We start from the raw sequence: 57,671 nt of genomic DNA on the forward strand, positions 1-57,671 counted from the left end.
GGGCTCAAGGGCCCCAGGCTCTGCCATCTTGCTCCTGCTCGTTGCCCAATAACCTAAGTTTAAGCAGTGGCTCAAACATAGGAGCCTCTTACCTTGCTGTTACTATTCTCCTCAAGTGTTTGCCCGAACCGGACTTCTTTTTTCCTTTTTCTTCATCCTGCTGGCAGGTTTCCCTTGGACAGCAGGTGGAGCAAGCCCACCCGGGTCACGCACGCCGGTAGCCGCCGATACCCTCCGGCCACCGACTGCCTACCGCTTCATGCTAACTGGCTTACCCGTCAACACGCCCGCCGACGCGGCGTTTTACCTGGTCGGCTCGTTCAATCACTGGCAGCCTGCTGACGCCCGCTACCGGTTTCAGCGGCAGGCCAATGGGATGTGGGAACTTACGATCCGTACGGCACAGACCCGAATCGAGTACAAAGTGTCACGCGGAACCTGGGCCAGTATCGAGGGCAGCGGGCACGGGCAGGTGCGGGCCAACCGTGTGGCCACGCGCGGGCAGGCGCTGGCCAGCCCCATCGAAGTGCGGGTGCAAAGCTGGGAAGACCTGAACGGCACTTTTCAGTTCTACTCGCTCTACGACCTGCTGCTGCTGTTTTCGTGCTTCCAGGCGGCGCTGCTGCTGATTGCCATTCCGAGCATTCAACAGGCCAACCGGGCGGCCAACCGCTGGCTCCTGTGGCTGCTGGGCCTAGGTGCCGGCGCCACCCTGCTCACGGTCCTCAGCAGCGACCGGACGGTGGCCAACGCTTATCCACAGCTGACCCTGGTGCCAGATTTTATCTGGTTTCTCTACGGACCGCTGTTTTACGGCTACATCCGCCGGCTGCTGTTCAACGAAGCGCCGTCCTGGCGCCGCTGGCAGTATTTTCTGCCTGTAGCGCTGCAGCTGCTGGCTTACCTGCCCTACTTCCTGCTCGACAGCTACGAGTTTCAGCTGCGGCTCATCAGCCACGAAACCAGCCTGCGCGGCTTGCTCCTGGCCACGGGCCTGGTGGCGCTGCTGACCAACGCGGCCTACTGGCTGGCCTGCCGCCGCGCCATCCGGGCCTACACCCGGCAGTACGAAGCCAACGCCTCGTACGCCCAAAACCTGAGCTACCTGTCCGCCGTGCTGGGCATTCAAGGGGTGTGCCTAAGCCTGTGGATCTTCCTGTTTGCCGTAGCAGGAGCCAGCCGCTGGGTTGATTTCGACGTGTACACCTTGGCCGCCCGCACCCAGGCGCTGCTCTGGTTGGCTTTTTCCACTTTGCCCTATTTCCTAGGTTACGTGGTGCTGCACCAGCCCGAAATCTTCCGCTTAGTGCCAGCTCTCGCCACTCCCCTGCCGCCCGCCGTTCCGAAGCCGGTACCTGCCGAGTCCGCCCAAGCGCCCGAGCCGGCACCGGCCCCGCTGCGCCCGCCTCGCCCGCCGAAGATGCCCGACCTGCCCGCTATGCAGGCCACCGTAGCCAACTACATGCGGCAGCGCAAGCCCTACCTCAATCCCAGCCTGACGGTGCACGAACTGGCCGCCGGCCTGCAACTGCCGCCGCACGTGCTGTCCAAGATCATCAACGATGGATTCGGCCAGAACTTCTTCGACTTCGTCAACGCCCATCGGGTGGACGAGGTCAAGCACCTCATGGCCGCTCCGCAAGCCCGGCAGTACACGCTGCTGGCTCTGGCTTTGGAGGTCGGGTTTAACTCTAAGACCGCTTTCAACCGCGCCTTCAAGAAGCACACTGACCAGACACCGAGTGAGTTCTTTGGCGGGCTGCGTGAGAAATAAGCCAGCCGGACAGTATTGGGGGGCCACTGGTTGACCCTCCCTTCCGGGAGAGGAGGGCGTGCTGACATTGCTGAGGCCTGCCCGCTCCTGGAGCTACGACGTCCGGCTGAGCTGGCTTATAGGCGAACCGGGCTACCCCTGGAAAGACGCCTGTTGACCAATGTCAACAGCGTCCGAAGTACCATCTTTGAAAAAACGGAATGTATTTACTTATTTACAAATACATGCTTGTCAATTAATTACATAATTAACACTGTGGCTAGGCCCCAGCTTTGAAAAGTGGGGCGAGGCGCGAATAACAGCAGGCGAGGTTTGCGAACCCGCATCGGTACGGCTCCGGCTTGCCGCAGCGGGGTGCAATAACGCTCTCACTCATCGGCCGCTTGCGCCGCGCTGTTCATCATTATCATGACGATTGCCAAACTGCTCTTTGCGCTGCTGCTCCTCGCGGGCAGCGGCCTGGCTGCCCCCGCCCGCGCCGCCGGGCCTGCCAACCCGTTTATCCGCCGCATCGACCCGACCTTCTGGTGGGTGGGCATGAAAAACCCCAAGCTGCAGCTGCTGGTGCACGGGCCGGCCCTGGCCACCAGCCAGGTGACACTGGCCCCCTACCCGGGCGTCACGCTCGACGGCTTTCAACGGCTGGAAAGCCCGAACTACCTGCTCGTCAACCTCACGATCAGTCCCGAGGCCCGGCCCGGCAAGCTGCGGCTGACGTTTGCGGGGAAGCGCCGGACCACCTACGCCTACGAGCTGCGGGCCCGCACCACGCCCGGCAACAAAAGCAAGGTGCAGGGCATCACCTCTGCCGACTTTATCTACCTGCTCATGCCCGACCGCTTCGCCAACGGCGACCCAACCAACGACGTGGTGAAAGGCAACCGCGCTCCCGGCGTGGCCCGTGACTCGTTGTACGCCCGCCACGGCGGCGACCTGAAGGGCATCGAGCAGCACTTCGGCTACCTCAAGGAGCTGGGCGTGACGGCCATCTGGCCCACCCCGGTGGTCGACAATAACATGCCCAAAGCCAGCTACCACGGCTACGCCCTCACCGACCACTACGCCGTGGACCCGCACTACGGCACGAACGAGGACTACGTGCGCTTCGTAGAGCGTGCCCACGCGCAGGGCCTGAAGGTCATCCACGACGTGGTGCTCAATCACATCGGCAGCTACCATTACCTCTGGCTTGACCAGCCGGCCAAGGACTGGTTTCACCAGTGGCCCACCTTCACTAAGGGTAACTACCGCAACGGCACCGTGAACGACCCGCACGTGGCCGGGCCAGACCGCCAGCTGTTCAGCACCACCTGGTTCGACACGAGCATGCCCGACCCAGCCCAGGAAAACCCCTTGGTGGCCACCTACCTGATCCAGAATTTCCTGTGGTGGGTGGAATACACCGGCATCGACGGCTACCGCATCGACACGTATCCCTACTCCGACCCCGGGTTTCTGATGCAGTGGGGCCAGGCCATCCTGGAGGAATATCCGCAGCTGGGCATGTTCGGCGAAACTTGGATGCAGGAGGCCGAGGGCGTGGCCCAGCAGGCTTTCTGGACCCGCAACGTGTTTCCACCGGTGAACGGCTTCAAAAGCAATTTGCCCGGGGCCATCGACTTCATCCTGCGCCAGGCCCTGCTCGAATGCCTGACCAAGCCGGCCGGTTTCGCCGAGGGCGTCTCCAAACTCTACTACGCCGTGCAGGGCGACTGGATGTACGAGGACGCCAACCGCAACGTCATCTTCCTCGACAACCACGACGTGGACCGGGTGTTCTCGGTGCTAGGCGAGGACGTGCGCAAGCAGAAAATGGCCCTGGCCTGGCTGCTCACCGAGCGCGGCATTCCGCAGCTTTACTACGGCACGGAGGTGCTCATGAAGAACTTCAGCCGCCCCGACGGCCTGCTGCGCGAAGACTTCCCTGGCGGTTTTCCCGGCGACCGGCAGAACGCCTTTATGGCGGCCGGGCGCACCCCAGCCCAGAAGGATATGCACGCCTACGTGCGCCGGCTGGCCAACTACCGCAAAACTCATCCCGTGCTGCACACCGGCCAACTCACGCACTACGTGCCCGAAGACGGGGTGTACACCTACTTCCGCCACGACAACCAGGGCCATACGGTGCTGGTAATGCTGAACTGCAACCCAGCGGCCAAAACAGTGCCGCTCGGCCGCTTTGCCGAACGTCTGCGCGGTTACACCTCGGCACGAGACGTGCTGACGGACGCACTGGTGCCGGATCTGCAAACGGCGATGATGCCGGCTTATACTGCTCTGGTCTGGGAGCTGCGCTAAGTGCATCTTTTGCTTGTATCAAGCATGTGGTGGAACACCCTTTCGTCCTTTGGCGTGGTCGTGTCAAGTGGTTGGGCCGGCTCACGGAGGAAGTACCCTCATCCCCCTCTGATCTTCTATTGCTTCAACACGCACCATGCTATCGTCAGCCTGACGCGAGAGCATTCAGCGCACAATTTCCAACCACCCCTTCACCGTACGGCCGCCGGGGTAAGTGAGCAGGTAGTAGTAAGAGCCAGCCGGTTGGCTGCCGCCGCCCCAATCATTGGCGTAGCTGGCTGACTCGTATACCTTCGCCCCCCATCGGGAAAACACCTGGAGGCGCGGCGGACAACTTCCCGGCACGCGGAATGTTTCGTTCCGGTCGTCTCCATTGGGCGTGACAACGTTCGGGACCAGCGCCACGCTATTGACCTCAACGGGAGACAACTGCGTCACGAATTGGCAGCGGCCGTTGTTATACCACACCGTTAACCGCGGCTGGTAGCGCCCCGGTTGCTGGTAGACATGGTCCGGCGCCTGCCCAGTGGCCGTGGTGCCGTCGCCGAAATCCCACACGGCCGTGGTGCTTGGGGCACCAATGCTCCGAAAATGAATCAGCAAGGGCGCGTCGCGGTTTTGCGGGCAGCCATCGGCAGTCCAGGACGGGTTCATTGCAGGGAGAGCGGCCACGAACACCCGCCGGCTGGCCGTCGCCACGCAGCTGTTGTTTTGAACGGAGTACACCAAGCTTACGGCGCCGCTGAACCCGGCCGGGGGCGTAAATAGCCCGTCCGGGGTTACGTTAGCCCCCGACCAAGTGCCCCCGGCCGGACTGCCCCGCAGCCGGAAGGGCTGGCGGGAGCCCGGGCACAGCGCTGTGTCAGTGGGCAGGACCACGGAGGGGAGGCTGTTCACCGTCATCGTGATGGAGCCCCGGAAATCGCAGTCTCCGTTGACGCTGGTATACGCGAGCGTATGCTGGCCTACCCCCGCTACGTTAGGGGTGAAAGTGAAGCCCGTGGCGGGGAGGCCAAGCACGCCCGGACCGCTCCAGGAAGCATTGCCCGGCAAAGCCAACGCCGTGGTGGACCCCACGCAGAACTGCGTTGCGGAGGGAAGACCTACCACTGGTTTCGGCGTCAGGGTCACTTGGCGAGTGCTGCTGCTGGTGCAGCCGCTGGGTGCCGTGAGGGTGTAGGAGAGGGCAACCCGGCCCGCTGCCCCGACTGGCGGGGCAAAGAAATAGCCTGTTGGGGCGTTGCCCACCACGTACTGACCGCTCCAGACGCCGCCGGCAGGCGTACCAACCAGCGGTACCGCAGCGGTGGGCGTACAAAGCGCTAAATCCGGTCCGGCGGCGGCGCCAATCACCGAAACCGTTTGCGTGGCCGAAGCGCTACATCCGCCCAAGGTGTACACGTACCGCAACGTGTGCGTGCCTGGTCCGGCCATCGAGGGGTTGAAGGTATTGTTGGTAACGCCCGGCCCGGAGAACGTCCCCCCCGCCGGCGTGGCGGTCAGCGCCACAGCGGTCGAGCCAATGCAATAATTGTCCTGCGGCAGCGGCTGAAAGGTTGCCGTGGGAGGCGCCACGACGGTCAATTCCAGCTGCGACCGGCTAATGCAGGTGTTGTTGGTTACGGTGTACGAGAGCGTCACCGGGCCCAGCGGGAGAGCGGCCGGCGTGAAGACGTAGCCGGCTTGGGGCGAGCTGCTCACCCCCAGCCCTGTCCAAACCCCGCCGGCCGGCGAGCCGCCCAGGGCCAGCGGTGGCGCCGTGCGGCATACCTCCCGGTTGGGGCCGACCACCGCCCGTTCGGGTTCAAAGTCAAATTTAAAGGCGGCGTTGTTGCAGTTCGTACTCGGGTTGGTGGTGGAATAGCTACCGGCCCCGGCCGGGAAGGGGAAGCTGGACGAGCCGCCGCACCCCCCGCACACCGCTTGGTACACGAAGCCACGCCGGTCGAAGCGCGCGGTACCGCCGTCGACGTGGTCGCCGCCGCCGCCGCCAAAATAGGTGGCGTATTCGAGGCGGGTAGCGTCGGCCGAGAGTTGCAGCAGGTAAAAGTCGCTGCCGTCGGTGGTCGTTTGCACCGAGGCCCCGGCCAAGGGCATGTTGGCCAGCACGCCGTTGCCAAAGGCGGTGTTTTGCCCCCCGCCCCAGCCGCTAACGTAGATTCGTCCGCACTGGTCAACCAGAAAAGCGGTAGGCGAGATGTCAATAGTGCCTCGGCCGGATCCAAACACGGTGGCAAAGTCGGTAGTTGTTAGGTCAGCGTTCAGCTTGTGAATAAACTGCCGGCTATTCGTATTGATGTACCGGCCCGGCGTGGTCGGGTAATCACCCAGCGTCTGGCCCAGCAGGTAAGGCGCGCCGCTACCGTCGAGCTGTACGAAGTAAGCTTGGTCGGCCTGCGGAGTGCCCACAAACGTGGAGCGCTCCAGGGTGCCCCCGCTGGCGCTGATGCGAACCAAAAAGCCGTCGAGTAAACCGCTGTGGGCGTTTTGCAGGGCACCACTGGTGACGGGAAAGTTCAGGCTGGTGGTGCCCCCGCACACGAACAGCCGCCCGCTTGCGTCAAGTTGCAAGGAATAGGCTGCGTCGGGCTGGCCGCCGCCCAAGTAGCTGCTCCACACCAGGTTGTCGAGGTTGGGGGTGAGCTTGCAAACCACCGCGTCGATGCCGCCGCCGCGAGCCGTTTGAAAATTGTTGCGGGTCGGGAAGTTGGGCGAGGTAGTGTTGGAGGCGATATAGATGTTGTCGGCCGGGTCCACCAGCACGTCGCCGCGGAACTGGTCGCCGTAGTTGCGGATCAGCTCGGCGCCCGTCATGTTGGTGTAGGTCAGCAGGCCTTCGTTGCTCGAGCCGCCCAGAAAAGTTAAGCCGCGCAGCACCGAGCCGTTGGCGCTCAGGCGGGTGATGATAAGGTCGGTGCCCTGGGCGAGGGTGAATACCGGGTCGTTCACGCCGGAGTACGGATTGACCTGATTGCCGCCGTTGAAACTACGGCTGAAAGCGTCGCCCGTGGTGGGGTAGTTCAAGGAGCCCGTGGTGCCGAGGATAATCAATTCGCCTTGGCTGTTCACCACCAAGCTCTGCGGGAAGTCGCCGCTGCTGCCGCCCAAATAGGTAGCCCAAACGCGGGAAGCCGGCCCGGTAGCTGTGGTGTTGTACTTGATGAGGGCAATGTCAATGTTACCGCTAAAGCTGGTGCTGTAGGCGCCCGGGGAGGCCGGGTAGCCCAGGCCAAACACGATGCCACCGGAGTACATGTTGCCCTGCTGGTCGTACGTGGCCGTGAAGCCCCAGTTGTCGGCCGTTGAACCGGCGAAGGTCGAAAACACCACCGTCGGGTCGATGGTCAGCGGCCGCCGAGGGTCGTAGGCACCCAGCCGAAAGCTTACCTCCTGCCCGCGCAGCACGTAGCGGCAACTCACGGGCTCGCGCCGCCCGTGCGCGTCGAGCTGCCAGGCTTGCGGCCGAAGCTCCGTGATGCGGCCCACCGAGGTGCGCAGTTCCAGCCCGCCGTCGGGCAGCAGGTGCAGCTCATCGGCACCGGTGTAGCGCTGCCGGATACGACCGACATCGGCCCCGGCCGCCACCTCAAAGTCGTACTCGAGCAGCCCCTGCTGGTTTTCGTAGAGGTGCGCGTCGATGCCCGGCCACAGCCCCCGGTAGCGCAACTGGCGGTAGCTGTCGACACCCGCCGCCCAGGCTCGGGCATCGTTGCCGAGCAGGTAGTTGCGTACCTCGCCTGTGGCTGCCAGCGCCTGCAACTGGACGCTGGGGCGAGCTTCGACGAATTCCATCCGCACGGCGTGAGCACGCAACGGTTCTGCTTGGTGCGCCCCGCTGGCCCGGTGGGGGTCCACAGGCTCCGCCAGGGCGTAGGTCCAGCCCCGCGTTTCCAAAAACATACGGCCTTGCTTCAACGGAGCGGCGTAGCGAACGGCCGCAGGCCATTGATTATGATTAGCAATAAACTCTAACCCCAGCGAAGAAGGCGGCGCCGGAGCAGCTCCCACACCCCAGTGAGCAACGACTTGGGGACTTAGCAGGATAAAGAGGCCAAGCAGACCTCGCTGGAGGAGAGAAATCATCATACGCAGATGCAAAATGCCAGGTAGTTTGTACTTGGCTGGCCGAAACAGTAAACCGAGCGGCGAAGTTCCTGCCTGCCTTGGCATGGTGACCTCCGGCAGGAATGAGGTAGATCCGCTCGGCCTGTTCCACTGGAGCCGCACTAGGTATATAGTCCTGAAGTGAGCCGGTGTGCCTTGTTGCCACGGCGCGGCACTGGGAGCGGTAGCCGCATGCAACAGCCCAATGCGCCCGTGTAGCAGGCCATAGCTTAAGCATACTTGCCGACTTGCCGACTACCAACGGTAGGTGACCCATGCGGCGTTTCATAGCGGGAAACCGATGCTGCTCTTTGCGGGCTAGCTACGCCGCCGGCGCTTCAGATCCGCGTAATCGAGGAAGTACAGCACGCGCACCGACAGCGAGTTGTTGTGCGGCGTGTTGATGGTACTGCTGAGGTTGTCGAAGTACTGCGGGGTAGCTTTTCGGCCTGCAGGAAAGTAGCGCCGGCGTTCTTCCACACAATGCTCACCTGCGAGCCAGGCGCAAACCGCCACTCGTACATCGCGTCGATGTTGAAGGCATTGAAGGTCGTGTCGCGGCTGCCTCGGAAAGCAATCGTTTCCTCGTGCCCGCCCAGCCGCAGCTGGATGAATTGGTCGTAATCGACATGGCTGACGTAGTGCCGGGTGCACATGGTAAAGGTCATGCGGTTGTTAAAGGCATAGTTGGCGGTCAGCGTATTGGTTACCGTGGTCACGTCGCGGCGACCCAGCAACGGGTCGCCAGCGGCTTTCATGTCCTCCAGGTGGCTAAAGCCGCGCACCTCCGCGTCCGTTAGGTTGCCGGCGTAGCCTATCTGGCGGCGCCGCAGGTTCCAATCCAGGCTGTAGCGGAAATTAAGCTGGTTATTGACACGCCAACGGGGACTTAGGGTGATGATGTAAACAAAACGGCCGGTCCGGTAGCCGTCGCGGGCAAAAGCCCGGTAGCCCGTTTCCAGATCGAGCGCCAGCTTCTTGCGGTAGTCGCTCGACAAGAAACCATTCACTACGCCGTTGGCCGGCACCCGCACGAAGTACTTGCCCATCAACGTGACCCGCGGCTCAAAGTAGTCGTTGCTGTAGAACACATAATCTAGGTTGTAGCCCACCGTCAGGAATTTCTTGGTAATTGTGGTATTAGCGCCGTGGTAATAGCCTTGGCTTTGGTACAGCGTGGGGCGGTAGGGGTAACGGTTTTCGATGTACAGGTAACTGAAAAGGCAGTTGAACTTGCCGAACGGCTTGTAGCAGTTGTAGTTAAACTCTGCTACCTGCGAGATAAAGTTGTTGCCGAACTGAATGCCCAGATCGTTAATGTTGTACGAATCGGACTCGATGCCCTGCCGGAGTCACCACAGAAAGTTACCGCCGATCTTGCCCACGCCTACCTGATACCTGAAGCCGTCCTGATCGTCTACGGCCTTCTCCTTCCAAACCGTTGACCGCGTCGGTGTGAGTACACCAGGCTGCCATCCACGGCATACGAGTTCTTCTTGTTGGCGAAGCGAAGCAGCCCCCCGTCACGTTGGCGTCGTAGGTGGCGCCCGCGCGGGTGATGTTGGTGTTGATGAGCGACACGAACGAGTTGTTCTTCAGCGACTGGTCCAGCACGAAGATGTTGTAGTTGGAAAACGGCTGGGTCAGCACCTGACGCTGCGTGCCGGTGGCGCTGTCCTGCACCATGGCGTACACGTTGTTGGACAAGGCGTTGAACAAACCCAGGCCCAGGCCCTTGCTGGTGCGGCCCGAAATCTTGGTGGCGTTCAGCAGGCGCGTCATGTCCGGGTTGCGGGCAATAAACTCGCCCGGTCGACGACCATCAGATTCCGTCGTGCCCTTGCGCAGCTGGCTTTCGACCCGCCCAAAACCCAGCAGCATGGCACCCACCCAGTGGGAGTAGAAAAGATTGCCCTTGTTGAAGAGCTCGGTGCCCTCGGTAAAGAACTGCCGGTTCTCGTTGAATTGCACCTCAAAGGGCGACAGGTTCAGCACCTGATTGTCGCTGATGACCTGTCCAAAGTCGGGCACCAGCGTGGCATCGAGGGTGAAGCTCTCGTTGATGCCGTACTTCACGTCGGCCCCGCCGTTGAAGCTGGTGGTGGCGTTGCGTTTTCCTTGCTCGTTGTAAGGATAATGATTCACGTAGCCCGAGATGTAGGGCGCCAGCGATAGGCGAAGCGGAGCCTTGATGTTGCGGATTCCGGTGAGCAGGCCCCATTGATTCACGAAGCCATCGACCTCCGGCTTTACTTCGTTCCAGAAAAAGTCCTAGCGCGTGCTTCGGCGGTTGCGCATTAATTGCAGCCCCCACACTTGCTCGGCCTGGCTACTGAAGCGAATGGCCGAGTAGGGAATGCGCATTTCAGCCACCCAATCGGTGCCTTGCAGGGCGGTACGGCTTTCCCACACGGCGTTCCAGGCCCAGTCTTCGCCGCCGGCCGGCGAGTAGCGGGCGTCGAGCTGCACCCCGGCCGGCGTCACGAAGAAGCCGTAACCGTTGAGCTTATCATGATAAGTGTCGAGCAGTATGCCGAAAAAGTCGGAGTTGCCAAAGTTGTCGCGCTGGGTGAGCTCCCGCGGGATAGAGTCCAGGGAAACGTCGTGCATAATGGCACCCACGTACAGGGCCGCGTCGTAGAGAATTCGCACCTCGGTAGGGTGCGTTTCGCGCGGGCCGGGATTCGGGCTGTTCTGAATAAAGCCCGTCGCAATCTGGGCCTCGCGCCAGGCCGGCTCGTCGAGATTGCCGTCAAGCTTGACAGCCTCCGTGCTCAGGCGCGTGGCCTCCAGCTGCCGTCGGTTGATGTTTACTGCTGCTTGGGCCGGTACGGGGCCTTGGGTACCGGATTGGGCCAGGGCTGGCAGGCTTGGCAAAGAAATCAGCAACAACAGCAGTACGCGAAGAAACATAGCAACAGATCGGCGGAGCCGTTGGGCCCGAAATGGTGACTACAGATGGGCCGAGACACCAGGCGGTTGCTTGCTGCCGAAGAACCGACTTTCATTCGCGAAGTCAAAACAGCTTGGATACCCCGTCTTGTCGGGTATTCAAAGAAGACCAAACTGCTTTTGCTGGTACTCAGCTTTTACGCTTTGCGGGTACATATCAAGGAAACCACAAAGTGTGTTCGGGAAACGGCAACCCCACAGTCTCTCGGCGCTTTGCCGAGTCCGGGCCACGAAGGCATTAGCTCAAGCGAGTAATTCAGGCGCCCAACCCGGTAGTGCTACGCCGCTATCTTTGGTGCATTCATCCGCTCACACCCAAGCCGTGAAAATCAACTGCGTAAGTTTTGTCTCCAAACTTGGGGGTGCTGCTCTCACTTTTCTCCCATCCTCATGACGCCGACTTCCTCCTTTCGCCGACACCTAAGGTGGGGGCTACTAGCCATGCTCATAGGAGTCAGCAGTTGTAAAAAAGACCGGGACGATCGTTCTGATGATGAGCCTAAAGAAGCAGTGCTAACCACCACCGTCAGTGGCATGGTGATGGATGAGCAGGCCCACCCGGTAGCCGGTGCTGAGGTGCTGGTAGGGGGCACGGCCGTGACGACCGACGTCAACGGCGGCTTTCGGATGGCCAATGTCGAGGTGCCGGCCAAACGTTGCGTGGTGCGCGTGCTCAAAAACGGTTATTTCGAATCCGTAGTGGGCATGCAGCCTTTTGCCGCCGGTACCCGCGCCCAAGTTACGCTGATGAGCAAAGGCTCTCCCACTACGCTTGCGGCGGCCACTGGGGGCGTGGTGAGCACCGCTGGCGGAGCTCAGGTGGAACTGCCCGCCAACGGCTTCCAGACCCAGGCTGGAGCAGCCTACACGGGTTCCGTACAGGCGTACGTGCGCTACGTTCGCCCCGATGATGCGCAGATTACTCAGCTCATGCCCGGCGGCGATTTTCTGGCCGTCGACAACGCCGGCGCCGACCGGATATTAACAACCTACGGCGTGGTGCGCGTGGAGCTGGAAGGCAACGGGCAGGCGTTGCAGCTGCAGCCGGGAAAGACGGCCCAGCTGCGCTTTCCCGCCGTGCGCCCGGGCGGGCCAGCCGTTGTTCCGCTCTGGCACTTCGATGAAGAAGTCCGGCTATGGAAGCCGGAGGGCAGTGCCTCGCTGGCCGGCGGCACATACACGGGCCGGGTAAGCCACTTTTCAGCCTGGAACCTGGACACGGATGCGCCGTGCATCTTGGTACAGGGCACCATCAAAGACTGCGCCGGCAACCCCGTGCCGGGCTACCGTTTGTTTGTGGGCGAAACCCAGGTAATTACCAACGACGAGGGCCGCTTTTCAGGCCTTGCGCCGGCCGATGTTCAGGTTGCCGTACGCAGCAGCTTTGCGACGCTCAATACGGGCTTCAGCCGACTGGTACCGCCCACGCCCACTGGCGCAATTTACAATTTGGGTACTCTTGTTCCCTGCTTGCCAGCCGTAGCCGGCCGCCTGCTCGACTGCAATAATCAGCCCGCCAAAGGCAGCGGCCGCGTGGTATCGCCGGCGGGGGAAGTGCTTTACTCCTTTACCACAAATGATGGGCGCTTTCGGGTGTATGGACCGGCGGGCACGAGCGCTCAGTTGCAGTTTTTTCCGGAAAATGGTACACCCGTCAGCCAGAGCCTTGCTTTCCCGGCCAACGGCCAGAACGGCCCGACGACCGACGTGCGCCTGTGCAATGTGTCCCCGTTGGGTCGGGTCATCATGGGCTTCACCATCAACGGCGACGGCTACACCAACCAGCGCGTGGAACTGCGGGATGCCACTTTCCCAAGCGCCACACTTATTAACAAACCCGGCAACGGAGGCCAGCGGATATCAGACTTAGACCTTGGCGCCTCCACCGGACCCGTTCCTCACCACACGGCCGAACTGGCGTTTCCGGGCGTCGGCGTAGGTACTTACACCGCCCGCGATACCGGCTCCGGCATCATCATGAATTTTGGCTCTTCCACTGCCAACACCGGTTACTACTACAGCTACTCCCCTAATTCCCTGCTGACCGTGCAGGTCACCCGCTACGATCCAGTTGGTGGCCGGGTGCAAGGTACTTTTTCAGGCACTTTACTGAAGCGGCAGGGCTGCCCCGGGTGTGCGCTCACCACCACCACGGTTACCATTACCAACGGCACCTTCGATGTGCCACGCGGTGCCGATTGGTGAGTTTTTTGCGTGCGCTTCGCATGCCAGACTGTACGTCGCCCGCCCTTGGCACTGGCTGGGAAGCAGTCACTTGCAACCAATATATATAGACGGTCTAATAATGCGTGAATTTGCCATTATGCTCGTCATGGCCATATACGGAAAAACCACCCTTTAGGCCACCGCCTAAAAAAGAGATATGATATCAGAAAATGGGACTTAATATTATAAATTAGATGCCCTCCGTTGGACGGTAACTAAATGCGTAAGGCCACTGTCATCAACGCTTAAGTAGATTTCACAAGGTATGGCAAGGCTTTTCTGAAGCAAGTCTTTGATCTCTTCAGTGTTTCTTTCAAGCAAAAACCAGTTACTGAGGTATTCCATTGGGATGCGAAAGGGATTGTTTTTGGAAATATTCGTGAAAAATAATTTTCCTCCTGGCTTAAGCCGATGCTGCAATGTTTTGAGGATAGAGACAATATACTTATCACTAACATAATCAAACACCCCACCAATTAGAATTAAGTCATACGATTCTCGTAAGGAGAGAGCCTTCTTATAGATGTTGCCTTCTATCAGGGTGAGTTGCCCTGCAACAGCCGACAACCGACAAGCGGAAAATGCCAGCGCGTCCTTGTCGATGTCCATTAGGGATACGCTACATTGTTTGTGTTGAAGCACGTCCAAGCACTGAACCAAGTCCTCCGATGTTCCGCAGCCTATAGATAAAATGGTGGCGTCATCTTGCTGGTTAACTACAGTCCGAATTAGTCGAGCTTGCTGAGCTACTTTGTTGCGGTGTTGTTGGCAAATGGGAGAATCCAAGAACACCTGCTCGATGGCATACGCTGCTGTACCAGGTTTGGCTCTGTTGTGGGCTTCGATGATGTAGTTGATGGTCTCGAAGTCGCCCTGATAGCCCCTTGGCCAATCTTGTGCCCGTTGTAGGAGCGGCGACTGTCGAACCAAGCTTCTAATCTGTGTTAGAGTACCCCGGATTTCCTCAGAAGAGGAACTTACTTCCTTAGCCGCAATATCATCGCATAATTGCCACAATGCATCTTTGAAATCATCGAAAGTACTTTCGTGCGTACCCATCAAGGTTTCCATGAGGAAAGCACTGTCAACTGAAGTAGTAAGACCCTCCATTTGAAAAAATTTAAGGCTTTGGCGAGACTTGTTTGGGTATCATGCCCTAGGGAGTGAGTACGCTGTTTTGTCAGTACTCCAAGGGTTGGCCGGGCCATTCACTCCTCAATGACGAGTTGAACACCCATACGATGCACCGCTGATAAGCGACCGAGGCGCACAGCTGGTGCACGGTGGAGTTGAGGACCTCGGCAAGGCTGGTTCGCCTGCTGCCCTTTAATGCGCCTCGTTGGCGTGGGCGGCCAGCACACCTCGGCCTTAAAAGTCATCGTCAACTTGTCTCGTAAGCAGCATTTGACCACTTCCTCGTTACCTGGATTAATTTGTCGTGTTATCGGCCTTAGGCAACGGCACTTGGGACAGGTATGCGCGCAACTCGGCCGGAGGCTTACCCTCCAGGGTCAGCAACGTTTCGTAAGGATTGCCTGACAACTGCAATAGGAGCGCAAATGCCGGTTCAGTTTTTGGTACCCGCTCTTTGAGTTGTTGCACCGCCCGCCGCCATGCTTCTCTACCGGCTTGCAACAGGACGTGGTCGATGAGCAAGTGGCGAAACCCCAACTGCTGCGACGTTGGTATTGCTTGGTCAAACACTTCGATTTCGAAGCCCTCGTAGCGGAAGTTGCTAATAATCGAGTCTTCGTCGCCAACAACAGCACGCCTCAAACGAAAATCGGGCAAGTGGCCGTAGTAACTCTTCAGCAGCTGGCAAAAGTGCGGTTGCTCAGCTAGTACCACTTCGCAAAGCACGTCCAGGTCGCTCTCAGGCGTGTCAATGGCCAAGGGGATGGTACCTGCCAGTACCGGGTCAAAATCAGCTAGCCTAGCCCACAGCCTGAGAACCTGCAGTACTTCAAAGGCCAACTGCTGCCGAGCATTGCCCGCTTCCAGATAACGTGGGGCCTTCCCGTTTATCATCAGGCAATAATACAGCTTGTGGGGCATATTCGGCGGCTTTTTTGAGTTCTTAACTACTATGGTCTAACGGTTTAACACCTCTTAAATGTGTTGTTCTCAAAGAATGAATGTAGGCGCTAAGCTCTTGTGGATTTGGTTGGTAGCTTGTTCTAAACACTCTGGAATAACCAGTAAGCGCTAAGCTGCTTTTAGCCTTCTACGCGCCCAAAGCGCGTCCCAGGGGAGCTGAACTGAGCCGGAAACGCATGCAAGCAGGTGCACTACTGCTCAAGCGGGAAAATTTCGTCGCGTGCAACCCGTCGCGTCGACCAGTTACCTTGGGAGGTCCATTATTTTGAGGCGCCTACGACCAGCACTCATGCATAGAAAATCTCTCCTTATGCGGGTACTTGTCCCGTTGTTGTGGGCCGCGGGTGTTACGCCCACTCTGGCTCAGACCACCCCGGTGACCTGGCTTCAAGAGCACGCGCTCCGCCTTGACGACAACTTAGGCAGCACCGACCTACGCGACCTCCACAAACTCAAGGCGGCTATTGGTTCGGCTAAAGTGGTGCTGTTGGGCGAGCCTACCCACGGCGACGGCACCAGCTTCGAGGCCAAGACCCGCTTGGTGCGCTACCTGCACGAACACATGGGCTTCTCGGTGCTGGCCTTCGAAAGCGGCATGTACACCGCCGACCGGGCCTGGGAACAGGCCTTGGCCGGCAACGGCGCGGCAGCCTTGCCGCGGGCTACACTGCCGCTGTGGGGGCAAGCCCAGGAGTGCCAGGCGCTGTGGCGTTACCTCGTCAGCCAAGCCCTCACCAAGCGTCCGCTGCGCGTGACCGGCTTCGATTGCCGCGACGGGGGGCTGTTTGCCAGCCAGGACCTGCTGCCGGCGTTTCGCGGGTTTTTGCAGCAGAACAAAATTGCCTTTCAGGACTCCGCTGAAACAAACCAATTCGAAAAGTATTACGCTTTGCTTGTGAGCCAGTCCAACTACGGCACTCAGTTTGGACCGCTGCCCGCCGAGACCCAGGCTTACCTGCGCCAGCAGCAAAGCGCCTTTCAAACGACGCTGGACCGCAAGATTCAGGGATTGGCGGCGGTTCGGGGCCCGCAAGCGGCTTATTGGCGGCAGTTTTGGACCAACACGCGCAGCTACTTGCCGGCTATGCTCAGCCAGCGCGGCGCCCTCAGCATGGAGCGCCGGCTAACAACTGCCCTGCGCGATTCGTTGCTGGCCGAAAACGTCGAATGGCTGGTTCGCCAGCGCTACCCCGGCCAGAAAATCATTATTTGGACAGCTAATTTCCACGCTGCTCGCCGGCACGCGTCGCGGCGTCCTTCCGACCAAGTCCGGGTCATGGCCGACGTATTGGGCCCCCGTTTGGGCCAGCAAATGTTTTCCATTGCCTTCACCGCCCATGAGGGCGAGTGGGGTACCGTGGTTCAGCCGAAGGCCACGCCGCTGCTGCCGGCGGCGGAGGCCAGCTTCGAGAAAAACTGCGCCGACGCGGGGCTGAACCACGCCATGGTTCTTTTTCGCGGACTCAAGCCCGATACCTGGTCGGCGCAGCCATTCAGCATGCGTCCGCTCGGCTACGGCGCGGAAGAGCGCACTTGGAGCCGGGTCTTCGACGCCGTGGTATTCACGCGCACAATGAAACGCGCCCACCCCCTCCCCTTGGCTTCCGACGGCCAATGACCTCGGCGCCAAGGCTAATCCCCCTCCGATGAGAAAAACGCTAGCGCTAAGCTGCCCCGCAACTTCGTTGCGCCAGCCAGCTGACGATGTAGGCTTCCCCTTGGGGTAGGCCAGTGAAAAGTAGAGGAAGGGGGTATCTTTTCCCATCCTTTCCCTACTGTCCCATGAAAAAGAGCCGCTTTAGCGAAGCGCAAATCATCGGCATCCTGCGCCAGCAAGGCCAGGGCCAGACCGTGGCCCAGATCTGCCGCGAACACGGCATCAGCGAGCCCACGTTCTACCAGTGGAAAAGCAAGTACGGTGGCCTGGAGTTGACCGAATTGCAGCGTTTGAAGCACCTGGAGGAGGAAAACCGCCGCCTCAAGCAGCTGGTGGCGGACCTGAGCCTGGAAAACCAAGTGGTCAAGGAGGTGCTGCGAAAAATGTAGGGGCCCCAGCCGAGCGGCGGGCCGTGGCCCAGCAAGCGGTAGCCCACGGGCTGAGCCGCCGCCGGGCCTGCGCCCTGATGGGCCTGGCCCGCCAGAGCTACGCCACGCCGCCCGGCCGGGGCGACGAAGGCGCCCGGCAAGCGGCTGACGCCGTGGTCGTGGATGCTTTGCTGGCGCTGGTCAAACGCCAGCCCGGCTGGGGTTTCTGGAAGTACCACCACCGCCTGCGCAAAGACGGCCTGCGGGTCAACCACAAGCGCCTGTGGCGCCTCTACCAGGCCCGGCACCTGCAACTGAGCCGGCGGCGTAAGAAGCGCCGCTTGCCCGAACGGGTCAAGCAGCCGTTGGCCGTGCCGCAGGGGCCCAACCAGTGCTGGTCGCTGGACTTCATGAGCGACGCCTTGACCGACGGCCGCCGCTTCCGCACCCTGAACGTCCTCGAGGACTGGAACCGCGAGGTGCTCGGCATCGAGGTGGACTTCTCCTTGCCCGCCGCCCGCGTCGTGCGCCTGCTGGCGCAACTGGTCGAGCGCCACGGCCCGCCGCAGCGCTTGCGCGTCGACAATGGCCCGGAACTCATCAGCCAGGCCCTGCAGGACTGGTGCCATATGCAGGGCATCGGGCTACAGTAGATTCAACCGGCCAGCCCGACGCAGAACGCCTACGTGGAACGCTTCAACGGCTCGTTCCGCCGCGAACTGCTCAACGGGTACCTCTTTGCTACCTTGCAGCAAGTACGCGAGCACTGCCGCTTGTGGCAGTACGATTACAACCACCTGCGCCCGCACCAAGCGCTCAATTTTATGACCCCGACCGAGTTCCGGCAAGCCGCCTGACCTCTACTTTTCACTGGCCTACCAGACGGGGAAGCTTACAGAACACGGGCTGCCCGTTGTGGGTGATGGTGTGGTAGTAGCGCGTGTCGGACGCTTGCAGCGGCTGCCCGCTCACTAGCCGCTGCTTGTTGAGCTGCCAGATGGTGGACTGCCGAAAGCCCGTGTTGTTCACCGAGCCGTCGGTGAAGGTGTTGCCGGTGATGAAGAGCTCGTCCTGCGTCAGCGCGATACCGGGGTAATCGGTCCAGGTGCCGTCGTTGAGCGGATTGCCGCTGAGCTGGTAGGCGTGCCAAGAGCCCAACGCGTCGGGCGTGGCCGACACCACGACGTGGATGCGGCTCTGGCTGGCCACGCGTCCGGTCAGGAACACCACAAGGAAGCGTTGGGAAAGGGGGTCGAACAGCACGTGCGGGTCAAAGCCGATGGCGCCTGGGGCGCCGGCAAACGCGCCCAGGCTCTGTACCCGCAGCAGGGTGCCGTTTTCGCCGTGCACGGCCACGCGCCCGTTCATCACGCTCACGACCTGGCCGGCGTCGGATACGGCTAAGTCGTCGTCGTTAGGCACCCCCGGCAGGTCAAACCCGAAGAAACCGCTGAGCAGTTGCGGGGGCTGGGCTGCCGTAGGGCGCAGCGGACCGGCGGCGGGGCCGGTGCAGTGCTGCTGCAGCTGTTTCAAGCTGTCTTTCAGGGCAGCCAGGCGGCTGCGGTGGCCCGCCGGCTGGGGCGGCGCCACGGCCTGGGTTCGCAGCCCCGGTACCCAGTCGGGAGTGGCCGAGTGGAGCTGAGTTTGATGAGGCGCAGCGCCGCCGGGAGCCGCGACGGCAAAGGTGCTTTGCCCGGCAGCCGAGCCGGTGTACAGCAGCCAGCAGCTACTGAACAACCACAACCAGCGCGCATCGCGCACCCAACGAGTCATCCCGCTTATCTCCCGACTATAGTAAAGCCGGCACCCGCGTGGCGCTGGCCGCGACGGGGCTCAACAAAAGTAGAGACCTGGTCTACCTGGCACAACCACATGATTTGGGGACCTAGCATCATGCCACGCCGCACACCGCGACCCAGTAGCAAAGGAACGCAGCCAGTTGGCACCGGACTTGAAGGCGCCGTCGGCCCCTGATGCTTGTACTACGGGCTGGTTTAGCCATGCGTGCTGGGGCGTATGTACGCGTCGCGAGCGGGTGGATGCGGCGCAAGTGCATGCCCCCTGCGCCAAACGGATGCTCACGAGTACTTACCGCGCCCTGCTCGCCGCCAGCATGGTCTTTCCCCGAATGGCCACATTTTCCCGGGAGGGCAGGCCGCCCAGGCTCTTGCTTGAGCTGATTCTGAGGCTTTTGGATACATACGCTCGCTTCGTTCGGGCGCAGGATGGAAAAGCGGACCGCTAAGCCAAACAGCAGCGAAGACTTCGGGACGGTCGTTTTTGCTGATTTAGCCAGCCAAGGAGCGCACGAGTTGTAAGCCCTCAGGCCAGGCACCGAAGCCCGACTTGCCTTCGATATGGCCGGCCAAGGGCAGCTCCACGAACTGGCTACCCCAGCAGGCGGCAAAATACCGCGCGCGGTCAAGCGCCACCACGTGGTCGTTGGAACTGGCCACTACGATGCTGGGGAAAGGCAAGGGGGCCAGAAACAAAGGCGAAAAGCCGGTGATGTAAGGTGGATAGGCTGGGTGGTCTACATCGCTCGGAGCCACGAGCAGGGCGCCACGCAACGTACGGCGGTAGCGGGCATACCACTGGACGATGGCTGCGCAGCCCACGCTGTGCCCGGTCAGGACCACCCGGGCTGTATCGAAAGCCGCCAGCTGCGTTTCAATGGTGGCCGTCCACTGGGTGCAGTCCGGGGCCTGCCAGTTGTCTTGTTCGATGCGGCTGAACTCCGTCGGGGACTGCGCTTCCCACTGGCTCTGCCAGTGGTCGGGACCGGAGTTGCGAAGCCCGGGTATGTTGAAGGTAAAAGTGGAATCTGGTAGCACAGCGAAGAACTGAAGAAAAGAAGTGTATTTGCCGCTTAGGGTGCAGATACTTAGGCCTGGAGTGCGCTAAAGACACATACCTAACCCGCTGACCGGGCTTGCCAGGTGAGCAACTACGGCGTGTTGGGGCAGACACCTTGTATGCTCTGGCTCACTACCACGACTCTGCTACCGTAGCGCCGAGCTTAAAGGCAGCCACGTGCGCATCGTTTCCGGCTCGCTCCCACTCCCCGGATTTGCGGTGAAAAATATTGCCGTATTGGACACCGAATTGCTGACGCGGCTGCAGCACGTCAATCAGCAATAGGCCTGGGCAAAGGAGCAGAGCAGTTGATACCAGGCGATTCACGGATAAGCCCGTGAACCTTCCCCGCGTCTGCCTCTGCCGCGTCACCCGCCAGCAACCAAGGTTCGGGAAAAGAAGGTGCCCGCCCCTTACTCCGATGGCTCCGTGTAGGAGCCACTTAATCGCAGAGTGTAGGCAGGGCCGGCTGGTGAGCGAATGCCCACATCAGTTCCAACTGCGAGTGCGTTACCCGATCCATGGACAAGGCCAGGTGCGGCAGTTCCGTGCGACTTACCCAGCGTGCGCCCGTTGTTTCGGCGGTATCGGCCCGTAAGGCCCCGCCCACCGGCCGGCACAGAATGAAGGCCTTGTACACATACCAAGGCTCCGGCGGGTGCGGGTGTTTCTTTTTGTCGAATAAGGCCAGCAAGCGCACGGCCTCGGCTTCCAGGCCGGTTTCCTCCCGCACCTCCTTTACAGCAACTTCGAAGGGCGTGTAGCCCACGTCGGCCCAGCCGCCGGGCAGCGACCAACGGCCGCCGTCTACCTTTTCCCGCACCAGCAGGATTTCGTCGGCGCCGCGGAACAGCACGGCCCGGATGTCCACTTTGGGCGTTGGGTAGCCCGTCTCGCCCGCGAACAACGTGCTCAGCCGGGACACGGGCTCCCCGGTCAGGCCCGCCATCATTTGCAGACTTAAGGCGTGTAGCTCCTCGTAGCGCTCGGTGTCGTAGACCGACAGCGCATACGCCAGGCCGGCCTGGGCCAAGGCTTGCAGCCGCTGGGCAATAGCCAGCCAATCGGTCGGGCGGCGGTCCGCGTCGGGGGGCGGCAGCAGCCGGGGCCAGAGCCAGGCGCGCAAGCCGTCGAGGGAGTCCGCCACGGCGTCGGGACACAAAGCCTGCAAGGCAGCGGCGTCGGCCGTAGCGGCCCAGGCGGCGGCCACCACCGGGATGCCCACCGCCTGGGAATCGGTGATGTCGCTCGGCGAGTCGCCGATGTAGACCGCCTCCTGCGGCGCCAGCCCCCATTGCGTCAGCAGGTGCTGCAGTGCCTCCCGCTTGCGCCCGCCCAAGGGGGAGCCTGTTTCCAGCGCGTCAAACGCTTCTTCCAGGCCGAAATGCCGCAACGAGAGGCGCGTACTTTCCGCGCCTTTGCCCGTCACCAGCCCCAGGCGCAGTCCTTGGTCGCGGAGGGCTTGCAAGAGCGCCGGGATGCCCGGGAACGGGGCGGGGCAGTGCTCGTGCAGGCGTTCGTAGTGCCGCAGGTAAGCAGCCAGGCACTCCGGGTAGTGGTCCGGCGCCAGGGCCTGGATGGTTCCTTCCTCGGAAGGACCAAAAGTGGCGATAATCTCGGCCTCGGAGAGGACACGCCCCGCGGCGGGCTCGATGGCAAGGCGAAAGGCCGCAATGCACAGGGGGAGGGTATCAGCCAGGGTGCCGTCCAGGTCAAAGATAACGGCGCGTATCGGGGTGTCAGCAGCGGGCAACGGGAGCATAAGGCAATGGGCAGTAGGCCAAGGGTACGGGAGCGTGTGGGTTCAGCTACCGGCCGGGCGGGCTATAGCTTCCACGTGGGGGATGGTGCGCAAACAAAGCGGGCTTGGGCCGGGCACAACGACGGGGAGTCTAAACCTGCCGGTCCGCAGCCGGCACCGGGTTTTCAATTCCCAACCAAGCGTTTGGTGATGCATGTGGCTCCGATCCAGAGCTTGACCAGGTACAAGCCGGCGTGCGCGTTTAGGGCCTGCCAGCTGTAGCGGTGCTCCCCGGCGGGCTGCCGCCGCGGCGCGCCGTCGAGCACCATCCGGCCGAGCGCGTCCGTGACCTGAACGCGAACTTCGGCCGCCAGGGGCAAGGTATAAGAAAGCGTTGTTTCGGAGCGGGCGGGGTTGGGGAACAACTGCACGGCATAACGGGCTTCGTAGTCCGGACGCACCGCGTTGATCAGCTCGGTGCGAAAAAACTTTTGGGTGATGTGTTCCAGCGCAAAGAGTTGGCCTGAAGCCGACTGGGCGAACTGCAGCGGCCGCCCTGCCTCCACGGGGCCGGTGTCTTTTTGCCAGGCCCCGCTGCGTAGGCGGTACACCCCGGCGGGAGCGGCCATGCTGGAGGACATGTGTCCAATGAGCACGGAGCCGCCGGATGCCGGCTTGGCGACAAACAAGCTGTATGGGTAAGGTTGCTCGGAGAACATGGGCTGCTCGGCTACCATAAATTCTCGTTCCCAGTACGGGGTGTTAGTGCTTTTCATCATCAGCCGGTACACCTGCTGGTTGGCAACGCCTTCCAGGGCAACGTGCAGCACGGCATTGTGCAGGGCCAAAGCGTGAACGTACCGCACCTTCACCGTGTGCAGCGAGCCGCTGGCGCCGCCGAGGTTCTGGTGGAGGGGCAGCAGGCGCCAGGTGCCGGACGCCTGTTCCCACGCGAAAATGCCGCCATTATCGGTCTGGCCTTCGTCGTGGAGGCCGGCAAACAGCTGCCCGCTTTCGCTCATGTGCAAACGGCCCACGCACCCGGTGGTGCCCGCCAACCCTGCATTGAACGCCGACCAGGTCTGGCCATCGTCGGCGGAACGGAACACGCCGGCGCCCGTCCGATTCGAAGGCAGCAGCGCGCTGCTTCCTACCGCTTGGGTTCCTACGTACAGATTGCCGGCACCGTCGAATACGATGCTGCTGACCACCTGGCCACCCGAGACCGTTGACCTGCTCCAGGTATTTCCCCCGTCCGTGGAGCGGAATACCGCGCCCACCCCGCCGGCAAAAAGGGCGCCGTCGGAGCGCACGGCCAAGCTGTAAAAGGACGAATTTGTACTGGTGAAGTACACCTGCTGCCACGAGCTTCCAGCATCAGTGCTGCGAAACAATCCGTCTGCGTACGTGCTCATCAGCATGTGGCCGCTTATCGGGTGCGCAACCAATGAGGAGCTTTGGCCAGGCGGCGGGGAGAGCGAAAGCCACGCGGTGCTTTGCGCAGCGGTTAGTTGTGCGGTGAGCAGCAAGTTCGCCAGCACCGAAAAGGAGCGTGTTATCATGGTGAAGGCAAAACGGTTTTTTTAAAAAAAGTATATATGGACAACAACCACATATATATGTGACCCCTGCCCTGCTCCCGTTTCCGGCGCCCTTTTGATTGTCCTCGGTCACTCTTCGGGCTACTGTGCCGTTCTACCGGGTCCGCTTCACACCACTGACTGCGGCGGGTGAAACCACCGGCTCCCCCACGAAGTCAGCCAGTAGCAAACCAACAGCCCAAGCACGTTGTAAGGCACCGACAGGCCGACGATGGCCCAACCCGCCGCCAAGCCCCAACTCACCCCGTATTCGACCATCCTGCTGCGCCAAAAGGACGGGAAATAACCGGCTTGCATATCGTGGTAGTGCCAAAGCATGCCGCCCATAGGCGAACTGGCCACCACGGTAAGCAGGGCAGTGATACCCGTCCAGAGAACCCGGCTTCGGCGTGACAAGCCCGCGAAGTGCCGGGCCAGCACGGCCGCGATGAGGCCGTAGCAGAAACACGTAAGCAGAATGTAGCTCAACGGGTGCTGCCAGTGGTAGAGCGGCATGCCAGTCAAATGGCCGAACACGTAGCCCTGCGGCATTGCCTTGGCCAGCAGGTAGTAGCGGGCCGTAGCCGCAGTCCAACTGGTCAGCCAGAAAAAAACAGCTTGGCTACGAAGCGGCCGGGCCGGAAAGAAGTTGAAAACTGGTCGGCAAAAGCCATGCGCAAACAGCCCTAGCTTGGAGCAAGTGAGTCAGGACGAAAATTGCCGCCATCCTGAGGCGCTGAAGAAGTGAAGTCAACCTTGCCGCCAAGGCTCAGGTGCCGCCGGATGGCATGGTGCGGGTGCTAAGCAGCCCGCTTGTCGCCGCTGCACCCAGCAGCACTCCACGGGATTAAGCCACGACTGGCTGGTCGGCCGGCGTCAATGACCGCTACCCGCGCAGTACGCCGGCCGCGCCCACGTTGGCGTAACCGCCGTCGACGAGCAGTTCCTCGCCCACCACGTAGCTCGCGTCGTCGGAGGCCAGGAAGAGCACGGCCTTGGCGATTTCCTCGGGCCGAGCCGGGCGGCGCAACGGCACTTCGCCCGAAGTGTGGGCATAGAAGCCCTCCACTTGGTCGGAGTCGTAGCCGGCGCGGCCCACGATGGCCGTGCGGGTGTAGCCCGGGCTGATGGCGTTGACGCGGATGCCACGCGGAGCCAGCTCGTTGGCCAGGTTGCGGGCCAGCTGGCGCACGGCGGCCTTGGAGGCGGCGTAGAGCGCGGCGCCCGGCATGCCGGCGTGGATGAGGGTAGAGGCATTGATGACCACCGAGGCGCCCTCGAGCAAGAGCGACCCGGCTTTCTGGATGGTGAAGAAGGCACCTTTGACGTTGACGTCGAACGTTTCGTCGAACAAGGCTTCGGTGCTGGCTTCCAAAGAGGCGCCCATGAATATGCCGGCGTTGACGAAAAGCACGTCGATGCGGCCGAATTGAGCCTGCACGGTGGCAAAGAGCGCGTCGAGATCGGCCAGGCGGCCGACATCGGCGCGCACGGCCAGCGCGCCGGCGCCGATGGTCTGCGCGGCGCTGTCGAGAGTGGCCTGGTCGCGGCCGGTGATGATGACCTGGGCGCCTTCCTGGGCGAAGAGTTGCGCGGTGGCCAAACCGATGCCGCTGTTGCCGCCCGTTACAAGGGCGATTTTTCCTGCGAGTTTTTGCACGAAGAAAGGAAGAGAAGATGAGAAGGTGGAGAAGGGAGGAAAAATTATCGGTGGGGTTGCGTGGCTCAGCGCTTATCCCGGAAGCTCGGGCCGCCAAGTTTAGCATGACAGCTTTTTAATCCTGGATGACTTCTTCACCCGGCTTTCGGCGCAGCTGCCGGGTTGGTGTATGCCTATCCCCTTGCCGCGCGGCACTCCTGCCCTGATCGGCCAACCGCTCAACCGACGGCGTCAGGCACCTGCCCCCAGTTTATGAATCAGGTGCCCCACCACCCGCAGCTGCTCTTCAACGGCCGTATTCCACGGCAGGCCGTAGCTCAGGCGCAGGCAGTTGTTGAATTGGTCGTGCTGGGTGAACAGCCGCCCCGGCGCGATGCTGATGCGCTGGCGCAGGGCCGCGTCAAACAGCCGCTGGGTATCGACGCGGGCGTCCACCTCGGCCCAGAGGGTAAACCCGCCCGTGGGGCGGGTCACGCGGGTGGTCGGCGGAAAGTAAGCCGCAATGGCCTCTTGGCACGCCTCGCTGTTGGCCTGCAGCGTCCGACGCAGGTGGCGCACGTGCTGCTCGTAGCGGCCTCGATCCAGTAATTCAGCAATGGCTTCCTGGTTGAGCGCCGGCACCGCGAGGGCCTGCAGCAGCTTGCGGCGCATTACCTGCTCTTTGAACCGCCCCGGTGCGACCCAGCCCACCCGGTAGCCCGGGGCCAGCGTTTTGGACACGGAGCTGCACCAGAGCACCAGCCCCTGCTCGTCAAAGGCCTTGCATGGGCGGGGGCGGCGGTTGTCGTAGTGCAGGTCGCCGTACACGTCGTCCTCAATGAGGGGGATCTGGCGGCTGGCCAGCAGCTGCACCACGGCCCGCTTGTGGGCGTCGGGCATGCAGCTGTCCGTGGGGTTGCTGAAGGTGGGCACGAGCAAGCACGCCTGAATCCGGGGCAAGGCCTGCCGCAGCGCGTCCAGGTCGATGCCCGTGACCGGGTGCGTGGGCAGCTCCAGCGCCTGCAGGCCTAGGCTGCGGATCAGCTGCAGGGCCCACACGTAGACCGGGCTTTCCACGGCTACAACGTCGCCGGGCTGCGCGACGGCCTGCAGGCTAAAGCTCAGCGCGCTCATGGCCCCGGCCGTGATTACCAGGTCGTCGGGCTGCAGCGTGCCGCCCCAGGCACAGGCCCGGTGGGCTACCTGGTGGCGCAGCCGCTCGCTGCCGGCTAGCGCGTCGTAGCCCGTGCCCCCGGCCGGCACCGTGCGTAGCGCCGTGGCCACGCACTTCCGCAGCTGGGCCACGGGCAGCAGCGCGGCATCCGGCACCGCCATCGACAGCTGGGTAAGCGACGGGTCTTCCAGCGTTTGGTACAGGCGGGTTATCAAGGCTTCCACCGGCTCGGGCGCGGCCCGTGGCGGCGGGGCGCTGGGCGCCGGCAGGGCCAGCGGCCGTAGCGCACTGCGCCGCACGTAAAACCCGGATTGCGGGCGGGCTTCAATAAGCCAGCGCCGCTCCAGCTCCAGGTAAGCTTGCTTGGCCGTGTTCAGGCTTACCCCGTGGAGCTGCCGCACCGCCCGCAACGAGGGCAGCCGGTCTCCCGGACCCAGCACCCCGCGCCGGATCTGCTGCTCCAGCGCCGTAGCAATGCGGATGTACAACAATTCGGTTTTCATGGGCCGCGGCAAACTGTATCCGTGCAAAGTTGAGAAATTGGTACTGTACGCACTCCCCGCATGCCCCGACTTTTGCATGGCTTCGGGCGGCCTGCTTTTCCGCCGCGGGGCGGTTGCTATGACGAAAACGCCTGCTGTTTCCCTGCCCGCATTGCCGGCCGTGCTGCTCTCCATCGTCAGCGTGCAGGCCGGCGCAGCCCTGGCCAAAGGTTTGTTCCCGCTGCTGGGGGCGGCCACCACCGCCAGCCTGCGCATCGGCTTGTCGGCGCTGGTGCTGCTTGTCGTGGTACGGCCGCGCCTGGGGCGTATGCGGCCGGCGCAGTGGCGTGCGGTGGTGCCTTACGGCCTGGCGTTGGGGCTGATGAACCTGCTGTTCTACTGTGCCTTGTCGCGCGTACCCTTGGGCCTGGCCGTTACGGTGGAATTCATCGGTCCGCTGGGCCTGGCCCTGGCTGGGGCGCGCCGGTGGATGGATGTGGCCTGGGCCGTGCTGGCCGGGGCGGGCATCTGCCTGATTGCCCTGTGGAGCCACCACGGCATCGATGGGCTGGGGCTGGTATTTGCCTTGGCCGCCGGCGGCTGCTGGGCGACGTACATCGTGCTGAGCCGGCGCACGGCGGCGGTGCTGCCGGGCCAGCAGGGAGTCGCCGTCGGGATGCTCGTGGCTTTGTTGCCGGTGCTGCCGGTCGGCGTGGCCAGCGGCGGATTTTCCCTCGTCAACCCGCACCTGCTGCTGCTCGGGGCGCTGCTGGCGCTGTTTTCCAGCGTCCTGCCGTTTTCCCTGGAGCTGCACGCGCTGCGGACGATGCCCACGCGCACGTTCAGCATCCTGATGAGCCTAGAGCCCGTGGCGGCGGCGTTATCCGGCGGGCTGCTGTTGCACGAGCAGCTGACCGCCGGGCAGTGGCTGGCCGTGGCCTGCATCGTGGCCGCCAGCGTGGGCGCCACGCAAACCGCAAAACGAACGGCTCCGCTTGCGGCCGGCGAGTAAGCTTTGCAAACGTTTTTTCACCAACCGCCTAGTCATGTTTTACGTCAGCGACATTCAAACGACGGCCCCAGCCCGCTTTGCCACGCCTTTGCAGGCGCGGGTGTATGCCCACCTGCAGGCCGCCGGCGTTGCCTTCGAGCGAGTCGATACCGACGAGGCCATTTCGATGGCCGACTGTCGGCTCATCAACGAGCAGCTCGGGGTGGAGATGGTCAAAACACTGCTGCTGTGCAACCGGCAGCAGACCGCGTTTTACCTGCTGGTCACCACCGCTGACAAACCCTTCGACACGAAAGCGGTGAGCCGCGCCCTCGGCGTGGCGCGGCTATCGTTTGCCCCGGCCGATGCGCTTCACGCCCGGCTGGGCACCACTGTCGGGGCCGCCACGGTCTTTGGCGTGCTGCTCGACCCGGAGCGCCAAGTGCAAGTAGTGGTGGACGAGGAAGTGGCGGCGCGGCGATGGTACGGGTGCAGCGACGGCACCACCACGGGGTACCTGAAACTGCCCTCGGCCTGGGTGCTGCGCGAGTTCTTGGAGCAGGCGCAACACCCCCCGGCGATTATCTGCCTCTAAGCACCCGGGCCCGCGGGAGCGCACGAAAACCACGTTGCTGCACGCGGCTTCTGTTACGCGCGTTAGCGGCTACGGACGCGGTTGGTACATCCCGTCAAGCGCCTCCGGCTTGGGGTGCAGGTACGCATCGATGGCGTAACGGCCCGCGCCCGTGACATAGAGCACGAGGTAGGCCCCGAGGTACAGGAAGGCCATTTCGCCGCTGTTGTCGCCAGAAAGCGCCCCGCCGTGGGCCATGAAGAAGGCCACGGCCATGGTGATGGCCGCGCCCAAAGCCGCGAGGCGCGTAAACAGGCCCGCCACCAGCAACAGCGCACACCCCACCTCGCCCACGATGGCCAGGACCAGGCTAGCTGCCGGGCCGATGCCCAGAAAATCGACGAAGGCCTGCGCGTACGTGGAGAAGTTTACCAGCTTGGGAATGCCGTGCAGGACCAGCATCGAGAGACCGAACCAGAGGCGCAGCAGCAGCAAGCCGGCATTGGCGCTGAAGGGGAAGAAAGCGAGCTGCAGGAATTTTGACATGGGTTGAAAAAAGTTAGAAGTTGACGAACACAGGATTGTGACGACGCAGGGTCGTAATTGCCGAAAAAAAGTTGTTGCCCCGCCCAAACGCGCCCTGCCATGAACCGCCTGAACCGCATCACCGCCATCCTCCTCCAGGTACAGTCGCGGCGGTCGGTGCGGGTACAGGACCTGGCCGAGCGGTACGCCGTCCACGCCCGCACCATCTACCGCGACCTACGGACCCTGGAAGAGGCGGGGGTGCCGTTGCTGAGCGTGCCCGGAGGCGGGTTTTCCTTGGCCGAGGGCTACCGTTTGCCGCCCGTGATGTTTACCCGCGAAGAAGTGACGGCCCTGATTACGGCCGAAAAACTGGCCGAGCAATTCACCGATGCCCCGACAGCCCGGTTTGGCCGCGCGGCCATGGACAAGCTGCGGGCCGTGCTGCGCAGCGCCGACCGGGCCTACGTAGAAGACCTGACGCCGCGCATCGCCGTGCACCACCGGGGGCACGAGGGAGGGCCCCAGCCGGTGGCCGCGGACCACGACACCCGCCAAACCCTGCTCAACGGGGTGAGCAACCGGCAAGTGGTCCGCCTCGACTACCGGGCGGGTGCCGGGGCGGTTGCGTCGGCCCGCGCGGTAGAGCCCATCGGGCTCTACTTCGACTTGCACTGGCAGCTGGTGGCCTACTGCCGCCTGCGCCAGGCGCTGCGCACCTTCCGCCTGGACCGCATCGCCGGCGCCGAGCTGCTCCCGGAGCGGTTTGCCCCCCGGCCCGACACCCTGCAAACCTACCGCGAACAACAACGCGCGCCCCGCCACCGGGTGGTGCTGCGCTTTTCGGCCGCCGGCCTGCTGCTGGTGCGCGACGACAAGCACTACTACGGCCTCGTCGAGGAGCAGCCCTTGGCGGACGGGGGCGCGCAGCTGACGCTGCTGCTGCCCGCGTTGCGGCCCCTGGCGCACTGGCTGCTGTACTTTGGCGCGCAGGTTACCATCGTGGAGCCGGCGGAGCTGCGCCGGACGGTGCTGGAGCTGGCCGGTACGGCGTGGCACCACCACGCCGTACCGGACGAAGCCCCCACAGCTCCGCCCGGCACGGGGGCTTCGGCTTAGCGGTACCCGGTGGCATCGGCCGGTTTGCCCGGCTCCTGCACCTCGCGGAGGTAGCGCCAAGCATCGGGTTGGGAGCCGTCCAGGTCGGTGAAGCCGTAGACCCGGGCCAGCCCGGCGCTCGACAAGGATTGCCCGTTCCAGCGGGCCCGGTCGGCATCGGCCGCCAGCGCGGCCACGGCCCGGCCCACGAAGCGCGGCGACTCGGAAATAACGAAGTGCGGCTCGTCGGCGGCAGCCTTGCGCCAGTTGGCTTCTGACACCTTGAAATGGTCCAGCATCATTTCCGAACGCAGCCAGCCCGGCGTCAGGGAAATGGCCGTGCCGCCGTGGGGCCGCAGCTCCTGCGCTTGCGCCCAGGCCAGGCGGGTGACGGCGTTTTTAGCCAGGTCGTAGTAGGCCGATAAGCGGTAGTGGGCGGCGTTGTACTCGGCCGTTCCGTCGGTCATTTCCACCAGCAGGCCGCCGGGCTGACGGATGAGCAGCGGCAGCGCGTAGTGACTGGTGATGAGGTGCGTATCCAGGGCCAGGCGCAGCAAGCGCAGGCCTTTGTCGAGGGAATGTTCCCACACGGGCTTGTTCCATTCGGTCAGGTGCTCGGCGCCCCAGATGTCGTTGACCAGCACGTCGAGGCGGCCGGTTTCGTGCTCGATCTGCCGCACCAGGGCCTGCACCTGCGCCGGCTCCAGGTGGTCGACGACGACGGGCACGGCCCGGCCGCCGGCCGCATCCACCAGCGCGGCCGTTTCTTCGATGGTCTCGGGCCGGTCGTACTCCGAGCGGCGGCCGCGGGTGCTGCGGCCGGTCACGTACACGGTGGCGCCGGCCGCGCCCAACTCCACGGCAATGCCGCGGCCGGCCCCGCGCGTGGCCCCGGCCACCAGGGCTACTTTGTCTTGCAAGGGTTTCGTCATGAGAAAAGAAAGAATGCGGAGTGACTGACTAATCGAGGAGGGGTGTTTTGGCGCTTGCCGGCACCGGCGGCGCGGCAGCCTTGCGCAGTGCCTGGCGCAGGTAAGCGCCGGTCAGGGAATGCGGCGCTTCCAGCAGCTGCGCGGGCGGGCCTGTAAAAACTACTTGCCCGCCCCGGGTGCCGCCTTCCGGGCCGAGGTCGATGATGTGGTCGGCGGCGGCAATGACGTCGGGGTTGTGCTCGATGACGACGACCGAGTTGCCTTGGTCGACCAAGCGGTTGAGCAGGGCCAGCAGCAGGCCCACATAGGCCAGGTGCAGGCCGGTGGTGGGCTCGTCAAGCAGGTAGAGGTTGCCTTGGCGAGGCAATTCGCGGGCGATTTTCAGGCGTTGGCACTCTCCGCCCGAAAGCGTGCTCAGCGGCTGGCCCAGGGACAGGTAATCCAGCCCAACTTCGGCCAGGGGCCGCAGCCGGGCCTGCAGCGCCGGCTGCGGAAAGAATTCAAGGACCTCGCGTACCGTCAGGGCCAGCACCTCGCTGATGTTCTTGCCCTGCCAGGTATAGCGCAGCACGTCCGCCGTGAAGCGGCGGCCCTGGCAGCCGGAGCAGGTGGTGCGCACAGGCTCCAGAAAGGCCAGGCCCGTGTACTGAAAGCCCGCGCCCTGGCAGAATGGGCAGGCCCCGCGGGAGTTGAAGCTGAACAGCGCGGCGCTGACCTGATGGGCCCGGGCAAACAGCCGGCGGATGTCGTCGAGGGCGCCGGTGTAGGTGGCCGGGTTGGAGCGGCTGGAGGCGCCCACCGGCCGCCGGTCGATGACGACGGCCCCGGGCTGCTGGGCGCGAAACACCCCGTTGATAAGCGAAGACTTGCCCGAGCCGGCCACGCCCGTCACCACCACCAGCACCCCGGCCGGCACGTCGACGCTGACCTGGCGCAGGTTGTGCAGGGCAGCGCCGCGAATGGGCCACTGCCCGGTGGGCTGGCGGGGAGCGGTGTTGAGGCGGGGCAGCCGCCGCAAGTGGTGGCCGGTGAGCGTGTCGGCCCGCAGCAGCCCGGCCACGGGACCTTCGTAGACGATGTGCCCGCCGCCGCGACCGGCCCGCGGGCCCACGTCCACCACGTGGTCGGCCTGCAGGATAACGTCGCGGTCGTGCTCCACCCCCAACACGGTGTTGCCCCGGTCGCGGAGCCGCCGCAGCAGCTCGTTGAGGCGCAGCACGTCGCGCGGGTGCAGGCCCGCGCTGGGTTCGTCGAAGATGTAAAGCAAATCCACCAGGTTGCTGCTCAGGTGGCGGGTCATCTTCACCCGCTGCCCTTCGCCGCCCGAGAGCGTGGCCGTGGGCCGGTCGAGGCGCAGGTAGTCCAGGCCCATGCGCTCCAGGTGGCCCAGGCGCAGGTCGAGGCCGGCCACCACGGGCGCGGCCACCGGGTCGGCGATGCCGGCCAGGAAGCGGCGCAGGGCCCCTACTTCCAGGGCGGCGCATTCGGCAATGGTGAGGCCGTGCAAGCGGCAGCTCCGCGCGGCTTCGTTGAGGCGGGAGCCTTGGCAGCTGGGGCAGGGCGCGGCGTGCACGAAGCGCAGCACCTGGGCCCGCTTGGCCTCGGCTGCCCCGTCCAGGTCTTTTTGCACGAACAGGCGGGTAAATTTGTCAACCACGCCTTCGTAGTCGCCGGTGACGGGCCCGCCGATGGTCAGGTAGGTTACGCGTTTGTTTTTGCCGTGGAGCAGCTGCTGCCACTCGGCCGCGGTGTACGCGGCCAGGGGCTTGTCGAGTTCGAACAGCCCCGACTGCGCGAACGTGTTCCAGTACCAGGTGCCCACGGCGAAGGGCGGAAACAGAATAGCTCCCTCGTTAAGCGACTTGCTGCGGTCGAACAGCGCCTCGGCGTTGACGCGCACCTGCTCGCCCAGTCCCCCGCACGCCAGGCACATGCCAGCCGGGTCGTTGAAGGAAAAGGCGGCGGAGCCGCCCACGTAGGGCTGCCCGAGCCGCGCGAAGAGCAAGCGCAGCAGGGCGTAGGTATCGGTGATGGTGCCCAGCGTAGAGCGGGCCCCGCCGCCGAACCGCTTCTGGTCGACCACGATGGCCGTGGACAGCCGGTCGAGCAGGTCGGCGTCGGGGGCATCGAGCGGCGGCAGCCGGTTGCGCACGAACAGGGAGAAAGTTTCGTGCCGCTGCCGCTGGGCTTCGGCGGCGATGGTGCCGAACACGAGCGAGGACTTGCCCGAACCCGACACGCCGGTGAACACGGTGATTTGCCGCTTCGGAATGCGTAGCGATACGTTCTGCAGGTTGTTGGTGCGCACGCCGTGGAGCTCCAGGTAGTCGGGTGCCGGCGGGGAAAGCAGGGTGGCCGTCAAGGGGAGTGAGCGGAAGGTGAACGGCCAAACGTACCGGCACCTTGCGACAACCCTTTGTCAAACGCTACGCCCCTAGGAAAAAAATTACATGCCGCGGTTTTTCGCCACCTCCCGTTCTTCGCGGCAGGCTTTCTTCCACGCGTACCCAGGATATGACCTGCCGTCTCGCCTTTAGCACGCGCCACCTGTTTCACCGGTGCGGATCGGCGCTGCGTTCTTCGGAATGCCGGCGGGTGCGTTGTTGCGCCTTGGCTAGCACGACAACGGGCACAAGCGGCATTAACCACACGGTATGGCAGGGCCCGTGCTGCCAAATCTTGTGCAAGCGGGGCAGTGAGCAACCAGGTAAAAAGGATGCATGAACGGCACAGTGCAGGATCGTATTTATAATAATTTTTGTATGCAGTGCACTCTTTGTTTTATGGATAAAATAATGATTGTCAGCTGTTCACATCAAGGAGCAAGCGCATGTCTGGTTGAAGCCGCCATGAACATAAAATAATATATCAAGTGGTTAGTGCAACCGTACTACCCAAGGTTGGAGTCCTTCAATCGATGAGTAGGCATGCTGATACGCCAGCTCCTTGTTGTTGTTCCAAGTACTCCAGACATGCAAATCAGAACCTTTTCAACCGTATTGCTGCTAGGCTTCGGCCTGCTCGCCTGCCAACGTAACGAAGCAACGCCCTCGAGGCCAGAAGTAGACCCGGTCCTGAAAAAAGTAAGCTGGAGCGCTGATGAATACAGATTAATGGAATACGATGACCGGGGTAGGTTGCAAACGCTGGCTTTCCACTGGAAAAGCGCGGGTCCCACGCCCACTTCCGAAGTAGAAACTTACCGGTTCAACTACGATGCCAACGGCAATCCTGCCAGCGCCACCACTTCTCTTGGGCTTTCGTACAAATATTATTACAGCAGTAACGGGGAACTGCAAAAAACAGAAGAGTTTGACCGGCAAGGACAACTGGTGGTGGTCAGGAATTATGTGTTCTCGAATGGACGCCTAGCGGAGCTGCTAATTACCCCTACTTCGTCCGCGAGTGGGGGAAGCCGATTGACACGGAAGTCCTTTTTTTATGACGCGGCGGGAAATCTGGTTCGTGAATCTTTCGCCGAAAAGGGCGCCAATCAAACAGCGTTTCAAGAGGTCATGAGTACGGAGTATTCAGGGTTCGACAACCACCCGAATCCTGATAATTTGTTAATCTCCTACCCTCACTTCGACCCTCGTATCGTGTATCAAAAGTTCAACCCTACCAAAGCAGTGACGCGCGAGGCAGGTGGGAGAACCTTAGAGAGCCAATGGACCCTAACCTATGATCAGGCTGGCTTGGTGATTAAAAAAACCATCATCACTAGCTTGGCCCAAGCGCCACAAACGATAAGCTACGAGTACCAATAAAACTTATCCACCGGCTGGTTTAGTACTGGTTCAATGCGCCGCCGGTCCGTATCAACCTTACGTACGTATGGACGCGGGCCTCAACTGCCAGTCTCGTTGCGTGTAGAGGCATGGCTTTTACCGCGCAGCTAGTCCTTCGCCCATATAATTCCTAGGCTGATTCGTCGTCGGGCTCGGCCTTGTTGGCGGGGTTCGCTTTGGCGTACCAGTGCTTCATTTTGTCTTCGGCGCTCTGGACGGTAAAGCTCCAGTGGATTTTGGCCGCCCGGCGGTTGCGCTCGGTGACCCAGGTCTGGACCTGTTCGGCGAGTGCGTCGATGGAGGCGATGCGCCGATCCAGGCACTGCCGGGCCAGGGCCGAGAACTCCAGCTCGGCCATGTTCAGCCACGAGCCGTGTTTGGGCGTGAAGTGGAGGCGCACCTGCCGGCTCAGGTCCCGGGCCTGCGCCGCTGGCAGGTGCTCGTAAAACGAGCCGTAGGCGTGCGTGTTCAGGTTGTCCTGCACCAGCTCGATCCGCGCTGCGTCGGCGTAGTGGGTGGTGACGAGCCAGTGCACGAACGCGGCATAATCGGCTTCGGTGCGGCGCGCACGCACCTGCGCGTAGCGCTGGCCCGTGTCCAGGTCGTAGGCCAGCAGCACCACGGCCGTGCCCTGGCGCACGTACTCGTGGTTCTGCTTCGCCACCTGCCCAGGCCGGGCGGGCAAGGCGGCCAGCTTGTCGCCCAGCAGCTGGCAAGGCCGCTCGTCGAAGCACAGGCGCGCCCGGACGGGGCGGGCTGAGTGTACAGGTCCAGCACGTCTTCCATCTTGGCCAGGCATTCCCCGTCCAGCTGGCTCAAGCACCACTGCTTCTGCAGCCAGGGCTTGAGCCAGCTTTTTTTAACACCTGGCGCACCGACTCCTGGCCCACGGCCACGCCCAACTTCAGGCTTCCGCGCAGCAGGCGGATGCTTCAGCGGGCGGCCCCGTCGGGCGCGTTGGTGCAAGCCAGCGACGGGATGGCGGCCTCAACGGCGGGCGTGACCTTGCGCGGCTGGCCGCTACGGGGCTTCTCAGGCAGGCCCTGCTCCCGGTAGCGGCGGCGCACGTTGTCAACCGTGGCCCGGCTCACGACCAACAAGGCCGCGATGGCCGGTGCCTCGTGGCCCTGGTGACTGAACTGCAGGATGCAGGCCCGGTACAGTAGCCGGGCCGGGGCGGCGCCTTTGTGCACCAGTTGTTGCAGCTGCGCTTGCTCGGCAGCCGACAGCGTAAGAAGAGTAGACGTTGCCATGCGCTAAATTACAACCGCGTCCTAAAAATTAAGTGGGCGAAGCACTAGCTCAATGAACCGTCTGCCGGTGCGGGCCGTGCTCCGCGTGTCGGGCTAGGTAGAAGACCTGACACCGCACAGAATACCGGACAAGGCTCTGATGGGGTTGTGGAACGTTGGCTGGCGCACGGCTCTCTCTTGCGCGGTTTATCATGGTTGCGGCGCCGCGGGAAAGTGCCTGAACCACTACCTGCGCGGGGGAACGCGCTCGGACCTTAACTGGAACATCTCGATGCTGCTTACCTACGGCCTGCTGGTGCTGCTCGCCGTAGCGGCCGCAGAAGCCAGCCAGGTGCTGCGCCGACGGGTGCGCAGCGGTACGCAGGCGCTGGTGGTGTCTGGGCTGTACTTGCTGGGGATGTCTTGGCTATGCGGCCTGTGGGATGGCCACACCGTGCATCCGCTCCGGGCGGTGCACGTGGCCGTGAGCGGGGTGGCAGCGTTGTGTACCCCCTGGTTAGGGCTGCGGCTACACCGCTGCTGGCATGCCCGTCGGGCCGTAATACACCCTGGGGCGCCTCCCCGCTAGCGCCTGTCCGGTAGACTTGGGCAAACAGCCGACGGGTGTAGTTGCGGTGGCCGATGTAAGTTAGTCGCGACCAGGGAGCGGTCAGCAGGTGTTACTTGGCCCAGTTCTCCGCTTAGACTATGGCTTATCCCTGGCCCAGGGCGTACACCCCGTCTCCACCTTCGCCGAGTTCGTCGCTTGGCTGCCACTCGGCTTTGAGTATCGACATCACGATTTTGTCGTGGAACAGCCCTTGCCGGCAGCACGCTTGGCGCAAGCGCCCTTCCACGACGAAGCCAGCTTTGGCGTAGGCCTTCAGGCCGCCCGTATTCGTTTCCGAGACCGTGAGCATAATCCGATTGAGCCGTAGGCTGGTGAAGCCGATGCGCACGACCTGCTTGGTCACCGCCGTGCCCAGGCCCTGGCCCCAGCAGGCTTTCTCGCCGATGAAAATGAAGTATTCCCCTGACTGGTTGGTGGTGGAAATACCCGAGAGGCCCGCGTAGCCAATCAGCGCGTTCGTTGCCGCCAAGTAGATGCCCAGATTGAGGCAGTTGGACTGCTGCAAGGTGGCCGTGAACCATTGATCTATCTGTTGCGTGGTCTTCATCTGCTGAAAAGCCGACAGCGAATACGCAATAACGTCGGGGTCGCGGACTCAGGAGTAAAAGTGGACAACGTGTTCAGATTGCAAAGGAGCGAGCTTCACCATCATCTTATTTCTGTTTATGCTGTCGGAAATATAACCTCGCGCTGAGTGCCAGAGCCGACAGCGGCAGGTTACAAATTTCCAGTTGCTTGAGTTATGCCCTGACTTGGTAAGGCCGCTGCCGGAGCTACACCTCGGTGTTTTCGCTGATTGGGATGGTCTAGCCGGAACGGACAGGTAGCTGTCTTACCTTCCGCTGTCTATGCCCGAAATGAAGCCAACTGACGGTCAGCCCGTCGCTCGCAAGAAGTACACGCCCGCCTTCAAAGCCGAGTGCGTCCGGCAGGTGGCCGCCGGGGCGCCAATCCGACATGGCCCGCGCCCAGGGAGTTTCCCCTGCCCGGCTGGGGCGCTGGCAGCGCGCGGCCCTGGAGCAAGCCGTGCCCAGCAGCGCCCGGGGCGCGAGGAAAGCAAGCGCCTGCGCGCCGAACTCAAGCGCGTGCAAACCGAGCGCGACATTTTAAAAAAAGCGGTGACCATCTTCGCGCAGCCTTACCCGTGAGCAAGTATTAGTTTATCAGCGCCCAAGCCGGTGCCCGGACGATCAGCGACCTGTGCCGGGTGCTGGACGTGAGCCGCAGCGGGTACTACCAATGGCAAGCGGCTCCGGTACCCCCGGCACCGGCCTGGCAGCCCGCCGCCCAGCAGACCTTTACCCGCCACGCCGGCCGTTATGGCACCCGCCGCCTGCGGGCGGAGCTGCGCGCGGAAGGCCACCGGGTGGGCCGTTACGAGCTACGCGGCTGGCTGCGGGCCAGCGGGCAACGGGCGCTCAGCACCCGTCCCCACCGCCCGCGCGCCACCGAGGCCGTGGTGGCCGAGAACCGGTTGCTGGGCCAGCCCGCGCCCACTGGCCCCAACCAGATCTGGGTAGGGTCTCGTCACCTACCTACCGCTGGCGGGCGCTGGTGCTACCTGGCCACGTGGCGCGACGCCTGCTCGCGGCGCGTGGTCGGCTGGCACCTGGAGGCGCACATGCCCACCGAGCTGGTGCTCGCGGCCCTGGAGCAGGCGCTGACGCTGCGCCAGCCCGCCTCGGGGCTGATTGTCCATGCCGACCGGGGCAGCCAGTACACCAGCTTGGCCTGTCGCCAGCGCATCGCTGCCGCCGGCGCCGTGGCCAGCAACCCCTACAACAATGCCCAAACCGCGGCGGGCTGGAGCACGCTCAAAACCGAGCTGCTGCCCCACGGCGGCGTCTTTGCCAGCCTGCAAGAAGCCCGGCTCGAAGTCGCCTACTACCTCGACACCTACCTCAACCTCGACCGCCGCCACTCCGCCCTCGGCTACCGCTTGCCCCACCAGTTTGAAACCGACCTGCTGAATCACCTACCTTAGCTCCCTATCCGCGTCCGTTAGACCACCCCCACTGCTCCGTGCCCAACGACGTAGTTCGCAGGCCGCAGAACAAGGCCTGGTAGACCTGTATAAATTTGCTGCGCTTTAAACTCTGCTCGTCGTGTTGCTCGAAACCACCCGCCTCGTCCTCCGTCGCCTCACCCCGGACGATCTTGATGCCGTCCATCGCCTCGACTCCGACCCCAAGGTGATGCGCTACATCGTTGCGCCGCTCTCGTATGAAGGCGCCCGTCAGTACCTGCAGGAAATCCTCGACAACTACGAGCAGTTTCCCGGTTTGGGCCGCTGGGCCGTCGTGGAGAAAACCACCGGTACCTTCGTGGGCATTCACTTGCTCAAGCCCTTGGAAGCGTCGGGCCACGTGGAAGTGGGCTACCGCTTCTTTCCCGGGTTCTGGGGCCGTGGCTATGCCACCGAAATGACTCGAGCACTCCTGCGTTACGGCTTCCAGGAGTTGGGACTGCGGCAGATTGTAGCCATCACCAAGCCGGAGAATTTCGCTTCGCAGCACGTGCTGGAAAAATGCGGGTTTAAATATCAGCGCTTAGCGCACTTTTACGGCGATGAAGTGCGGTTTTACACCATTGAAGGTGGAAATGAGCCGCCATGCCCCAGCTGATTGAAAATCAGCGAATCAGCCCCGTCCCCCTACCAAGCAGTAAATCATGCCGGAGCGTCGCGCCGCTTTCGGGTACAGACATGGTCATATTGGTGGGGTAGGGCAGCAGCTTTGCCAAGTCGTCGATAGGCCAGGGCTAAGGGCGCCGGCGGGTAGAATGTCAGCCGCTACCATGAGTTTGGCGGTAAGAAAGTAAACACATCTATTCGGCTGGCTTGATTCGGGTGGCACCAACCAGCGCTGCTGGCGGCTCTGCGGCCGGGCGCTCGTGAATGGCACCGGTGCTGTCGCGCAGGAAGCCGGCGGGGTGGCCGCTGGCTACGGCCTGGATTTCGGCTACGATGGAAAGGGCCACTTCCTCGGGGGTTTCCGCCCCCAGGTCCAGGCCCACGGGGCTGTACAAACGGTCCCGGAGCCGGGCTGTGGCTTCAGGCAGCCACTCCGCCAAGTCTTCGAGCATGCGCCGAGCTTTGGTGCGTGGCCCCAGTAAGCCGATGTACGGCGTGGCAGTGCCTTGCAGGTACTGCAGCGCGGCTAGATCGTAGGCATAATTGTGGCTTAGCAGCACCGCGTAGGCGTCGTCCGACGGCAGGCTAGGCAGTTCGGCTACGGGCAGCACGCGCACGGCTTCGGCTTCTGGAAAATGGCCTGCCTGCGCCTGGGCCGGGCGGCTATGGATGACCTGTACCCGCCAGCCCAGCGAAGCGGCTAAGCGCACCAGGGGTTGAGCGTCATCGCCGGCCCCAAAGACAGTAAGGCGCAACGCTGGCCGTAGCACTTCCAGGAACGCCCGGGCCGGGCCGGCTGCCGTGGCGTAGTCACACGTTAACGAGTGCCCGTTAGCCAAGACTGCAAGGGCGTCGGTCGGAAGCTGCGGGGGAGGCGTACTTCCAGCTGTTGCAGTCGTTAACCACCGGTTTTCTGCTGTAAGCAGCCAGCGCTTACCCAACGCCGCAGCGTTGCTGTCGGTCGCACTAAAGACGGTGACTAGCACGGCCGGCCGGGGGTGGTGCGCAAAGCCGCGCAACAGCTCCAAGGGGTTTGTAGCGTCATGAAAGTCCAACGGCTCGAGCAAGATGCGAACGATGCCCTGGCAGCCCGGGCCCAGGCCGTGCCGCGGGTCTTCCTCGTCGCTGGTGTCATAGGTGACCAGGGCAGGCTGGCCGCGCTGAATTGCCTGGCGGGCGCGCTGACGGGCGTCGCCCTCGAGGCAGCCGCCGCTGATGGCACCGGTGAGCTACCCGTCGGCCGTAATGAGCATGCGGGCACCGGGGCGGCGGTAGGCCGAGCCCAGCACTTCTACCACCGTGGCCAGGGCGCAGGCACGCCCTTCAGCGCGATGCGCGTCGTAGGCTTTCAGCAGGCGTTGAAGTTCAGTCATAAAAGTATGCTTGTCGGCCTTCATTTAATCTTTGGGGACAGAATTTTTACCTTCAGGTAAATAAACAACCCTGCATGGACACCGGTGGGCAGATTTTTTTTGGCGGTAGTCTGACATGTGGTGCGGTAGCAAAGTACCGCGCGGCTATGGTTGGAGAAGTCGAAGCATCATGTGATACTTTCGTCTGTCGTAATCAAAACACCCTAGCGTTTCGAAGCCATATTTCTTATAGTAGCTTTCCGCTTTATCACTGCTCTCCTGAGTGCCACCCTGTAATAATAATGGTGTAGTTTCGTGCGCTTGCAAATCAGTGAGAGCAAAACGGAACAGTGCGTCCCCAACACCCCGTTTGTGCTTGAAAATAGCTGCGGAAGACCCAGGAAACCAATTTTTGGTGCGGTTTAAGGTCAAGCCATTTCCCCGCAGGCAAGGTGCGCCATGGGCCGAGTATCCAAGGCACACAACGCAGTAAGCAATAATTTTTTGCGTGTTTACGTCTGCGGCTATGTAACCTATATGCTCGTTTATTGCATAGAAATCTTTGATAGATGTATAGTCAAATTCATGAGGCCCGAAACGTTCTTCTTTTGAGCTGATCCAGCTTTCTAGATGGCTAATTAAACGGTCGTAATCGAGCGGAGTAAGTCTGCGGAAAACTACTGGTCTTTTGCTCTTTATCAAGACGTTCATGGCGGAAATTAAAATGAGAATGTCAGAGAAACTTGCGTGAGTGCAAAATGCACCCGTGAGAAAAAAGAGTCGCAGGCCGCGGCCCGGGCATTCAGCCGTACTGTCGCCGCAAACAGCGGCGGCAGTACGGCTAAGCGCACGTAGCGAGTAAAATTCGCAGTGAGCACCAGTCCTGCACCCGCTGCTTGACTAACAGGGGCAAATCCGCAGCGGCGGCAGTGTCCGTGGTTTATAGTCATCCCCCCTTCCATGTGCTCAACTCGTTCCCTGCGATAGTAATCTGGAGGCTTTTTTTCGGTGTGCGTGGGTGCCTTCGGCGCGTATGACCTCACCAATTGCGTCCGGATGCGAATAGTCAGCTCCTGCAGCAGGTTGCACTCGTCACCAGGCTCGCGTGTGCTGAGGGCAGTTAGTAGCCAGCGCTAAACGTGCACGGAGTGCATTGGCTATAAACAACCGCTTGCCGATGAGTTACATGAGGATGCGCATTCGAGCTGTTCGGTACAAAGTAATAGCCAACGGTTGCCTAGGAGAAGGATGCGGCTTACTCCACGACAATGCGCTTGATGACCGCCGTTGCACCGGCCTGCACCCGCAGCACGTACACGCCTGCGGCCAGTGCGCGCACGTCGATGTGGGCACGCGTACCGGTGGTCGATGCCAGCAGGTCCAGCGCACGTACTTCTTGTCCCAAGGCATTGCAAAGCACTACCCGGACTTGCGCCTTTCCGCTAAGGGGCGGCAATTGAAGCGAGAAGCCCGTGTGGGCCGGATTGGGGAATATGCTGACCGCAGCGGCGCTCAGCCCCGGAGCGGTGCTGGTCACACTGCCGAAAAGCAGCGTGAAGCGGCCGGTCAACGGAGTCGTGCCGGATACCTGGAAGGCGTAGCGCGGCTGCTGCCGCAGGTTCACCCGCTGGCCCGTCTGCGCGTCGAGCAGGTACACACTGGTGCCGGTCAGGTTCAACAATTGGGTCGCCTCCAACTCGTAGCTGCCGGTACCTGTTACCTGCACCTGCAGCGGCAGGCTGACGGTTTGCGCAAGCGGCGGCATGCCAGCAATGGCCAGCGGCAGAGCGCTGGCCAGCACCGCCACGTTCAGGCCGCTGCTGTTGAAAATCTTGACCGCGTCGTACTGCGGGTCGACGCCCGCCGAAGCACCGGCCTCGAAGTACACGTACGCCGCGTCGGACAGGCCGCTGCCGTGCAGGGTCAGCTGCAACTGGGGCCTCAGGTCGGGGCCGCCACGCCGCACGGTTGTTCCATCGGGGGACGTGAGGCGATGCTCGTTGCGGAGCGTAAGGGTGGCGGAGGTGGCAGCGGCATTCACGCGCACGAAGAACGCCTGTCCCAGGGGGACGACGGGGTTGCCGAAGCCGTTGACGTAGCTGCGGTATCGCCCGGCATAGGGCCCGGTGCTTTCATACACGTACAGGGCCGCGTCCAGGCCGGGGCGGTCGGAGGTGGCCACCCGGCTCCAGTCGACGGGGGCCGGGTAGGGGTTGCCCAGCAGGTGCCAGCCCGCGTCGGGGCTGGCGGCCTGGGACAGGGCAAGCACCTGGTTGCCGGTGGTGAGCTGGCCCACGAAATCGACGGCCTGGCCGGCCGGCAGATGCACGGTGTAGCCCCGGCCGGGGAGCAGCGCCTCCGTGGCCGCGCCGGGCGAGTGCCAGCCCTTGTCGAACGCGCTGTATCCGCTGGCCGGGCTGGTGAGCACGCGGGCCTGGTCGTAGCTGAACACGGTGGGGAACGGCCGCACGGCATTGGGGGTAGCCGAGGTGTTGTAGTCGGGGTTTACCCGTGGCACGAGGCTGCCCAGGGCCAGGTCGGCCACGGTCGTGTTCTGCACCGGGGCGGCCAGGTGGCGGTAGCTCGCCGGGGCATGCAGCGTGGCATCGAGGTAGCGCTGCACCGTAGCCGTGCCTTGTACCCGGCCCGTACCGGCATTGACCACCAGGGCCGTGCCGGTGGCGGAGGAAAGCAGCGTCAGGGCCTGACCGTTGAGGAGCAGGTCGCCCGGGCCGCTTAGGGTAAGCACCTTCGTCACGGCCGTGGGTGCGCTCAGGGTCACGCCGGCGGGGTTGTTGATGAGCAAGGTGTTGACCTGAGCGGGCAGCCCCGTGCCGGTACGCTGCGCGGTGGTGCCGTTGAAGCCGTAGTCGGCCGCCGGGCTGAACGTGCGGGTGCCGCTTACCTGCACCGCACCGGTAGCGCCCGTGGTGCTGATGCCATCCGGGTCGCACACCTGCAGCGTGGCGCCGTCAGCCAGCGTGAAGCTGCCCGATCCAAGAATGCGGGCGCAGCCGGTATTGAGCGTCGCGCCCGCGTTTACCTCCAGGTTTCCGGTCACCGTCACGTCGGCGCTAAGCGTCGCATTGCCCGCGCTCGTGATGGTGATGTTCCGGTACGTGCCGCCTGCTACAGCTTGCGTCGTGGTCACTACAAGATCAGAAACCGTAACGGCGAAGGCCGTGCCGCTGGTGGCCGAGCCGGCGGGCGTGGTGACGGCAATGGCGCCGGAAGTGGCGCCGGCCGGCACGGTGGCCGTGATCTGCGTGGCCGAAACCACCGTGAACTGGCTGGCGGCCGTGCCGTTTAAGGCGACGCGGGTGGCGCCGGTGAAGCCCGTGCCCGTCAGCGTGACCGGCGTACCCACCGGCCCGCTGGTTGGCGTGAAGCTGGTGAGGGCCACGGCCGCCGTGTTCAGGCGCACGCTCAGGGTGTTGCCGGCGGTGGGGCTTACCCGGCCATTGCTGGTTGCGAAGTCCAGGTCGCCGTCGTTGTCGAAGTCCGTAGCGACTACCTGAACGGGGAAGGCGCCCACGGTGGTAAGGCGCGGGGCCAGGAAAGTCCCGTTGCCGTTGTTGCGTAAGGTACTCACGGTACCGGTAGCGCCGCCTCCGGCGGCCAGCACATCCAGGTCACCGTCGCCGTCCACATCGGCGGCCGTTACCCCATCGATTGCCGTCGTGCCCAGAGGATAGTCCACCGCCGTTTGGAAGGTGCCGTTGCCGTTGCCCCGCAGCACTTGCAGGTTGCTGCCCCCAGTCGCGTTGCTTATGCCCAGCACGTCTACGTTGCCGTCGCCGGTTACATCGGCCAGCGCCAGGGTCCAGGATGAAGGAGCCAGGCTCAAGCGGGTACTAGCCTGAAAAGTGCCGTTGCCGTTGCCTAAGGCCAGGTTGCCCGAGAGCTGCCCGGTTGTCATCGTCCAGCTGGCGCAGGCGAAATCCAGGTATCCGTCGTGGTTGACGTCGGCCACGGCCAGCGTGTATGGGTTGTCGTCCACGGCTACCCGGGTACCCGGTTGGAACGTGCCGGTGCCGGTGCCCAGCAGTACCTCTACCCAGTTGCCGAAGGCGCTGCCCACCAGCAGGTCGAGGTTGCCGTCGGCGTTCAGGTCGGCGGCAACTACCCCTACCGGGTTAAGCCCTGCCGGCTGGCTGGCAAACGCCTGGAAGGTGCCATTGCCGTTGCCCAGGGCTACGGCCACTTCATCAATGGACGCGCAGGTAAACACCAGGTCCAGCTTGCCGTCGTTGTTGACGTCGGCCGCGGTAACGCCGCTGGGCCCCCTGGGGCCTGCTACAGGGGGGCCAACGTTCAGCACCAGGGTCTGCGGGGTCTGGAACGTGCCATTGCCATTGCCGAGCGCCAGGCTCAGAGCGCCTTGGCCGGCCAGGCCTCCTTCGTAGCAGGCTGTTACCAGGTCTATGTTGCCGTCCTCGTTGAAATCGGCCGTGCACAGGCCTTCAGGACGGGCACCTACCGGCAGTTCGCCGGTGCCGCTGAAGTGCGCGTGCCCGCCGGATGCGGCGGTCGTAAACTGAAACACCTGCTTGCGTGCCTGGGCGCCCTGGGCGGCCTGTACCGAGGCAGGGACGATGGCCGTGACGGTTTCGCCCGGGGCAAAGTCGGTGCTGGGGTTGAGCGTGACGGTGCTGCCGCTGACCGTAGCCGCGGCCGCCTTCTTGCCCCCGCGCTGGCCCGAGTGCAGCACGATGTTGCCCGCCGAGGCTGCCATCGGCGCCTGCCCGAAGGTCACGGCCACGTTCGTGTTGACGGCCGCTGCCCGGGCGTTGCGCGCCGGCGAAACGTCCAAGACTGGAAAGGTTTGAGCTGCGGCCGTACCAGTGGTCAGGAGCAACAGGGCCGCCCCCGCCCAACCGATACGCCACGGATCCGATGACTGCTTGTCCCGCTCAGGCGATGTGTCGCGTGCATTGGCAGGCACGTTGCCAATGGATGGATCGGGCAAGGGTGGTGCTGCCCACCTGCTGGGGGACGTAAAGTGATGTATCATACGCTCTATTTTGAAAAAACAAAATTCGAAGGAAACGCTGTGTAGCCTGGCTTCAGGCATGAGCGGTAGCAGTTGCCGCCGCGCGCTGTGTGGTAGCCACGCGCAGCACGGGCAAGGGCGTGGGAGCAGAAGCCAACGACTCAGCGGGGGCGGTAAGCTACCGCGTCGCCGAACTGAGATGTAAGCCATAGCCACCCGTAGTTAATGGTGCAGCAGGCGCCGGCGCTGGACATGGCCGTGCGGCCCGCTTACTTCGACCACGTACACGCCCGCCGGCCACGCCGCGGCCTCAGGCACCAGCGACGTAGCTTCGTCGGCTGAGCCCAACGGCCTCCGCAGCAGCTCCTGCCCCAGCGCATTTACCACGCGCAGCTGCGCACCGGCCGGTGGTGTACCCCGCAGCTGCAAGCGCAGGGCTCTGCCGGCGGGCAAGGGGTTGGGGAAGGCCTCCACCGTGAAAGCGGCCTCGGCGCGCAGGGCCACAATCCCGGACGTGGTACCGGTGCCGTCGCGGTCCACTAGATGCAGGCGGTAGTAGTTGGTGCCCGCCAGGGGCGCCACGTCGCGGAAGCTGTAGCGTTGGGGGGCCGATCCGTTGCTGGCGGGCACCTGTCCTAGCGGGCGAAAAACCGGCTCTCTCTCGCCGCGGCGCTGCACCTCGAAGTAGGCTGCGTCTAACTCGCTGGCGGTGGTCCAGCGCAGCAGGTGCTGCCCCTCCGCTTGGCGCCCGTCGAAAGTGCTCAGCACCACCGGCAGCGGCGTGGCGGCCGTCAGCACGAGAATGGTGGCCGAGAGGGCCGGCACGGTGTAGCTGAACCGGTTGTTGCCAAGACCCGTTACGGCCGGCCGGCTGCTCAGCGCCGCGCTGTTCTGGTCGAAACCCCAGGCCGCGCCCGCCGTGTACGTCACTCCGCTGGTGAGCGTGAAAGAGCCCTGCACGGCCTGGTTGCTTTTGTTGAGCACTACCAACGTCAGGCGTCCCTCATTGCCGCCGGTGATGGCGGCGTAAATGGAGGTGTTCGTGACGTTGGACGTGGTAGCCGTAACGGCTGTATTGCCGAACGCGCTGCCCTGCCCGTCGAAGTTGGTGTAGAGGCGGAAGCCCGCCGAGACGTAAGTGGCGGGGGCGTTGGGGTTGTTGGGGTCAAAGACCTTCCACCAGTTGGCGTTGTGCACGCCGTACTTGCCGAAGATGCCCAGCGCGTCGGCGTGCGCGATGCCCCCCGAGATGTCGTTGTTGCCGCCGTAGGCGTATTCCGAGATGCTGAGCTTCGTTCCGGGGTAGAAGTCGTCAATCGACCGCTGCAGCCGGGGGATGATGGGCAGGTAGTTGAGCCGGAAGAAGGGCTCGTTGCCCAGCCAGCTGTTTTCCTGGTAGGTGGCGTCCCAGAGCGTGCGCGGGGCCTGCATCCGCGCCTGCCGGTCGGCGGCGGTGTTGGCGTAGGGCTCGGTGATGCGGTTGTCGCCGATGGCTTCGGGGTACCAGTGCACGTCGAGCACGTCGAGCAGGCGGCGGCCGGCGGCGTTGGAGGCCCGGCGCATGTTGCGCAGGTAGCAATCCACAAACCAGGCGTAGGGGTTGTTGAACCGGTTGCCGATCGAGTCGTTGTAGTCCGGCGCGTCCTGCAGGCTGAAGTAATCCCCGAACCCGTAGAACACGCCGCCGTAGAGCTCGGCGGACGGGTCCACGGCCTTCACGGCCAGCGCCGCGTCGCGCGACTTCATGATGTACTCCCGCATCGTGGGCTTGGCAGGGTGAATGCGGCCGTGGGTTTCCGGCCACAACCCGGGCTCGTTATCCAGAAAATACCCGGCAATGCCGCCGTTGGCGGTGGTGCCGTGCTGGTTCACCAGGAAATTCACCTCCTCGTCCACGTACACGAAGTTGTCGGTCAGATTCGGGGCCAACGAGAACGGGCTGCCTTTGCTGAACACAACTTGCCGCCAGCGGGAGGAAGGGGCTACTTGGCTGGTGGTGACCGTGGTGCCGGATTTGTCAGCGGCTACGTAGCCAGCCAGCGGCAGCGTCACCAGCGCCGCCTGGCCCTTGCTCTTGGCCACCGTGTAGAAGTAGGACATGGCGCTGCCCGCCACGTCGCAGTCGCCGGCCCGGGGCAAGCCGCCGCAGAGGAAGTTGTCGTTCTGGTAGAAGTAATCGGAACCGGCGTGCGAGGCGTTGTTTTCCCAGTTATAGCCCGTCAGGCGGTTGCCGCCCTGGCGCACGGAGCCGTAGCGGTCGGCGTCGCTCAGCGGCTCGTTGGTGCCGTAGATGAGCGGGCTGATGGGGCGGCGCCCGGCCGCGGCGGTGTTGACGGTGAAGTTGACCGGCAGCTGGGCCCAGGCGGGCACGCTGGCCACCTGCCCCCAGGCGGCCAGCAGGATTAAACGTAAGCGTGCATTCATAGCAAAAAAGGGGGATTGTTGCGAAAACCCTTGGAAATGACGTACAGGTTTCTGTCTCCACTGCTGATCAGGAGACACTGAACGATACTAGCGCGACTGGTAGCGCAGGTTGACGAAGAAGTTGCGCCCGGCCTCAGGAAAGCCCTCGAAAAGGGTGTAGTTGCCAAAAGGACATTGGCTTCTCTGGAGTGGGTGGCCAAGCCACGCGCTTTTTTAGTCGGGTAAACAGGCATTTAGCTTGGTCAAGATCAGCATACATATGCTGGTTGTAGGGTGTAGAGGTGCTACGTAATGTGTTTGCCAGAACGATGGCACAAGCCCGCCGCGCAATGGCTGTGAGCATGAAGTTTGGGTCTTAGGTTTTTATTGGCCATAGCCGCGCAGGGCATGTGGCAGTTGCAGCCTTGCCAAGCGTAGCCCAAAGTCTGTCTTCTGTTAAGGGCATCCTGTCGATCCGTGCCCGAGGCAGTGCCTAGGAAAAGTAAACCTCCAGCAACCCTCGACTATGCACTGTCCGACAGCTGCCGTTCGACACGCGATTGATCATCGTCCCTCTTACCCCTTACCTCAACGCGGCAAAGTAGAATGATCGATTAAGCGTCGTTTCCTTCGGTGGCGCCTTGGACGCTGGCTCGTATTTGTTTTTGTCGTGGCAAGCGGGAAAAGCAAGGCTGGCAGTGGCCAGCAAAGGCAGCGGGAGGTGGACTGAGTGCATGAAAAGCAAGGGGCAACAGGGAAACACTACTCCCCCATTTGCTAACGCGGTGCCATAATGCTGCTATTCGCTCTCACATGATGATTTTAGCGGCCGCACATACATCTCATTGTCATATGCTTATCGCCAGAAGAATTGTAGACAAACAATGTAGTCAGCGCTGCTCCTGACATAAAGCGCGCGGAGCCGCAGCTTCCTCGCAAGTCTCAGTATCCGATGCTGCTTCACCCCACCCGTTCCATTTTCTGCTCCACAAGGGCCTGAACTTCGGGCCGACGTAGTCGGTTGCGGCATAGATTGGGCCATCAGGCAACCCATAATACCGTCCTGCTGCTGGCCATTATCCCAGGCTTCGGCTAGGCACTTTGTGTACTGGTCCAATCAGGTCGCGGCCGGCGCGACGTGGATGGTGAAGTTGCCCGTGCGGATCTGCCTGTCGTGGTTGAACTGCAGGAACACGCGGTACAAGCCCGGCTGCGCGAAGCTGGTGTTGAAGCTGATGTTCGGGCCCCTATCGGTCTGGTCGTTCGGGTGCATGTGCAGGTACTGCTTCGTATTCTCGCTGATGACGACCACGTAGCCGAGCGCCCCCAGGTACTTGTCCAGGTTGGTCACCGGCTGGCCGTTTTTTTTGATGCCGATGCGCATGCCCAGCAGCTGCCCCGTAGTCAGCGGCTTGTCGAAGGCCAGTGTGGCCTGGTAGCCGTTCGCTCTCCACTGCATCTGGTCTTTCGAAAACTCGACCGCTGGTTTGGGCGGGCCGGCGACGGTTACCTCCTGGCGGCCGAGCTGGTGGCCTGCGCCAGCGGGCGTGTAGTCCTGGTAGAGCACGTACTCGCCGCCGGTTTGGAAGGTGAACGGCAAGTCGTAGCGGCCCGAGGCTTTGAATTTGGGGTGCTCGGGGAAGAATTCCGACAAGTCCTTGCTCACGATGATGAGGTGTATTTTCTTCTCGTGTACCACGGCCAGCGGCATCGGCGTTTGGTCTTCGCCCTGGACCATGGGACGGAACGAGAGCGTGGCCGGCTGGCCGGCAGCGAGCTGGGCCGGCTGCGCGCTGAAGTCCATGCGGTAGGTCTTGCCGTTACCGGCCGGCCGGCCGGTGTGCTCCAGGTTCATGCTGCACTTCGGGCATGTGTCCCCGGCTTTGGTGCTGGTCACCTCTGGGTGCATGACGCAGGAGTAGACATAGACGCCGTCGTGGTCATCGCCGCTGGCTGCAACCGTCGAGGCAGCGTTGGTCGCTTCGCTCGCGAAACAGGAGGTCAAGGCGAAGTAGGTTGTCAGCGTCATGGCTGGCCAACTCAACCTTTGCATAAAGAAAGAAGTCAGGACCAGAAAGATTGCCAGCATCAGGGCTGGCCAGATCAAGCGTTGCATGAAGAAAGCTACATTGTGGGGAAGATTAACCGGTAACTTGACAGGCGCGCACCGCCGGCTCTCGTACATAGGGCGATACGGAGGCGTGCAGATCCTTAGCAGCCCTGCTGCTGCAGCCGTTCTCCAACTATGTATTACGTACGCGTCCAGTTGATTATGGGGCGGTAGTCTAAGGGATGGTTTTCCCCGTATAGGGGAGCATCATACAAACGACGATGAATTGTGGCTGATACGGGAGCACGGCCGTGCGTAAGAGCGGCTACAGCAAGGGCAAAACCAAGTACCTGTGCACGGCCTGCCGCTACCAGGCGGTGTTCGAGCCGGCCGCCCCACGCAAAGCGGCCCAGTACGCTCCGGTGGAAAAGCTGCTGCTTGAGCGCGTCTCGTAGCGGGCCATTGTGCGCCTGACGGGCGTGGCGTGCATGAGCGTCGCGAAGCTGGCAAAAAAAGCCCGCTCGGCTCCACCGGCGCATGGTTGACGACGTGCGCATTCGGTGGAAGAATTGGGACTGGACGAAATGTGGACGTTCGTGGGGCGCAAAAAGCGCAAACGCTGGCTTTATCTTGCCCCGCTAGTTCTTTACCTCCACCCCGAGAGCAACGAGGACCGGCGCCATACCGGTTTTGTACTTTGGCGGTAATGCGTCCCCCTGTGCCAATTAGGCGAGCTTGGGGATGGCAATCAGGTATTAGCAGGGCCTGTTTTGTTGCGGCTGCGAATTCTAACACCCGGGCGGTGCCGTAGGCATGCACCGCTACGCAATCCTAGTTCGGTATGCTTCCGCGCTGCTCGTAGAGCGTGAGGCTCGGTGAAATCCACCGGCACCTATTGGCCCTGCAGTATTCGCCATTGTGAATTCGTGCGGGCCGGGTGGGCCGGCCGAGAGAAAAAGCTGCGGACCGTCCGTGTCCAGGCCAAACGGTAGGTACTTGTCCATATACACGCCGCGGTCTAGGCTGACCAGCGTGACGAAACTGTAACGTTTCATGAAGGACACCATTACGGTGCGGTCCGCTATGCGATAAGTCGCTGGGATATGCATACTGCAGGGAAGGGCAAAGGAAAAAATTACCGCTTGCGGCGGGAGGAGCCATCGGGTTTGTTTTGATTTACATCTTGCTCGTCTGGCTCGGCTGGAGCCGCGTCAGCCAACTTTGCTTTGCAATGCATACACCGCATGCCTTATAGCTTGTTCGCCGTAGTAGAGTACCTCCTCCGCCACCTAGGTCGCCCCCAGCCGCCCAATGGCGATTTGACATCAGCGGTTGTTGGCCCCGATCTAGTCTAGAACCGGATGATGTCCACGAACTGGAATAGGTAATCCAGCAGCAGTGCTTTCATCGCTGGGTTTAGGCTGGTGCCCCAGCCCAGTTGTAAAAGGTGCCCCAACCAGGATGCTGTTGTCGGCCGTGGTGTAACCGTAGATGCGCGTGCTGCCTAGCGCCGCGCTTGTGGCCTAGTCCACTATCTTGAAAGCGGCGCCGCTCTGGAGTGCCCCGTCGAACAACGCTTGGAACTCCGCTCGCTGCCAGCAGTCGGGTGTCGGGTGCTGTTCCCAGGGGTTGGGGTCGGCGGCCACGGCGTACAGCTCTGCGAAGTCGGTGGACTGCAAGGGAAGGCTCCAACCGAACGTGCTCGGTTGCTAGCACGAATTGAATGGGGAATGGAAGTAGGACCGCAGGCATAGGCCGAATGTTGGTTAGAAGTCAACCGCCACAAACCTATTAGATTGCTGGCCGGTTGGCATAGTCCAGTTTGTGAAATAGCACCCAGCCAGTTGTCCCGTTGATGCTTCCTTACCAAACCCTGCTGGTGCTCAACCGCCACGCCCCCGCCACGCTTACCCAGCAACTGAGCACGGGCCTGATCCACTTGATGCAGCAAGGCCTGCTGCCTGGGGGCAGCCGCCTCCCCGGTGCCCGGACGCTGGCCACGTTGCTGGGCGTGCACCGCCAGACGGTGGCCGTGGCCTTCGAGGAACTGGCCGTGCAGGGCTGGGTCGAACTGCGCCCAGCGCGGGCGCCCCGGGTGAGTCCGCATCTACCGGACCTAGGCCCGCAGCCCTTGTCGCTTGCTCCAGGGCAACTGGCACCGCGGGCGGGCTTCTCGTTCCCCCCCTCGTCCATTGCCGGCGAATGGTGGCCCACGCCCCATACCCAATGGCTTGACGACGGCTCGCCCGACAGCCGCCTGGCTCCGCTGCCGGCCCTGGCCCGCAATTATCGCCGTGCCAGTAAGCGCTTGGTGCACCCGACATACCTCGGCTATACCGACCCCAACGGGTCGTTGCACCTGCGCCGGCAGCTGAGCCAGTACCTGCGCGCCACCCGAGGCGTACCCGCCGACCCCGAACACATTTTCACCACGCGGGGTAGCATTATGGGCATCTACCTGCTGGCGCAACTGCTCTTGGCCCCCGGAGACACTGTGGTGGTGGCAGAGGTCGGCTACCGCTCCGCCGAAGACATATTTGAGCAGTGGGGGGCTCGTCTACAGCGCGTGCGCCTGGACGGCGACGGCCTCTGCGTAGAGGACGTGGCCGCGCTCTGCCAGCGGCAGCGCGTACGACTGCTTTACCTTACCCCGCACCATCATTACCCAACAACCGTCACGCTGTCTGCAACCCGGCGTATGCAGCTGCTGCACCTGGCCGCCGCGCACGACTTCATCATCCTGGAAGATGACTACGATTTCGACTACCATTACGAGGGTAGCCCGGTTTTGCCGCTGGCCAGCGCCGACCGGCAGGGGCGGGTGGTCTACGTGGGCTCGCTGAGCAAGGCGCTGTCGCCCGCCGTGCGGCTGGGCTATGTGGTGGCGTCCCCTGACGTGGTTACCGCACTCAGCGCCCAACGGCGGCTGGTAGACCGGCAAGGCGACGCGCTGGTGGAGGAGGCCGTGGCGGAGCTGCTGGCCGAAGGGGAGTTGACGCGGCACCTGAAGCGTGCGCGCCAACACTACCGGCACCGCCGCGATGCATGTGTCCAAGCCCTGCAAGCCGCGCTGGACGGCTGGCTGACCGTCACCGTGCCGGCGGGCGGATTGGCCTTGTGGGCCTGCTGGCGGCCCGACATTGACCTGCTCCGCGTCGTCGCGCACGGGCAGCAGCTGGGCCTGTCCTACACCGGCGAGCGCCACCAGCTCGCCACGGGGCAGTGGGGGTTCCGGCTCGGCTTTGCCTCGCTGACGCCCATAGAAATGACCCACCGCCTCGACTTGCTCCGGCAGACGGTGCAAACATGTTATGACAGGTGACAGGTTTACCGAAAGCGCTAGCGGGGCCGTGCGCCACTGTTGCAGCCGAATATCGAACAAGGACCAGAGACGGTTTACCGCTGCGACGAAACTCTCAACCAAGGCTGGGAACTGTTCTCAATTGCCGCATGGTTACAAACGGCATGAATGCAGACCGGACGTGGTTGACTGACCAGATGTGGGCCGAGTTGTCGCCGTTGTTGCCCAGGTAGGCCGGCTGCCGCGGTATGACGGCGAGTGACACGCGCGGCTTTGTGGAGGCGGTGCTTTAGTTGGGTCGCACGGGGGCGCCGTGGCTGCACGTGGTGGCGGACGCGGCCTACGACAGCGCCGCGTTGCGGACGCAGATTTCCGCCGGCGCCGTAGCCGTCATCAAGTCCAACCCGCCTCGGCGGCAGCCGCCCCACTTCGACCCGCTTACCTACGCCCAGCGGCACCACATTGAGCAGACGATCAACAAGCTCTAGCATTTCCGGCGGCTGGCCACCCGTTATGACCAACTCGATAGTTCCTACGAAGCCTTCTTGGCGCTACGTGTCACCACTTTGTACCTCAATCGAGAACAGCTCCTAGGGCAAGCGGTGGGCGCGGAGAACAAAGATAAGTACTCAACCAGGGGATGATTTATAACAAATAATGGATTCACGATTTCCCTGTGAGGGCAGCAATACGTAATCAGCAAGAAGGCCAACTGAAAAGTCGTTGTAAGACGGCGCATGTTTTCCGTGTACTTGAGCGAAAGATCACTCCGCGCCGCGTGGCTGGAGCCACTATTTTTTGGCAGTTCCTCCTTGGTCGATTCGTTTTCCAGGCTCAAGTCGACCATCAACCGATTGAGCCGGTGGCTTCCTTCTTCCGGGTGCACCAAGGTGTTGTGGATCGGGCAGTTCCAGGCCGCAGTACGGGCTTTTCCACTGGTAAAAGGTGGTCTTGCCAAGGCCGTGCTTTCGGCAAATCTGGGCCACGGTTTAGCCCTGGCCTTGCTGGCGCAGGATGCTACTAAATTGTGCTTCACTTGAACACCCTATGGAATGGGGCTGTGGGAAGTGAGATTTCTCCCTTTCCTCTGCTTTTTCTTAGCCTATTAGGCGGGGCAGCTTACAATCAATGCAGTAGCTAGGCCCCGAGCAACGTACCTAGCGACTTGTAGACGTTGATAGGAGCGCCCCCTGCGTGCGTTAAATATGACGTAGGGAAGGTGCCCAGCACCAACCCCGACGTGAATTAAAGGCCGTATCACATTCGTGTGAAAAACCTAAGTGTTAGATGACGGGCCAATCGTCCAGTAAAGTAAACTAGTAGATCAAATCGGTTATTTTGACGGGTGTAACTCCTGAACCGATGCCGAAGCAGTACCGATTAACCTTGAGCGCGGAGGAGTCCGCGCTGTTGGAGGCGATAGTGGCCCAACGCCGGGCCAAGAGCGTGGTCGTGGTGCGGGCACAGTGCCTGCTGGCCGTGGCCAACAACGGGCTGGGCTGGAGCGACATGCAGGCGGTGGAGGCCTACGGGGCGAGCGTGCGCACGCTCGAGCGCCTGCGCTAACGCGCCTGCGAAGCGGGCGTGGAAGCGGCCCTGCACGGGCAGCCACGCCAGCACTGGCCGGCCAGCAAGTACACCGGGGAGGTGGAAGCTCACCTGGTGGCCGCAGCCTGCTCGGCCCCGCCCGACGGGCATCCGCACTGGACGCTGCAGCTCTTGGCCCAGCGCCTGGTGGCGCCCGACGTGTTGCTCGCAGCCAGCGCGGCCGGGGTCGGGCGCGTGCTCAAAAGAACGAGCTCAAGCCGTGGAAGCGGCAGATGTGGGTGATTGCCCCGTCGCAGAAAGCGGCCTTCGCCTGCACCGTGGAGCGGGTGCTGGACGTCTACCAGCGGCCTTACGACCCGGCCCATCCGATCATGTGCCTGGACGAGTCGCCCAAGCAACTCATCCGCGTAAGCCGTACGTCCGTCGTGTTGCCCGACGGCGGCACCCGCTACGACGCGGAGTACCACCGCCACGGCGTGGTGCAGCTCTACCTGCTGCACGAGCCCTTGCGTGGCTGGCGACGCGTGCAGCCCGAAGCGCGCCACGACCGGCTCACCTTCGCCCGCGTAGTGGCCCGCCTGCTGGAGCAGGACTACCCTACCGCCGAGCGCGTGACCCTGGTGCTCGACAACCTCTCGGCCCACCAGCCCGCGGCGCTCTGCGAGGTCTTTCCGCCCGAACGCGCCCATGCCCTATTTCAGCGCGTCGAGTTCGTCTTCACCCCCAAACACGGCTCTTGGCTCAACATGGCCGAAAACGAGTTTGCCGCCCTGCTCACCCACGGCCTGCCCGAGCGGGTAGCCGACCACGACCCGCTGGCGCGCCACTGCTTGGCGTGGCAGACGGAACGAAACCAACGCGGGGCGCCCACCAATTGGCAGTTTACTACCGAACAAGCCCGCACTAAGCTCAAACGACTTTACCCGACAACCTAATCGATTTGACCTACTAGCGCGATTGGTAGCGCAGGTTGACGAAAAAGTTGCAGCCGGCCTCGGGAAAGCCCTCGAAAAGGGCGTAGTTGCGGTCGAGCACGTTGTTGACCCCACCTTCCAGCGTCAGGCCTTCGATCAAACGCAGGCGGGCGCTGGCGTTGAACACCGCAAAGCCGCCCACGCGCAGCCCGCCGCTGGTGCTGTAGCGGTCGGAGTTCCACTCCCCGCTGCCCAGCAGGCTAAGCCGGTCCCAGGGCGCGTACTGCACCGAGCCAAACACCTTGTGGGCGGGCGTGTCGATGAAGCGCAGCTCGGGGTTGGTTTGGTTTTCGCGGCGGAGGTAAGTGTAGTTGGCCTCCGCGCGCAGGGCAGACGTCAGTTGCTGGTTTAGCGCAATTTCGCCGCCGTAGTAGCGCGCCCGTCCCGTATTTTGAAGTTGAAACAGTTGCCCTTGCACGTTATTGACTTGCTGAATCACGTCGTCAAGCCGGCTATAAAACACGCTGGCCTGCACCCCCAGCTGAGCCTTGCCCGGCGTTCGGGTGTAGCCCAGTTCGTAGTTCTGGGCGGTTTCCGCCCGCAGGTCGGGGTTGGGCAGGGCTTGGCCCAAGCGGTAGGAATACCGGTCTTTGAGGGTGGCAAAGCGCGTCTTACGCGCCGCCGAAGCCCGCAGCTGGCCAACTGCGGTCGGCGTGTAGAACACGCCGCCCTGCAGGTTAAAGGCAGCGTTGTCGTTGGCGGCGAAGTCGGTAATTTCGCGGGTGGTGCTGTTGTAGTCCTGGGCCCCGTGGCTGGCGCGCCAGTCGTAGCTCAGGCCTGCGGCCAGACGCCAGCGCGAGGTCAGCTGCCAGACGTCTTCGAGCGCCGCGGAGGTGGTCACGTCGGCGAACTGCCGCGGCGGCTCGCCCCGGTTCCACTCGCGGTGCCGATCGTACTTGTAGTGCACGGCCAGGCGCGGGGTATGGCCGGCCAGCGTGGTCAGGCCCGCTTCGGCCGAGCCGCCCGCGGTGTACGCCCGGTAGTAGCTGCGGAAAGCGAAGGGCCGGGCCTGACTCGTGTAAGTTGAGTCGTCGAAAGCGTCGAGCACGTTGGCGAAGCGGTCGAAGTAGACCCGCGTTTTGAAATAGGCTGCGCCGTTGGCTTGGCTCGTGCGCGAGAGGAAATACACTGTTTCCTTGTCCCACTTCGGCCAGCGCCAGTAGCGCACCCGCGGGCGGCTGAAAGCCGGATCGGCGCCGGTGTACACGGGCTGGCCCTTTCTGCCCTGCTGGATGGCGTAGCCAACGGTGTACTCATCGCCGGGGCGAGGCTGAAAGCCGATTTTGCCGCTGAAGCGGGTGTCCGCGCGGTCGGCATTGTCGCGCCGGTCGCCCTTCTCGCGGCGGGTGTCGGCAAAATCGGCCGACAAGGGGTAGTACTCCTGCCGCAGCCGCGCCGCGCTGGCCTGGGCGTAGAATTTGCCCCGCCGGGCGCCGACGTTGACGCTCAGGTTGGCACCGCGCCCACTGAAGGTGCCCGCCGCAGCGCTGTACTCCAGCGGCTTGGCCGGCGCCCGCGACACCAGGTTGATGGCCCCGCCCAGGGCATTGGGCCCGTAGAGCAGCGAGGCAAAGCCCTTCTCTACCCGAATTTCGGCCAGGTCGGCCGTGGTAAAGCGGGCCAGGTCCACGTAGCCGTCGTAGGGCACGTACACCGGGACGCCGTCGAGGAACACGGGTATCTGGCGCAGGTCGAAGCC

The 57,671-nt window shown here is 62.8% G+C and carries 41 protein-coding genes and 5 pseudogenes (1 of these 46 running past the window's edge); 18 read left to right on the forward strand and 28 right to left on the reverse strand.

Annotated features, from left to right (window positions below):
- Positions 1-259 precede the first annotated feature (259 nt).
- Both ACE191_RS21435 and ACE191_RS21440 read left to right on the forward strand, forming a co-directional pair.
- Positions 260-1,774, forward strand: coding sequence for a helix-turn-helix domain-containing protein (locus ACE191_RS21435; RefSeq protein WP_400194304.1), 1,515 nt, complete (start codon positions 260-262; stop codon positions 1,772-1,774).
- Between the two features lie 408 nt (positions 1,775-2,182).
- Positions 2,183-4,072 (forward strand): glycoside hydrolase family 13 protein, encoded by a 1,890-nt coding sequence (locus ACE191_RS21440; RefSeq protein WP_400194305.1) that lies wholly within the window; start codon positions 2,183-2,185, stop codon positions 4,070-4,072.
- A gap of 165 nt (positions 4,073-4,237) precedes the next feature.
- On the opposite strand, the gene ACE191_RS21445 is transcribed toward ACE191_RS21440, so the two are convergent.
- The 5 genes and pseudogenes from ACE191_RS21445 to ACE191_RS21465 all read right to left on the reverse strand — a co-directional run bounded on the left by ACE191_RS21445 (position 4,238) and on the right by ACE191_RS21465 (position 11,089).
- Positions 4,238-7,864 (reverse strand): gliding motility-associated C-terminal domain-containing protein, encoded by a 3,627-nt coding sequence (locus tag ACE191_RS21445; protein WP_400194306.1) that lies wholly within the window; start codon positions 7,862-7,864, stop codon positions 4,238-4,240.
- Positions 7,865-8,494: 630 nt separating this feature from the next.
- Positions 8,495-8,692 (reverse strand): DUF5916 domain-containing protein, encoded by a 198-nt coding sequence (locus ACE191_RS21450; RefSeq protein WP_400194307.1) that lies wholly within the window; start codon positions 8,690-8,692, stop codon positions 8,495-8,497.
- Positions 8,638-9,516, reverse strand: a pseudogene (locus ACE191_RS21455) (DUF5916 domain-containing protein); the annotation flags it as partial. The gene ACE191_RS21450 and the pseudogene ACE191_RS21455, both read right to left, overlap by 55 nt.
- Positions 9,517-9,541: 25 nt before the next feature.
- Positions 9,542-10,405, reverse strand: a complete 864-nt coding sequence (locus ACE191_RS21460; RefSeq protein ID WP_400194308.1) for a DUF5916 domain-containing protein — start codon at positions 10,403-10,405, stop codon at positions 9,542-9,544.
- A 42-nt stretch (positions 10,406-10,447) separates the two neighbouring features.
- Positions 10,448-11,089, reverse strand: a complete 642-nt coding sequence (locus tag ACE191_RS21465) for a carbohydrate binding family 9 domain-containing protein (RefSeq protein WP_400194309.1) — start codon at positions 11,087-11,089, stop codon at positions 10,448-10,450.
- Between the two features lie 480 nt (positions 11,090-11,569).
- Between ACE191_RS21465 and ACE191_RS21470 the strand changes: the two genes are divergently transcribed.
- Positions 11,570-13,333, forward strand: a complete 1,764-nt coding sequence (locus ACE191_RS21470) for a carboxypeptidase-like regulatory domain-containing protein (protein WP_400194310.1) — start codon at positions 11,570-11,572, stop codon at positions 13,331-13,333.
- Between the two features lie 204 nt (positions 13,334-13,537).
- On the opposite strand, the gene ACE191_RS21475 is transcribed toward ACE191_RS21470, so the two are convergent.
- A complete protein-coding gene (locus tag ACE191_RS21475) occupies positions 13,538-14,425 on the reverse strand; it encodes an SAM-dependent methyltransferase (RefSeq protein WP_400194311.1) in 888 nt (295 codons plus the stop codon).
- 357 nt (positions 14,426-14,782) lie between these two features.
- Positions 14,783-15,409 carry a DUF4269 domain-containing protein gene (locus tag ACE191_RS21480; RefSeq protein WP_400194312.1) on the reverse strand — a complete coding sequence of 209 codons (627 nt, stop codon included), beginning with the start codon at positions 15,407-15,409 and terminating at the stop codon, positions 14,783-14,785.
- Between the two features lie 418 nt (positions 15,410-15,827).
- Between ACE191_RS21480 and ACE191_RS21485 the strand changes: the two genes are divergently transcribed.
- Positions 15,828-17,069 carry an erythromycin esterase family protein gene (locus ACE191_RS21485; RefSeq protein WP_400194313.1) on the forward strand — a complete coding sequence of 414 codons (1,242 nt, stop codon included), beginning with the start codon at positions 15,828-15,830 and terminating at the stop codon, positions 17,067-17,069.
- 164 nt (positions 17,070-17,233) lie between these two features.
- Positions 17,234-18,333 (forward strand): annotated as a pseudogene (locus ACE191_RS21490) (IS3 family transposase).
- Positions 18,334-18,343: 10 nt separating this feature from the next.
- On the opposite strand, the gene ACE191_RS21495 reads toward ACE191_RS21490, so the two are convergent.
- The 7 genes from ACE191_RS21495 to ACE191_RS21525 form a co-directional block, all read right to left on the reverse strand.
- Positions 18,344-19,249 carry a hypothetical protein gene (locus tag ACE191_RS21495; RefSeq protein WP_400194314.1) on the reverse strand — a complete coding sequence of 302 codons (906 nt, stop codon included), beginning with the start codon at positions 19,247-19,249 and terminating at the stop codon, positions 18,344-18,346.
- A gap of 515 nt (positions 19,250-19,764) precedes the next feature.
- A complete protein-coding gene (locus ACE191_RS21500; protein WP_400194315.1) occupies positions 19,765-20,310 on the reverse strand; it encodes an RBBP9/YdeN family alpha/beta hydrolase in 546 nt (181 codons plus the stop codon).
- 464 nt (positions 20,311-20,774) lie between these two features.
- A complete protein-coding gene (locus ACE191_RS21505; RefSeq protein WP_400194316.1) occupies positions 20,775-22,094 on the reverse strand; it encodes an NUDIX hydrolase N-terminal domain-containing protein in 1,320 nt (439 codons plus the stop codon).
- Positions 22,095-22,258: 164 nt separating this feature from the next.
- Positions 22,259-23,635, reverse strand: coding sequence for a T9SS type A sorting domain-containing protein (locus tag ACE191_RS21510; RefSeq protein WP_400194317.1), 1,377 nt, complete (start codon positions 23,633-23,635; stop codon positions 22,259-22,261).
- A 147-nt stretch (positions 23,636-23,782) separates the two neighbouring features.
- The gene (locus tag ACE191_RS21515) at positions 23,783-24,205 is read right to left on the reverse strand and encodes a hypothetical protein (protein ID WP_400194318.1); all 423 of its coding nucleotides are present in this window, start codon (positions 24,203-24,205) and stop codon (positions 23,783-23,785) included.
- A 334-nt stretch (positions 24,206-24,539) separates the two neighbouring features.
- A complete protein-coding gene (locus tag ACE191_RS21520; protein WP_400194319.1) occupies positions 24,540-25,313 on the reverse strand; it encodes a glucose 1-dehydrogenase in 774 nt (257 codons plus the stop codon).
- Positions 25,314-25,544: 231 nt separating this feature from the next.
- On the reverse strand, positions 25,545-26,969 hold the full coding sequence (locus tag ACE191_RS21525) for a PLP-dependent aminotransferase family protein (protein WP_400194320.1): 1,425 nt from the start codon (positions 26,967-26,969) through the stop codon (positions 25,545-25,547).
- 118 nt (positions 26,970-27,087) lie between these two features.
- On the opposite strand from ACE191_RS21525, the gene ACE191_RS21530 reads away from it, so the two are divergent.
- Together ACE191_RS21530 and ACE191_RS21535 are read left to right on the forward strand one after the other, a co-directional pair.
- Positions 27,088-27,960, forward strand: a complete 873-nt coding sequence (locus ACE191_RS21530) for an EamA family transporter (protein ID WP_400194321.1) — start codon at positions 27,088-27,090, stop codon at positions 27,958-27,960.
- 34 nt (positions 27,961-27,994) lie between these two features.
- Positions 27,995-28,534 carry a YbaK/EbsC family protein gene (locus tag ACE191_RS21535; RefSeq protein WP_400194322.1) on the forward strand — a complete coding sequence of 180 codons (540 nt, stop codon included), beginning with the start codon at positions 27,995-27,997 and terminating at the stop codon, positions 28,532-28,534.
- Between the two features lie 69 nt (positions 28,535-28,603).
- On the opposite strand, the gene ACE191_RS21540 is transcribed toward ACE191_RS21535, so the two are convergent.
- On the reverse strand, positions 28,604-29,059 hold the full coding sequence (locus ACE191_RS21540) for a DoxX family protein (protein ID WP_400194323.1): 456 nt from the start codon (positions 29,057-29,059) through the stop codon (positions 28,604-28,606).
- A 99-nt stretch (positions 29,060-29,158) separates the two neighbouring features.
- Here ACE191_RS21540 and ACE191_RS21545 point away from each other — a divergent pair, with 99 nt between their 5' ends.
- Positions 29,159-30,157 (forward strand): helix-turn-helix transcriptional regulator, encoded by a 999-nt coding sequence (locus ACE191_RS21545; protein WP_400194324.1) that lies wholly within the window; start codon positions 29,159-29,161, stop codon positions 30,155-30,157.
- On the opposite strand, the gene ACE191_RS21550 is transcribed toward ACE191_RS21545, so the two are convergent.
- Positions 30,154-31,068 carry an SDR family oxidoreductase gene (locus tag ACE191_RS21550; protein WP_400194325.1) on the reverse strand — a complete coding sequence of 305 codons (915 nt, stop codon included), beginning with the start codon at positions 31,066-31,068 and terminating at the stop codon, positions 30,154-30,156. The genes ACE191_RS21545 and ACE191_RS21550 overlap by 4 nt on opposite strands.
- A 28-nt stretch (positions 31,069-31,096) precedes the next feature.
- Positions 31,097-33,430, reverse strand: coding sequence for an ATP-binding cassette domain-containing protein (locus ACE191_RS21555; RefSeq protein WP_400194326.1), 2,334 nt, complete (start codon positions 33,428-33,430; stop codon positions 31,097-31,099).
- 610 nt (positions 33,431-34,040) lie between these two features.
- Here ACE191_RS21555 and ACE191_RS21560 point away from each other — a divergent pair.
- Complete coding sequence (locus tag ACE191_RS21560) at positions 34,041-34,835, forward strand: hypothetical protein (protein WP_400194327.1); 795 nt, start codon at positions 34,041-34,043, stop codon at positions 34,833-34,835.
- A gap of 151 nt (positions 34,836-34,986) precedes the next feature.
- On the opposite strand, the gene ACE191_RS21565 is transcribed toward ACE191_RS21560, so the two are convergent.
- The 3 genes and pseudogenes from ACE191_RS21565 to ACE191_RS21575 form a co-directional block, all read right to left on the reverse strand.
- Positions 34,987-35,655 carry an IS630 family transposase gene (locus tag ACE191_RS21565; protein WP_400194328.1) on the reverse strand — a complete coding sequence of 223 codons (669 nt, stop codon included), beginning with the start codon at positions 35,653-35,655 and terminating at the stop codon, positions 34,987-34,989.
- 133 nt (positions 35,656-35,788) lie between these two features.
- Entirely contained in the window at positions 35,789-36,109 is a 321-nt protein-coding gene (locus ACE191_RS21570; RefSeq protein ID WP_400194329.1) for a transposase, read from the reverse strand.
- 692 nt (positions 36,110-36,801) lie between these two features.
- A pseudogene (locus tag ACE191_RS21575) lies at positions 36,802-37,299 on the reverse strand (GNAT family N-acetyltransferase); the annotation flags it as partial.
- 268 nt (positions 37,300-37,567) lie between these two features.
- Between ACE191_RS21575 and ACE191_RS21580 the strand changes: the two are divergent.
- The 3 genes from ACE191_RS21580 (at position 37,568) to ACE191_RS21590 (ending at position 39,343) form a co-directional block, all read left to right on the forward strand.
- Positions 37,568-37,867, forward strand: a complete 300-nt coding sequence (locus ACE191_RS21580) for a transposase (RefSeq protein WP_400194330.1) — start codon at positions 37,568-37,570, stop codon at positions 37,865-37,867.
- Between the two features lie 14 nt (positions 37,868-37,881).
- The gene (locus ACE191_RS21585; RefSeq protein WP_400194351.1) at positions 37,882-38,703 is read left to right on the forward strand and encodes an IS3 family transposase; all 822 of its coding nucleotides are present in this window, start codon (positions 37,882-37,884) and stop codon (positions 38,701-38,703) included.
- Positions 38,704-38,824: 121 nt separating this feature from the next.
- Positions 38,825-39,343: a GNAT family N-acetyltransferase gene (locus ACE191_RS21590; RefSeq protein WP_400194331.1), complete on the forward strand. Its 519-nt coding sequence runs from the start codon at positions 38,825-38,827 to the stop codon at positions 39,341-39,343.
- Between the two features lie 202 nt (positions 39,344-39,545).
- On the opposite strand, the gene ACE191_RS21595 is transcribed toward ACE191_RS21590, so the two are convergent.
- The 6 genes and pseudogenes from ACE191_RS21595 to ACE191_RS21620 all read right to left on the reverse strand — a co-directional run bounded on the left by ACE191_RS21595 (position 39,546) and on the right by ACE191_RS21620 (position 50,128).
- Positions 39,546-40,337, reverse strand: coding sequence for an XdhC family protein (locus ACE191_RS21595; protein ID WP_400194352.1), 792 nt, complete (start codon positions 40,335-40,337; stop codon positions 39,546-39,548).
- Between the two features lie 156 nt (positions 40,338-40,493).
- Positions 40,494-40,748: pseudogene (locus ACE191_RS21600) on the reverse strand (XdhC family protein); the annotation flags it as partial.
- Between the two features lie 120 nt (positions 40,749-40,868).
- Entirely contained in the window at positions 40,869-41,414 is a 546-nt protein-coding gene (locus ACE191_RS21605) for a hypothetical protein (RefSeq protein WP_400194332.1), read from the reverse strand.
- Between the two features lie 544 nt (positions 41,415-41,958).
- Positions 41,959-45,516 (reverse strand): FG-GAP-like repeat-containing protein, encoded by a 3,558-nt coding sequence (locus ACE191_RS21610; protein ID WP_400194333.1) that lies wholly within the window; start codon positions 45,514-45,516, stop codon positions 41,959-41,961.
- A 402-nt stretch (positions 45,517-45,918) separates the two neighbouring features.
- A complete protein-coding gene (locus ACE191_RS21615; protein WP_400194334.1) occupies positions 45,919-48,120 on the reverse strand; it encodes a glycoside hydrolase family 44 protein in 2,202 nt (733 codons plus the stop codon).
- A 1,096-nt stretch (positions 48,121-49,216) separates the two neighbouring features.
- Positions 49,217-50,128, reverse strand: a complete 912-nt coding sequence (locus ACE191_RS21620) for a heavy metal-binding domain-containing protein (protein ID WP_400194335.1) — start codon at positions 50,126-50,128, stop codon at positions 49,217-49,219.
- Between the two features lie 332 nt (positions 50,129-50,460).
- Between ACE191_RS21620 and ACE191_RS21625 the strand changes: the two genes are divergently transcribed.
- Positions 50,461-50,604, forward strand: coding sequence for a hypothetical protein (locus ACE191_RS21625; RefSeq protein ID WP_400194336.1), 144 nt, complete (start codon positions 50,461-50,463; stop codon positions 50,602-50,604).
- A 1,068-nt stretch (positions 50,605-51,672) separates the two neighbouring features.
- Here ACE191_RS21625 and ACE191_RS21630 read toward each other — a convergent pair.
- Positions 51,673-51,828 carry a hypothetical protein gene (locus tag ACE191_RS21630; protein WP_400194337.1) on the reverse strand — a complete coding sequence of 52 codons (156 nt, stop codon included), beginning with the start codon at positions 51,826-51,828 and terminating at the stop codon, positions 51,673-51,675.
- 176 nt (positions 51,829-52,004) lie between these two features.
- Here ACE191_RS21630 and ACE191_RS21635 point away from each other — a divergent pair, with 176 nt between their 5' ends.
- From ACE191_RS21635 to ACE191_RS21655, 5 genes and pseudogenes are all read left to right on the forward strand, one after another.
- Positions 52,005-53,471, forward strand: a complete 1,467-nt coding sequence (locus ACE191_RS21635) for a PLP-dependent aminotransferase family protein (RefSeq protein WP_400194338.1) — start codon at positions 52,005-52,007, stop codon at positions 53,469-53,471.
- A 272-nt stretch (positions 53,472-53,743) separates the two neighbouring features.
- On the forward strand, positions 53,744-53,938 hold the full coding sequence (locus ACE191_RS21640; RefSeq protein ID WP_400194339.1) for a hypothetical protein: 195 nt from the start codon (positions 53,744-53,746) through the stop codon (positions 53,936-53,938).
- A 934-nt stretch (positions 53,939-54,872) separates the two neighbouring features.
- Positions 54,873-55,016 carry a hypothetical protein gene (locus ACE191_RS21645; protein WP_400194355.1) on the forward strand — a complete coding sequence of 48 codons (144 nt, stop codon included), beginning with the start codon at positions 54,873-54,875 and terminating at the stop codon, positions 55,014-55,016.
- 15 nt (positions 55,017-55,031) lie between these two features.
- Positions 55,032-55,226, forward strand: a pseudogene (locus tag ACE191_RS21650) (IS630 family transposase); the annotation flags it as partial.
- Complete coding sequence (locus ACE191_RS21655; protein ID WP_400194353.1) at positions 55,154-55,933, forward strand: IS630 family transposase; 780 nt, start codon at positions 55,154-55,156, stop codon at positions 55,931-55,933. The pseudogene ACE191_RS21650 and the gene ACE191_RS21655, both read left to right, overlap by 73 nt.
- Before the next feature lie 13 nt (positions 55,934-55,946).
- On the opposite strand, the gene ACE191_RS21660 is transcribed toward ACE191_RS21655, so the two are convergent.
- A protein-coding gene (locus tag ACE191_RS21660) for a TonB-dependent receptor plug domain-containing protein (protein ID WP_400194340.1) crosses the window boundary here: on the reverse strand, positions 55,947-57,671 show its 3' portion. Its footprint extends 294 nt past the window's final position; only the last 1,725 of its 2,019 coding nucleotides appear in the window; its start codon lies beyond the right edge, outside the window — the gene reads right to left on this strand; the stop codon is at positions 55,947-55,949.

The organism is Hymenobacter sp. B81 (assembly GCF_044628455.1).
Taxonomy (GTDB): domain Bacteria; phylum Bacteroidota; class Bacteroidia; order Cytophagales; family Hymenobacteraceae; genus Solirubrum.

Bases quoted from the DNA above. Each gene is read 5' to 3' on its own strand.
- ACE191_RS21435 (WP_400194304.1), top strand. From the start codon at position 260: ATGCTAACTGGCTTACCCGTCAACACGCCCGCCGACGCGGCGTTTTAC.
- ACE191_RS21440 (WP_400194305.1), top strand. From the start codon at position 2,183: ATGACGATTGCCAAACTGCTCTTTGCGCTGCTGCTCCTCGCGGGCAGC.
- ACE191_RS21445 (WP_400194306.1), bottom strand. From the start codon at position 7,864: ATGGAATTCGTCGAAGCTCGCCCCAGCGTCCAGTTGCAGGCGCTGGCA.
- ACE191_RS21465 (WP_400194309.1), bottom strand. From the start codon at position 11,089: ATGTTTCTTCGCGTACTGCTGTTGTTGCTGATTTCTTTGCCAAGCCTG.
- ACE191_RS21470 (WP_400194310.1), top strand. From the start codon at position 11,570: ATGCTCATAGGAGTCAGCAGTTGTAAAAAAGACCGGGACGATCGTTCT.
- ACE191_RS21475 (WP_400194311.1), bottom strand. From the start codon at position 14,425: ATGGAAACCTTGATGGGTACGCACGAAAGTACTTTCGATGATTTCAAA.
- ACE191_RS21480 (WP_400194312.1), bottom strand. From the start codon at position 15,409: ATGCCCCACAAGCTGTATTATTGCCTGATGATAAACGGGAAGGCCCCA.
- ACE191_RS21495 (WP_400194314.1), bottom strand. From the start codon at position 19,249: ATGACTCGTTGGGTGCGCGATGCGCGCTGGTTGTGGTTGTTCAGTAGC.
- ACE191_RS21505 (WP_400194316.1), bottom strand. From the start codon at position 22,094: ATGCTCCCGTTGCCCGCTGCTGACACCCCGATACGCGCCGTTATCTTT.
- ACE191_RS21510 (WP_400194317.1), bottom strand. From the start codon at position 23,635: ATGATAACACGCTCCTTTTCGGTGCTGGCGAACTTGCTGCTCACCGCA.
- ACE191_RS21515 (WP_400194318.1), bottom strand. From the start codon at position 24,205: ATGCCGCAGGGCTACGTGTTCGGCCATTTGACTGGCATGCCGCTCTAC.
- ACE191_RS21525 (WP_400194320.1), bottom strand. From the start codon at position 26,969: ATGAAAACCGAATTGTTGTACATCCGCATTGCTACGGCGCTGGAGCAG.
- ACE191_RS21530 (WP_400194321.1), top strand. From the start codon at position 27,088: ATGACGAAAACGCCTGCTGTTTCCCTGCCCGCATTGCCGGCCGTGCTG.
- ACE191_RS21535 (WP_400194322.1), top strand. From the start codon at position 27,995: ATGTTTTACGTCAGCGACATTCAAACGACGGCCCCAGCCCGCTTTGCC.
- ACE191_RS21540 (WP_400194323.1), bottom strand. From the start codon at position 29,059: ATGTCAAAATTCCTGCAGCTCGCTTTCTTCCCCTTCAGCGCCAATGCC.
- ACE191_RS21545 (WP_400194324.1), top strand. From the start codon at position 29,159: ATGAACCGCCTGAACCGCATCACCGCCATCCTCCTCCAGGTACAGTCG.
- ACE191_RS21550 (WP_400194325.1), bottom strand. From the start codon at position 31,068: ATGACGAAACCCTTGCAAGACAAAGTAGCCCTGGTGGCCGGGGCCACG.
- ACE191_RS21560 (WP_400194327.1), top strand. From the start codon at position 34,041: ATGCAAATCAGAACCTTTTCAACCGTATTGCTGCTAGGCTTCGGCCTG.
- ACE191_RS21565 (WP_400194328.1), bottom strand. From the start codon at position 35,655: ATGCCTGGCCAAGATGGAAGACGTGCTGGACCTGTACACTCAGCCCGC.
- ACE191_RS21570 (WP_400194329.1), bottom strand. From the start codon at position 36,109: ATGGCAACGTCTACTCTTCTTACGCTGTCGGCTGCCGAGCAAGCGCAG.
- ACE191_RS21580 (WP_400194330.1), top strand. From the start codon at position 37,568: ATGCCCGAAATGAAGCCAACTGACGGTCAGCCCGTCGCTCGCAAGAAG.
- ACE191_RS21605 (WP_400194332.1), bottom strand. From the start codon at position 41,414: ATGAACGTCTTGATAAAGAGCAAAAGACCAGTAGTTTTCCGCAGACTT.
- ACE191_RS21615 (WP_400194334.1), bottom strand. From the start codon at position 48,120: ATGAATGCACGCTTACGTTTAATCCTGCTGGCCGCCTGGGGGCAGGTG.
- ACE191_RS21620 (WP_400194335.1), bottom strand. From the start codon at position 50,128: ATGACGCTGACAACCTACTTCGCCTTGACCTCCTGTTTCGCGAGCGAA.
- ACE191_RS21635 (WP_400194338.1), top strand. From the start codon at position 52,005: ATGCTTCCTTACCAAACCCTGCTGGTGCTCAACCGCCACGCCCCCGCC.